Raw genomic sequence first — 53,866 nt, forward strand, 5'->3', positions numbered from 1 at the left:
GCGCTCGCGAGCGGCTTCGCTATCGCCGACCTACACCACGCGGTGGGACACGACCACATCGAGGATTGCACTGCCGGGTCCCACGTGGTTGGCCCGTTCGTGCGCAGCGCTTCGGTAAGTTTGCCCCAGCCCGGGTAGAGACGCTTGTCGGCCATCTGCACGAAGCCGCCGAAGTAATATGGCTTGCCCTTCACGAGATAGGCTTCGCTTAAGGGCGTGTTGCGATAGCGGCCGCCCGTTTTCTCCAGGAGCCCGAGTGCGGCGCAGCCGGTCAACAGCATCTCGGCCGGGCGTGGATGCAGACCGAGCGCTTCCGCCAGCTCCGCGACCGTGGTGCCGGCGCCGCCCGCAAGGCGGCTGAACAGGTCCAACTCGTGCGCAGCGGCCAGGGTCTTGAAGGCCCAGAAACCGGTCGAAAGCGCCATTAGCGGGACGGCGGAAGGAAGCTCCTGCGTGGTGACGATCGGTTGATCGGCCGCGCGCAGCCTTGTCTCGCCCGAGATCGAACCGGGCTGGCGGGCAAGCGTTGTCGTGCGTGCAGCAGCGCGCTGGAGATGGTTGACCATGGCGTTCTCCTCAGGTGTTGACGGTTAATTCCCAGCTTTAAGCCACGCGGTGGTCTCGACGGCGCGGGTTTCGGAATGCCGCCGATCGAATGGCTCACCAGCACGCTGCGGCCGCTGCGTGCTCGCAAGGCCACGCCGATGGCGCGCACATAGTCCTCCAGGGTCACCGTGGCGGCCGGCGTGGGATCTGTCTCGTGGCTCGGCAGATCGATGGCATGGGCCCGTTGTCCGCGCTCTTCGAGCGCCGCCACCACCCTTTCCCTGCACCAAGCGCCGTGCCATGCGCCATGAACGAGCAGGAACCGCATCATGCGTTACCTCATCGATATCAAGTTCGTGATCAGACCTGCCTTGACTTCAAGCACAGGCGCGGGGGGCTCGGCATGACCGATGTCCCTCAACTGATCGGAGGTCAAATCCTGGATTGCCCGACGTCTTGATATGGTTGACTGCCAAGTCTCGAGAGTCGCGATTGCGGTTGCTGTGGTTTTCAGCACAAGTCTCAACGAGTGACGACCGACGCGAGCTTCCGTGTGAGCCATTTCGTCCTCCCATTTTCAGGACTGCGGCATAGCTTTGCATGGCTATGCGCGGCGTGAGCTGAGCTCCTGTCTCTTCATCAGGGGTTCTCCGTCATCATTGTCGGCAGCATCTGCGCAGCGCCGTGCCGCGCGTCTGTGGCATCGCTCCGGGCAATGACGATCTGCCCGCGAAACCGAACCAGCAGGTAATCGGTCAAGTCTCCGCAACCGTTTCCGGCGCAAGGCCTGCCCGCTCCTTCTCATGTGGCATCGTAAGGAAGCCACAGGACTGATAGAAGTGCCAATTCATACATTCTTCGCCAGTCCAATTCTTCGTTTGGCCCAATTCTTCGATTGGCATTGTTTGACGCAAGGGTCCTGCCGCGAAGGCCTCGCAAGGGCACGAGAGGACTGGTGGAAATGCCAAGCTCTTGCGTTTTCTGTCAGTCCAATTTCAATTAGGAATATGACGGACTTTCACGTCAGCCTGGTCGGGCGCAAAGACCTCAGCGGCGAGATCTATCGTCAGATCCGGCGTGCGATTCTCGATCGGCGGCTGCGGCCCGGGGACCCTCTGCCGGCGGGTCGCGAACTGGCGCGGGCGCTGGCCGTGTCGCGCGCCACTGTGACGGTGGCCTATGAACGGCTCGCCGCGGAAGGGTTCGTGACGTCCCGGCAAGGGTCCGGGACATTCGTCAGCGAACTGGCCACGCCGGCCGAGCGCGAAAAGGCAGGACGCCGATCCACTGGCACGCTCCAGCCCCCGTCCGATCTGGGAAGCGATGTCACCGCCGGTCACGTTCGAGCCGGCCCGGTTCGACTTCCGCTCTGGGCTCTGCGATGCTTCGTTGTTTCCGCACGGGGCATGGCGGCGGTCGGTGACTTGGGCGTTGCGTTCGGGCGAAACGACTGCCGGCGTTTATGAGCACCCCGCCGGGCATCACGATCTCAGGATCGCAATCGCCCGGCACATAGGGAACTCTCGAGGGATCAGGGCCTCAGCGGACGACGTCATTGTCACGAACGGTACACAGCAGGCGCTCGATGTCCTGGCACGCGTCCTGCTGGCGCCGGGCGATGGAATTGCCGTCGAAGATCCGAGCTACGGCCCGCCGAGGCGGTTGTTCAAGGCGTTGGGCATTCGCGTGATCGGCGTACCAGTCGATCGTCAGGGGCTGGTCGTTGATGCGCTGCCACGCGGAATCCGAGCCGTCTATGTCACGCCTTCTCATCAATATCCGCTTTCCGTGACGATGACGCTATCGCGCCGGCAGGCGCTGCTGGCCTGGGCCGAGCGGAACAACGCGGCCATCATCGAAGACGACTACGACAGCGAGTTCCGTTTCGGGGGCCGTCCTCTCGAGCCGTTGCAGACGCTCGACGCAAAAGGCAGGGTCGTCTATGTCGGCTCCTTCTCCAAGACAAATGCTGCCGACGCTTCGGCTGGGCTTCCTGGTGACGCCGCCATCGCTGCGGGCGGCCCTGAACAAGGCGAAGTTCGTCAGCGACTGGCATTCGTCGACCCTTCCGCAGGCGGCGCTCGCGCGTTTCATCGATGAGGGTGCATTTGCGCGTCACCTCCGCCGGGTGAGCGCAATCTACCGGAAACGGCACCAGATCCTCGCGGACGCAATCTCCCGTGATTTTGCCGAGCATCTCGAGCTCATCCCGTCGACAACGGGGCTCCATCTCACCGCTCTGGCCCGGCGAATGTCAGCCGACCAGATCGCCGCGATCGCCCGCCGCGCTGCCGATCGCGGCGTCGCCGTCCAGGTCCTGTCAAATTTCGCCGTGGGCGCGATCCCACGAGCCGGGGTTATGCTGGGGTATGGCGCCATCCCCACGTCCCACATCGAAGAAGGCGTACATTTGCTCCGCGCCTGTTTCGACAGCGAACCGTGAACCGCAGCAGCGTGAGGCAGAACGAGCTTAATGATGCCGATGTCCATGCCGATCGTCACGGGGCCTGCGCCCTGGACGGAGCGTTCGCGGCCAAAGCGGATCACCTGCTCGCGATCGAGAGCAACCATGTTGCGCTTTCCGAGCTGCCGCTTCAGCATATCAAGCGTCGCAGCCTTGGAGCGGAGAGGAGGCTTGCCCACATCGCCCATATCGTCGATATGAAGGTCAATGAGTTCGCCGAAGGTCTTGAGGCGCGAAATTCGCGACTCGCTCGGTGTCTCGCCGCAGTCGATCTGACGTTTAGCATCTGTTGCCCAGAGTCGCGCATCGTCGCGTCGCAGGAACGTCTCGCTGACGTAGCGGCCCTTGCGGCGGACCTGGACGCGCCAGGAGCCCGAAGGGAGTTTTGTGAAAAGTGGCCATTTTTCGTGTGCGCTCCGTGTGCACTCGGCGTGAGCTAACTAGTTGAGACTACTCAAAAAATGAAGCAATATCAAACATATAGACTGGCCGTTGCACCCATGATGGACTGGACGGACCGGCATTGCCGGTTCTTCCATCGTCAGTTGACGCGCCAAGCGCTGCTCTACACCGAGATGGTCGTGGCCGATGCGGTCATGCTGGGGGCACGCGAGCGCTTGCTCGGCTTCGATGACAGGGAACACCCGGTCGCGTTGCAGCTCGGCGGTTCCGATCCGCAGAAGCTTGCCGAGGCGGCGCGCATCGGCGAGACCTTCGGCTATGACGAGATCAACCTTAATCTCGGCTGCCCGTCCGACCGCGTCCAGTCGGGTACGTTCGGAGCCTGCCTGATGAAAGCACCGGTTCTGGTCGCCGATTGCGTCGCGGCGATGAAGGCTTCTGTCAGCATCCCCGTCACCGTCAAATGCCGCATCGGCGTCGACGAGCAGGATCCTGAGCCGGCCCTCGATGCGCTGGCGGACGGCGTGTTCGCGGCTGGCGCCGACGCGCTGTGGGTGCATGCCCGCAAGGCGTGGCTGGAAGGGCTGAGCCCGAAGGAAAACCGCGATATCCCGCCGCTCGACTACAGCCGCGTCTATCGGTTGAAAGCCAGAAAACCAGACAAATTCATTGGCATCAACGGCGGAATTCAGTCCGTTGAAGAAGCGCTTCACCATCTCGATCATGTCGACGGCGCCATGCTCGGCCGCGCCGCCTATCATACGCCGGGCATTCTGGCAGGCGTCGACGCCGCGTTTTACGGCGACAAACCCAACGCGTTTGATTTTGCCGCGCTGATCGATGTCATGGCGGATTATGCGGCGCGCCATATCGAGCGGGGCGGGCGGCTTGGCCATGTCACCCGTCACATGGTCGGCTTGTTCCACGGTCTGCCCGGAGCGCGCCGCTACCGGCAGATCCTCTCGACCGATGCGACGAGGCCCGGCGCCGGACCGGATGTGCTGAAGGCGGCTTTCGCCGCCATCGATTTCGGCGGGACGGACGCCGAAGCAGCCTGACGGTTCAACCACACAAGGTCGTGTGGCCGCCGCGCACGACTTCCTCGGTTCGTTTCAGCAATCCGGAGGGCCTGCGGTGGCTGAGCAAGCTGTCAAGCTAAGCAGCGCTTGCCCGCTCGCCGTGCTGCATTTCTTCTCTGATCTCGCGTGACATGGATCGAGTGCGCAACGCATCGCGCTTTGGCGGCGCCTGGAATGTGCGGCGATATTCGTGCGTGAATTGCGAGATGCTCTCGTAGCCCACCTCGAACCCAGCGCTGGTCGCCGAAAAGCCCTCGTCGAGCATGAGGCGGCGAGCTTCGAGCAAGCGAAGCCGCTTCTGGTACTGTCCCGGCGTCAGCGAGGTCATGTGCTTGAAGTGCTTGTGGAAAGCCGTCAGGCTCATCGCCGCCGCCGCCGCCAGGCGCTCGACGGGAATACGCGATCGATACTCGGCTCTCAGGATCGCGATCGCCGCCGAGAGACGGCTCGCGTGGCTGTCCGGATCCGCAAGCGACCGCAAGGCTGCACCGTGCTGACCGCAGAGGAGCCAATAATGCAGCTCGTGCATGATTCCGGGGCGCAGGAGCGACGTAGCATCCGGTCGGTCCAGCAAGCGCATCAGGCGCACCGCACAATCCAGAATCGCGGCATTGGTGTCTTCAGCGAACAAGGTGCGTGTCTCCGACGGGCGCTGCGCACGCACGCTGCCCAACTGCGCGGCGACCTCGCGCAGCAGCGTCATCTCGAGTTCTACCGCGATGGCCAGATAGGGCTCACGCCGGCTTGCCTGCACGATCCGTCCGACGACCGGCATGTCCGCGCTCACGATCACGGATTGCCCGGCGGAAAAGACTTGCTGCTCCCGGCCTACAGTCATGAGCTTGGCGCCCTGCAGAACCAGACAGACCAATGGCCGATAGATCGAATGCAGGTCGCCATGTGGTGACTCGACGCACATCATCCGCAGGCCCGGCACCGGCGTCAGCGCCAAGCCATCCCGGTTTGCATGGCGAGCGGCATAGGTGTGAACGGCATGTTTCAATACGTCCATGTGATGTCTCCTGCAACGGGGGGATCCTAGCATGCGAGCAGACAAACATCACGTGGGCTGCAGAATCGCGCAAGTTTTGCGCATGCATTGGCAAGCTGCCATCCGCGCCGCCCAGTATGAAATGTCCCGACCGAGCAAGCCCGCTCGACAGGGAAAGGGATCCATATGTCTGGACAGAACGAGGTACCGAGACGAACTGTGCTGGCGGCTGTCGCCATGGCCCCCGTGGCACTCGCAATAGGCACCGCCCGTGCGCAAACGACCGGTCCGGAACCGGCATCACGCGGCAAGGTCGCCCTGGTGACGGGCTCTTCCCGGGGCATCGGCGCCGCGACGGCCAAGCGCCTCGCTCGCGACGGCTATGCCGTCACCGTCAATTGCGAAAAGAACCTTGACCTTGCGGCCGGTGTTGTCCGGGAGATCGAGGCCGGCGGCGGGCGCGCCATCTGGGTGCAGGCCGACGTCAGCGACCCAAGTGCGGTGCAACGCCTGTTCGAGGAGAACGAGCGCGCGTTCGGCGGCGTCGACGTTGTCGTGAGCAATGCGGGCATCATGCGGCTCGCGCCTTTCCGCGACATGACCGACGCCGATTTCAGCCGGATGGTCGACGTCAACCAGAAGGGCAGCTTCTACGTGCTGCGCGAGGCGGCGCGGCGCGTGCGCGACGGCGGCCGGATCATCACGCTTTCCTCGAGCATCACACTGCTGCGCAGCCCGACCTACGGAGCTTACGCCGCCACCAAGGGCGCACAGGAGCTTTTTGCGAACGTTCTCGCCAAGGAGCTCGAGGGGCGCATGATTTCCGTGAACGCCATGGCGCCGGGCGTTGTCAACACCACCCTGTTCACAGACGGGAAGACGCCGGAGCAGATCGCCGGCTTCGCCGCGCGCACCCCGCACAAGCGTCTCGGAGAGCCGGAAGACATCGCCGATACGATCGCTGCGCTCTGCAGCACGGAAGGCACTTGGATCAACGGACAGACGGTCTTCGCGAACGGCGGAATCGTTTGATCCCGAGAAACTGGAATAGATGGAGCACAGAACGATGAAAATGACGGGAAACACGATCCTCATCACAGGTGGCGGATCCGGGATCGGGCGGGAATTGGCGCTGCGCTTCAATGTGCTTGGAAACACTGTGATCGTCGCGGGACGGCGCAAGGAAGCGCTCGAGCAGACGATCGGCGGGCGTGAGGGCATGCGCGCTATGGTCGTCAATGTCGAAGATCCGGAAGAGATCGCCGCCTTTGCCAAGCGCGTTGCCGCCGAGCACCCGGCGCTCAACGTGCTCATCAACAATGCCGGCATCATGCGTCGCGAGGATCTGACCAGGACCCGCGACCTCAGCGATGCGGAGGAGACGATCGTCACCAACCTGTTCGGGCCGATTCGCCTCACCAACGCACTGATCGATCATCTGGCGGCCCGGCAAAACGCCGTGATCGTCAACGTCTCGTCAGGCCTCGCCTTCGTGCCGTTGAGCGGTACGCCGACCTACAACGCCACCAAGGCAGCGATCCATTCCTATACGGTGTCGCTGCGTGAGCAGCTCAAGGGCAAGGTCGAAGTGATCGAGCTCGCGCCGCCCGCGGTTCGCACTGAACTCACGCCCGGCCAATCGACGCGCGACGAGTATATGCCGCTCGATGCGTTCATGGACGAGGTGATGGCATTGTTCAGTCGGGAGCCGACACCCAAGGAGATCCTGGTGGAGCGCGTGGGCTTCCTGCGCTGGGCGGAACGGGACGGCCGGTTTGATCAAGCGGTCGAGATGCTCAACGCTCACTGAGCGGTTCGAAGCAGCTCGACTGTTCAATCGCGCAAGGTCATGCGGTCGCCGCGCACGTCGAAACCGGACAGTGAGCCGATGAAATTCATGCCGAGCAGGCTCTGGCCGAGCATGCCGGGCGCCGCGATCATGACCGGCATGTTCTTGCGCACGATCCCGCCGATCGCCAATTCGTCGGTTCTCACGGTGGCGGCGCGCGCCATGCCGTTTGCGGTGGAAACCGGTATGGTGAAGTTGAGAGCGGCCGGATTGAACCCGGCCGCTTGCGCGTCCTGCGCGGTCAGCACGGTGCTGGTTGCGCCGGTATCGACCACCGCCCGAACCGGCGTACCGTTGACCATGATGCGCGCTTCGAAATGGCCATTGTCGGCCTTGTCCAGGGTCACCGTGGCGTGGCCGTCTTCCAGACCCAATGCCAGTGGACTGCCGGGAACAAGGCCAGCCGTTACCCGGCTGGCGAAATCCTGCAATTCGTAACGGTACTGATAGCCGGCGATCAGCGCGAGCACGATGACGCCCCAGATGCCGAGATTTTGCGCCATGGTGCCTAAGGACCGGCCCGATCGAAGCAGGCCGGCGCCGATGAGCGCGACCAATGCGCCAAGCCAGACCAGCTGGCTGAAATCATGATTCTCGACACCGAACGTGCTGCCAGCGGAATCGTTGAGCATGAGCAGGGCCACGCCCAGCCCGATCGCGATCATCAAAACCCAGAAAAAACGGTTCATATGTGGCTCACGAGAGAGCGTCGCGTTCGCGCGCGAGGCGGGTGCGGCGCGTTTCCCGGCGTGGTCGCCGCTCGACCGTTTCCAATCGGGCTGGCAGCTCGGCCATGACATTGCGGCGGATTTCAGGGGTCATGTCGATCCAGGCGCCGATTTCCTCGCGCGTGCGGCCGCAACCGAAGCAGAAGCCGGTTTTCATATCGATCGAGCAAACCAGAATGCACGGGGATTCGATGGCCGTCATAATGTTCTCTCAGGACTCCGTCAGGAATCCCTTATCTAGTCTCGCCTCCACATGGTGCGACGGCAAGGCCAATGCAAGCCCTCCGGAATGCGCCGCCGGCAACCGCATTCGCGTCAATGCAGGCAGTTGTGCCGGCCGAGCAAGGCGGCTATGCCGCTCACAACCTGGGAAAGATCACCAACGACATGACCAGCGCGCTGCCCTTCGACGATTTTCGCAATCTTCTGGCAACCCTGCCGCCGGCCGACACTGCGGCCGAAGCCCGCGTCCGTTCGCTGTTTGCCAAGGCCGACAAGCCCATAGGTTCACTCGGCCGCATCGAGGACATCGCCGCGTGGCTCGCCGCCTGGAGCGGCCGCGCGCCGCCGGCGGTGAACCGGCCCCTGGTGGCGATCTTCGCCGGCAATCATGGTGTCGCTCGTCACGGCATTTCGCCGCGGCCTGTCGCTGCCACGGCAAACGCGGTCGAGCTTTGCGCGGCCGGCGGTGCTGCGGTCAACCAGATCTGCATCGCTAACGATCTGGGGCTGAAAGTGTTCGATCTCGCGCTGCACGTTGCGACAGCCGACATCACCGAGGACGCAGCACTTGACGAGCGTGGCTGCGCCGCCACCATGGCCTTCGGCATGGAAGCGATCGCCGGTGGCACCGATCTGCTTTGCCTTGGCGATCTCGGTGTCGGCAACTCGACCGTCGCCGCGGCTTTGTTTGCAGCCCTGTTTGGCGGCAAGGGCGCCGATTGGGTCGGGCAGGGATCGGGCGCCGATGCGGCGATGCGGGCGCGGAAGGCCGAGGTGGTCGACGCCGCGCTGGCCTTCCACGGCACAAGCCTGAGGGACCCGCTCGAAGCGCTGCGCCGGGTTGGCGGCCGTGAATTCGCGGCGATCACCGGCGCCATCCTCGCCGCCCGGATGCAGAAGATTCCGGTGCTGCTCGATGGCGTTGCGGCGACTGCCGCAGCCGCCGCGCTGCATGCAGCCAATCCCACCGCACTCGACCATTGTCTTCTTGCCAGCCTGTCACCGGAACCTGCTCATATCCGGGCCGCCGAGCGGCTTGGCCTGCGTCCGCTGCTTGATCTCGGCGTGAGCCACGGGGAGGGGGCAGGGGCGGCCCTTGCCGCCGGCCTGGTCAAGGCGGTGGCGCTCACCAGCTCGGGTATGGCAGCGGCGGTTCGTTAGGCGCCTATCGCCGGCGCGCGGCAACCGCCTTGGTCGGCAGTGCCGGCAATTCCTCCATCACCCGGCTCAACGGGAAGATGGCGATCGCCTCGGTGCCTTCGCGCAGTTTGGAATGGAGTTCGAACTCGCCGCCATGCATGGCGAGCAGGCCCTGGACGATCGGCAGGCCGAGCCCAGTGCCTTGTTCGGCGCTCTTAATGGCGATCGAGCCCTGGCCGAAGGCGGACAGCACGACCGGAATCTCGTCCTCCGGTATGCCCGGGCCGTTGTCCTTGACGGAGAGGTATTGGCCGCCGCCCGCAGTCCAGCCGACGCGGACGCGGATTTCACCGCCAGTCCCGGTGAATTTGATGGCATTCGATAGGAGGTTGAGCGCGATCTGTCGCACCGCCCGTTCGTCGGCGAACAGGCGCGGCAGGGCGCTTTCAAAATCCTGCACGATACGGATGTCCTTGTTGCGCGCCTTCAGCTCCATCATATGACAGCAATCCTCGACGACGGAGAGCAGCATCATCGGCTCCTCGTTGAGTTGATAGCGGCCCGCCTCGATGCGCGACAGGTCGAGGATTTCGTTGATCAGATCGAGCAGATGCTGACCGGACTCATGGACGTCACGGGCATAGTCGCGATAGGTCGGGTTGCTCATCGGTCCGAGCACCTCGTTCGCCATCACCTCGGAGAAACCGAGAATGGCGTTGAGCGGCGTCCGCAGCTCGTGGCTCATCGACGCCAAGAACCGCGACTTTGCCAGATTGGCATCTTCCGCCCGTCGCCGCGCCTCATCCGACATCGATTTCGCAGTCTCCAATTCGGCGATCAGCGCATCCTTTTCGGAACGGAACGAGAGCAACATCAAGGATGCGCGATTGAGGTGGCGCGCCACATAGGCGAAGAAGGGCAGCGAGACGATCAGCAACCCGGCCATGATCAGCTCGACCGGCATCCAGTGCCGCGCACCGGCATAGGCGTAGATCGCCACCGGAACGGCGAAGGTCGACAGCAGCGCACCGCGCAGCGCTGACGCTGTGATCGCGGTCGCCGCCATGGCAAGCAGCAGCACCACTGCCTTGATGAGCTGGAACTGGTCGACCTGGCAAGCATCGCAACCGAGCCAGGCGAACCAGGCCCAGCCCAGGCCGCAAAGGAAATGGCCTATCAAGAAATCGCTGTGCGTTTGCAGCGGGTTGAGGTCGGCAGCTTCCGTCCGATCGACGCGCCTCGCCATGAACACGACGATGGCGTAGCAGATGAGTGTAAAGAGCACCCAGACGCCAATTTCCCTACCCACTCCAGCAAACAGACCTGTCGCTGCGGCTGCCAGGACGAGAAGCGGAACGACGATCGCGTTGCCTGTCATCGCACGAGCATGGAGCTTCAAAAGCTCGCGGTCGAAATCGGGATTGCCTGCCTGCTGCGAAAGACGGTCGCGCGTCTTGCGCACCGCGCGCGCCACATCGCTGTTGCGATGGGGTTTCCTGCGGTCCACAATAAACTTGTCCGCTGTGGTCGAGCGTTGCAAGGGCATGGAGACTTCAATTTATGCGCGCAGCGGTTTCAAAGTGTTAAGCTACGTTCGAATGATTAACCAACGGTTTGCCATATGAGCCGTTCGTGGTCGCGGCGACCGCGGCAGCGATACGTACCGCCGCGGCCGCGAAGCCTGTGGCGCCGTCTGGTGGACTACGCACTGACCATCATCGTTCTCGGTCTGCTGATCGTTCTGGCGGCGCGCCTTGACCGAATCGAGACGCGCAGGACGCAGGGTGCCGCCATCGTCAATGACGGCGATACGATCACGCTCGGCACGGAGCGCATCCGCATGCGCGGCATCGACGCACCGGAGTATTCGCAAATCTGCCGCAAGGACGGCGTCGACTATCCCTGCGGCAAGCTGGCGCGGCAGTCGCTGGTGCGGCTGATATCAGGCAAACCCGTCTCCTGCACCGGCTGGCAGCGCGACCGATATGGCCGGCTGCTTGGCAATTGCAAGGTCGGCGACAAGGATCTCAACCGGGCTCAGGTCGAGGCCGGCTGGGCGGTTGCCTATGGCGATTTCGAAACTGAGGAAGCCGCCGCGCGCTCCGGCAAGGCCGGCATCTGGGCGGGCACTTTCGATGAGCCGCACGACTGGCGCGAGAGCTACGATCGCGAGGTGGTCGAGAGAAAGCACGGCACCTTGGCTTCGATCGGCGACGCCGTGCGAGAAATTTTTCGCTTCTGGTGAGGATCGTTATAAATTGTTGGAGCAAACGGGAGAATGGAATGAAGCTGTTCGATGGTGGCCGCGCACCCAATCCAAGGCGGGTTCGGGTTTTCCTTGCAGAGAAGGGGATCGAGGTTCCGCTGGTGCCCATCGATATGGGCGCGCTCGGACATAGGCAGGAACCGGTCAGTTCGCGCAACCCGCTGCAGCGTCTGCCGGTGCTCGAACTCGACGATGGCACCGTCATCACCGAATCCGTCGCCATCTGCCGCTATTTCGAGGAACTGCAACCCGAACCGGCTTTGTTCGGGCGCGGCGCGCTCGGCAAGGCGCTGGTCGAGATGTGGCAGAGACGCATGGAGCTCAACCTGCTCGGTTGTGTCGCCGCCGCGTTCCGTCACATCCACCCGGCGATGAAGGAGTGGGAGGTTCCGCAAATCCCCGAATGGGGCGAGGCCAACAAGCCGAAAGCCGTCGGATTCCTGAAACTCCTCGACGACGAGTTGGCGGACCGGGAGTTTATTGCCGGTGACGCCTATTCGATCGCCGACATTACTGGGCTGATCGCCATCGACTTCATGAAGCCGGCGCGTATCAAGGTGCCGGAAGACTGCACCAACGTGCTGCGCTGGCATCAGGCGATCTCCGGCCGGCCGAGCGCCGCCGCCTGAAAATGAGTGAAGAGCTGGAAAACTTCGCGGCGACGGTACGCGCCTGCCGTATCTGCGTCGAAAACCCGGTCGGCCGGCCGTTGCCGCACGAGCCGCGCCCGGTGCTGAGACCGTCGTCGAGCGCCCGCATCCTGATTGCCAGCCAGGCGCCGGGCACCAAGGTGCATATATCAGGCATGCCATTTACGGACGCATCGGGCGATCGGTTGCGAAGCTGGCTGGGCGTCAGCGGCGAGGAGTTCTATGACACGACAAAATTCGCCATTGTGCCGATGGGCTTTTGCTTTCCCGGCCAGGATGCCAAGGGCGGCGACCTGCCGCCGCGCCGCGAATGCGCACCGGCCTGGCGTGCGCCGCTGATGGCACTGATGCCGCGCATCGATCTGGTGCTGACGATCGGCAGCTATGCGCAATCCTGGCACATGGGCGCCGCGCGCCGGCCCTCGCTGACGGAGACGGTGATGGATTGGCGCACAATCTGGGATGCGCCCAGCAATCCGAAAGTGCTGCCGCTGCCGCATCCGTCGTGGCGCAACACCGGCTGGCTGAAGCGCAATCCATGGTTTGAAATGGATTTGCTGCCGTTTCTGAGATCGGAAATCCGCTATCGCCTCGGTTGAGGCGTGAGCAAGAAATCACTCGCTTTTGCGCCATCTGGCAGAATTTCTTTCTTGTGAACGGCCCAAATAAGAAGGACTATAGCCAATCTATTCCTAGTCATCCCCGATGGGAGCGCCCAATGGACCGCCTTGACAGAAAAATCCTCCGCCTCTTGCAGGAGGACGCGACGCTCGCGGTCGCCGATGTCGCCAAGAAAGTCGGGTTGTCGACGACGCCCTGCTGGCGGCGCATCCAGAAGCTCGAGGAGGAAGGCGTCATCAAGCGGCGCGTCGCCATCCTCGACCATGAAAAGGTCAATGTGCGCGTCACCGTGTTCGTGTCGATCCGAACCAATTCGCACAGCCATGAATGGCTGCGGCGCTTTTCGGAGGTTATCCAGGAATTTCCGGAAGTGGTCGAGTTCTACCGCATGAGCGGTGACGTCGACTATCTCTTGCGCGTGGTGGTACCCGACATTGCCGCCTACGACGCCTTCTACAAGCGGCTGATCGCCAAGATCGAGATCCGTGACGTGTCGTCTTCGTTTGCCATGGAGCAGATCAAATACACGACCGAAATGCCGCTGGACTACATGGTTCTGGACAAGGAATCGGGCGCGAACGCCGCCTGAGGGTTTTTTGCTTAGTTCTTCTTTTTGTTGAGAAAACGCCACGGCGAGTTTGCCGGCTGCGTGATGGTGTCCGGCACCACATCGACGTCCACCACCTCCGCCTTGCGCACCGCGTAGCCCGACTGGATAACACTGGCGCCGTCTAGGAGGAAGAGCTGACTTTTCTCCATGCCCGGCTCCAATGCGCCGGTCACGGAAACGGGCTGGTAGGCCTCTGACATCCTGTGGGGGCGGGAGGGCGTAACCAGCACGATCTGATTGGGCGGCGGCGTCGGCATGTGGCTGCACGCACCCGTCCACGGCACCAGCAGGAACTGGTAGACGAGATCGCCCTCGCGATCGACCGGCAGCGCGTACCCTGCCAGTTGGACGGTCTTGTCCTGCAGATTGAGAGACAGCGTCTCGCCACGATCAGGCATTTTTGCCGCGATCATCGGCAATCCGACACTTTCGGCAGCGGGCTGGGTCGCCGGGCGCAGATCCTTCCAGAATATGCGCGCGGTTTCGGCCGAGGAGGCGTTGTCCGCCACGATGGAGATCAGCACGGCCGCCAGCGCCGCTGTCGATTTGAGACGATTGCTCATCCTGTGCTCCCATTCGACATCGAGTAAAGCTGCCGCCGCCGACAGCGTCAACGTTCGAGCCGCATCACATGCCGGCGCAAGCCAGCCATGCCGATCTCGTGGAATCCGCGGGCCACGAACATGTCGCGAAATCCCATGAACCTGTAACTGGGCGAAGCCTTGTCGACCGGGTAGGCCTCGATCGTCCTGGCGCCGTTGGCGAAAGCGTGATCGATGGCCGCGTCGAGCAGGGCGCTTGCCAGTCCGCCGCCGCGCGATGCCCTCGGCACGTAGAAGCAGACGATCGACCATATGCCCGCTTCGGTATCGTCCTGCTGCCGCGACAGCTTGCGATAGGTCTCGCGTGGCGCCACAGAGCACCAGCCGACGGCCTTGCCTTCGGCATGGGCGAGAATGCCGACCGGCGTGCCGGCTTCGACGAGCGCCATCACGGCCCGTCTCCTCTCATCGTTGGATGCATGCTCGCGGTTTTCGAGACGGCGCCAAGCCATGCACCAGCAGTATTTTGGTGCGCCAGGCTGCTCGAACAGGTTCTCGAAATCGGCGCGCGTCGATTGCGTCACGTCCGTAAAGCGGATTTGGCTCCCGTTAGCCTTTCCTGGCGAGCCGCTCGAGCGTCTTGGCATTGGAAAGTTCCCTTGCAGCATCCTTGCCGATCCAGCGCGCCGTCTTGTCGGTCGAGACCGCCAGCTTCTGTGCCAGGGCAAGGGCAGGGCCGTGCAAACTCATCGATCGCTTGCCGATCGAACGAAGCGCCCAGTTTACCGCCTTCTTCACAAAATTTCGGCCGTCGGTGGCATGCGCTTCAATGATCGACAGGAAGTCGAGGAAAGTCGATTCTGGTTCCTTCTTCCTATGGACGACTGACCAGGCCATCATGGCAAAGGCCGTGCGACGAACGAATTCCCGTTCGTCGGCCGCGAACTCGCCTATCAGTTCCCTCCAGGAATCGGTGTCAACAAAGAGATCGGAGACGCCGTCGACAATATCCCAAGAGTCGAAAGTCGCCGCCCATTGTCTTGCATCCGCGGCAGAGAACCGCTTCGGGTCCGCCGTGACGGAAGCTATGAACTGTGCCTCCATGACGCCTGTCTGCCATAGCTCGAAGGCACGTTCATGGTTGCGCTTGATTTTCTTGGCAATCTGCCGCTGCACACCATGCGGGATGCCGAGCGCACGTTCGATCTTGATGCCGTAGCGCAGCATGCCGCGGCGATTTTCCTCCGAGCCGATCGAGCGCAGATGGGCGACAATCTCCTCGGCGCTGGATTGAGGCGAAAGCTCGACCACGGCGAAAGCTATTTTTCCAATCGCGCCAGCAATGAAGACGTATCCCAGCGCTTGCCGCCCATTGCCTGAACGTCCTTGTAAAACTGGTCGATCAGTGCCGTAACAGGCAGCTTGGCGCTGTTGCGGTCGGCCTCCGCCAGGCAGATGCCGAGATCCTTGCGCATCCAGTCGACAGCGAAGCCAAAATCATATTTGCCGGCGTTCATCGTCTTGTGGCGGTTTTCCATCTGCCAAGAACCGGCCGCACCCTTGGAAATCACCTCGATGACCTTTTCGATGTCCAGCCCGGCCTTCTTGCCGAAATGGATGCCTTCGGCCAGCCCTTGGACGAGGCCGGCGATGCAAATCTGGTTGATCATCTTGGTGAGCTGGCCGGCACCGGCCGGGCCCATCAGCCCGACCATGCGAGCATAGGCATCGATGACGGGCTTCGCCTCGTCAAAGGCTTTTTGCTCGCCGCCGACCATGACCGTCAGCACGCCGTTTTCGGCGCCAGCCTGACCGCCGGAGACCGGTGCGTCGAGGAACGAAAACCCGCGCACTTGCGCCTTCTCAGCCAGTTCGCGCGCCACCTCGGCCGAGGCCGTGGTGTTGTCGATGAAGATGGCTCCCTTCTTCATCGTCTGGAAGGCACCCTCGGCCCCGATCGTCACCGCACGCAGGTCGTCGTCATTGCCGACGCAGGAAAAGACAAAGTCCTTGCCGTCGGCCGCTTCGGCCGGCGTCTTGGCGGCGCTACCGCCATGCTGGCCAACCCATTGCTCGGCCTTTGCCTTGGTGCGGTTAAAGACGGTGACGTCGTGGCCGCCCTTGTTCCTGAGATGTCCAGCCATTGGATAGCCCATGACGCCAAGACCGAGAAATGCCACCGATGCCATGTTTTCGAATCCCTTAGAAGCCAGCTTTGCGGCCTTCTTAGCGGATCAGGCAAGGCTATGGGAGTCAGCGTTGCAGATGGATCGTGATGCGCCGTTCGATCCACTCGACCGCATGGCGCAGCGTTTCGACAATGATCAGATAGATGATCGCCGCCCAGACATAGGACTGGAAGTCGAACGTGCGCGAATAGGTGAGCTTCGTGATGCCCATCAAATCATAGACGGTGATGATGGCGACGATCGCCGAGCCCTTAATCATCAGGATGATCTCGTTGCCGTAAGGTCGTAGCGCCACGATCAGTGCTTGCGGCAGGATGATCTTCCACATCGTCTGCAATTTGTGCAGGCCGAGCGAGGCGGCACCCTCCCACTGGCCCCTGGGTACGCTCTGGATCGCGCCGCGCAGGATTTCGGCCTGATAGGCGGCAGTGTTGAGCGAGAAGGCGAAGATTGCACAGTTGAACGCCTCGCGGAAAAAACCCCAGAGGCCGACCATCTCGAGTTGCGATCGGAAAGAACCGACGCCGTAATAGACAAGGAAGGTCTGGGCCAGCAACGGCGTGCCGCGGAAGAAATAGACATAGGCATAGGCCAGGCCCGAAAGAACCTGGTTCTTCGACATGCGCGCATAGGCGATCGGCACCGACAGGATCGCACCAAGCACGATCGAGATGGCGACAAGCAGCAGAGTGACGCCAAGTCCCGACACGTAGCCGGGCGCGTATTTCCTGAAAAGCTCGCCGTTCCAGGCAAGAACGAGGTAGGCGGCAATCCCAGTGAGAAAAACGATCCATAGACAGACCAGCCCGTAGCCGAGAACGCGTTGCCGGGGCCAGCCGCGTGGCAGAGCCGGCGGTCGGTCGACCTTGGTGGCATCCGTGGCAGTAGCGCTCATCGCTGCACCTGCTGGCGACCGACCGCACGTTCGATCGCGTTGATGCCGAAGGAAGATATGATGGCGAGGAGCAGATAGATAAGAGCGGCGACACCGAAGAACAGGAAGGCGTGCTTGGTCACGCGGGCGGCCACGCCCGCTTGCCGCAATATGTCGGTAAGACCGATGGCGGATACCAGGGCGGTGTCCTTGAGCAGGATGAGCCACAGGTTGGCAAGACCCGGCAGCGCGATACGGATAAGCTGCGGTAGCACTACAAGCTGCATCGTCTGCCAGCCCGACAGGCCAACCGAGTAGCCGCCCTCGTACTGTCCCTTCGGGATGGCGCGGAACGCGGAGAGGAAGACCTCGCTGGCGTAGGACGAGAAGACGACGCCGAGGGCGATCATGCCGGAAACAAAAGCGTTCACTTCGACCGCGGCGGTCGGGTTATACAGGCGCATCACTTGCTGGATGCCGATTTGCGCGCCGTAAAAGATGATGAATAGGGTCAGCAACTCGGGCAATCCACGAAAGATCGTGGTGTAGATATTGCCGGCCAGCCGCAGCGACGGCTCGTCGGATTGCTTGGCAAGTGCGACCAGAAAGCCGATCACCAGACCGACAGGCAGGGTCGCGGCTGCAAGCGAGACGGTGATGAAAACGCCGTAGGCGATGTCGTCGAGCCAGCCTTCGGGTCCCCAACTGAGCAGCGTCCAAACGCTTTGCATCCGCCTGCCTGTTCTCCTTTATGGGCTCTTTTGAGAGCAGCGCGGCGTCACCCCTCGTGCGCCGTTTCTTGTGCGAACGGCGGGAATATCCCGCCGTTCGCTGTCAGATCCATTAGGATCAGGACTCGCCGCCGTAAACGTCGAACTTGAAGTACTTGTCGTTGATTTCCTTGTACTTTCCGTTAGCGCGGATGGCATCGATCGCCGCATTGAACTGGTTGACCAGCTCGGTCTCGCCCTTACGCACGGCGATGCCGGCGCCCGGACCATGGATCTTGATGTCAGGCTTGATTGCACCGATCACCTTGCAGCAGGCGCCCTCCGGTGTAGCAAGCCAGCCTTCGAGAACAGTGATATCGTCGTTGACCGCATCAACGCGGCCATTGGCCAGATCGAGCTGGTATTCCTGCGCGGTCGGGTAAGGCTTGATCGTGCTGTCGGTGTAGGTTGCGGTCGAATAGTTGAAATGCGTGGTCGAACCTTGCACGCCGATCGTCTTGCCGGCCAGGTCCTCCTTGGTCACGCCTTTGATGTCGCTGTCCTTGGGCGCGACGATCGCCGGTGGCGTGTTGTAGTATTTGTTGGTGAAGTCGACCTTCTCGGCACGCTCCGGCGTGATGGACATCGAGGCGACGATGGCGTCGAACTTGCCGGCCTGAAGCGCCGGGATGATGCCATCCCAATCCTGCGCGACGAAAGTGCACTTCACCTTCATCTCGTCGCAAAGCGCCTTGGCGATGTCGATGTCGAAGCCCTCGAGCTGGCCATCGGCGGTCAGGTTGTTGAATGGCGGATAGGCTCCCTCCGTGCCGATCCTGAGGGTTTTTTCCTGAGCCTGGGCAACGCCAAGCGTCAGCAGCGCGGCCGATGCGGCGAGCGCTATACGCAGTGCAATACGCATGATGATCCTCTCTTTATGGTCCCGGCCGTCGTTCCAAACGGCTCTGTGGGCGGTGCTTTTGACCGCCCGCTGGCGCGATACTCCCACTCTTTCCCCGAAGAAAGCAACTGCAAAAACCGTTGCTTCCTGGATTTGCTTTCCCGGATAGTGATGACGCTGGGGCAGGCACAGTAACGGGAAAGGAGGGCAGCCGAATGCTCCTCCGGGTCATGCCCTCAGCGCGTCAAACCTGTCGCGCGCTCGATGAAGTCGGCTATCGATTTCGTGTCGTCGAGATCGAAGACCGGCAGGCTTTCGCCCGCTATGGCGAAGTCGGCTGCGATGGCGGCGATATGCGGATCATTTGCCGAAAGCGGTGCCCGGTCCTTGGCATCGAGCCGTCGCGTTTCGATCTTGCTGTGCGCCTCGCGCTTGTAACCCTCGACCAGCACGATATCGCAGGTGCCGAGCCGCGACAGGATCGCATCCAGCGTCGGCTCGTCCTCGTCGCGCAATTCGTGCATCAGCGCCCAGCGCCTGTCCGACACGACCGCGACTTCCGTGGCCCCGGCCTGCCTATGGCGAAAGCTGTCCGCGCCTGGTTTGTCGATGTCGAAGTCGTGATGGGCATGTTTCACCGTCGAGACTTTCCAGCCACGCCGGGCAAATTCGGCGACCAGCTTTTCGGTCAGTGTCGTCTTGCCGGAATTCTTCCAGCCGGTGATGCCGAAGACGCGTCTCATCATGGCTCCATGCTCTGCAGCAGACGTTCAGCTTCTGCAAGGTCGTCGGGCGTGTTGATGTTGAAGAAAGGGTCGATCTCGTGCCCGCAGGAGTTCCACATCGGAAATTCGACATCGACAAAGCCGTGCCGCTCGATGAAGGCGGAGACCCGCCTATTGTCTTCATCGACTAGGAAACGGCGCAAGGCGTCGTGCAGACCAAGCGGCCAGAGCGCGAATGTCGGATGCCGCTTGCCACCCGAACTGGCGACTGCGATCGCGCCGGGACGTTCCTTGACTACCGCGGCCAGCCGCCCGACCACATCCTCGGGAAAGAACGGTGTGTCGCCGGCGACAGTGACGACCGCACTGCAAGCCATGGACGCCCACTCGAGGCCGGTCAGGATGCCGGCAAGCGGTCCCGCGTAACCCTCGACCGTATCGGCAAGCACCGGCAGTCCGAACCCGGCAAAGCGTGTCGGATCGCCGTTGGCGCTCAGCGCCAGCGGTCCGACCTGCGGGGCAAGACGCGCGACGACATGGTCGAGCACGCGGCGGCCTCCCAGCGCAAGCAGGCTTTTGTCGCCACCGCCCATTCGCCGCGACTGGCCACCGGCCAGAATAATCCCTGCAATGTCTCGGTTCATCGTCCGCTGTCTTTTCGCCGGCCCCAAATCGCCAGGTTCCAGCAACCCTCGGGGCTCGTCTATATGCCGTCCGGCGCCATATCAGGTCCAGCGCTTTCGGCGGCTGTCTTTCGCCGGCCGACGATGCGTTCGCGGTAAAGTGCGTAGAGGCCGGAGCCGACGATGACGGTGGCGCCGAGTATCATCGGCAGGTCGGGGACGTCGCCGAAGATGGTGAGGCCAAGCAGGATCGAGCAGAGCAGGGCTGTGTAGCGGAACGGCGCGATGAACGAGATGTCGCCCACCCGCATCGCCATGATGATGAACTGGTAACCGGTGACCACGAGCACTGCAGCCAGTGCCAGCAGCGCCGTGCTTTTTCCCGCCATCGGTGTCCATCCACCCATTGGCGAAAGCAGTGCCGCCCCCAGCACCGTCATGGCGAGTGCTGTGGCGGTCGACACCAGCAATGTCGGAATGGCTTGCGGTATTCGCTTGGTGGCAAGGTCACGCACCGCACAACAGACGACGCAGGCGAGCGCCAGCAGCGAATAGACACTAAAACCCTCGAAGCCTGGCCGCACGATGATCAGCACGCCGGCAAAACCGATGGCGATGGCCAGCCAGCGCCGCCAGCCGACGCCTTCATTGAACACAAGTGCTGCGCCCATCGTCACCGCCAGCGGCAGCGCCTGCAGCACGGCTGAGACATTGGCGATCGGCAGATGCGCCAAAGCAACCAGAAACGACACCGTAGCACCGGCTTCGCCTGCGACGCGCACCGCAACCATCGGCTGCAGCATCGAGCCGGGCAAGGCAAGCGCACCGCGTTGCCAGGCAAGCAGGCCGACGAAGAGCGAAGCAAAGGCGCCGCGGATCAGCATGACCTGCGCCATGTTCATGGATTCCGACGCGAATTTGGTGATCGCGTCGTTTAGGGTGAAACCAATCATGGCCACCACCATAAACAGCGCACCGCGCAGATTTGGCGAAAGAAGCAAAGGACGTTACCAGTTGTGCTTTTGCATCAAGCCTGTAGCAGCCGGTCACGAAACCGCAACGTGAAAGAACTGGGCCACGGCCCTTCGCCGTTGCCCGCCATGTCTGCCGCAAGGGCGGACTTAGTTCGGCGTCAGCATCCCGGTGCTGTTGCCTTCCTTGCCGGCAATCGTCCACAGGCCGTTGTAGCGAACCGCATGTCGTGTCCCCACCGGGCGAAGAACCGCCCCGGAGCGGGAGGCTTGGCTTGAACGTTTAGCCGGTAAATCCAGCAACCGCTGCGGACAAGACTTTTCCAGGTGTGACCGAACTGCTCACGGACCCCTGAGGCTGCCCGCTATGACGCCAACCAACGGGTCGTATTTCGATTTCAGGGCCGGCGGGTATTTGATCCAGACGCTGCGGATGATGCCGTCCTTTCCGAACAGACGACGCTCGTAAAAGATGGTTCCATCCTTGAGTCCCGACAGCACCGCCCAGTCCTTGCCGGTCTTGCTGTAGGTGATCTTGTAGCTTGGCCCTTCTCTGGCTCTCTCGGCGGCAACAAAACCTTTCGGGGTGTCATCATCGATGTTGAAGATGCCGGAGCAGATCAGGCTGGCACCGTCCGCGCTGAGCCATTGCTGCCCGTCACCATTCTCCGGCTCTGGCAGACGATCGGTGAAAATCTCGTCGGGAAAGGTGCAGACGGTGCCAAAGCGCGCATTGGTATAAGTGAATGGCGCAGCAATTGCTCCGGTCGTCGCAATCGCCGCCAAAGACGCCAAGATCGAGAAGAAATGCTTCATGCCATCACCCCGCAGCCAATGACTGGAGGCGATCTTGCACTAAATCGACGAAAAAATCAGCCGCCGGTCACGCTCATGTGCCGCGACACCGATGGACGGTTGGTGCGGCGGTCGATGATGAAATCATGGCCCTTGGGTTTGCGGCCAATGGCTTCGTCGATGGCGTCGGCGACCAGCTCGTTGCCTTCGGATGCACGCAACGGTGCACGCAGGTCGGCGGCATCCTCCTGGCCGAGGCACATATAGAGTGTGCCGGTACAGGTCAGCCGGACGCGGTTGCAGCTCTCGCAGAAATTATGCGTCATCGGCGTGATGAAACCAAGCCTGCCACCGGTCTCGGCGACGTGGACGTAGCGGGCCGGGCCGCCGGTCTTGTAAGGAATATCGGTCAGCGTGAACTGCCGCTCAAGTGCTGCGCGCAGCAGCGACAGCGGCAGATACTGGTCGGTACGGTCGGCATCGATCTCGCCCATCGGCATGGTTTCGATGACCGTCAACTCCATGCCGCGGCCGTGCGCCCAGCGCAGCATCTCCGGCAGCTCGGCGTCATTGAAATCCTTCAGCGCCACCGCATTGAGCTTGACCTTCAGCCCGGCTGCCTGGGCGGCGTCGATGCCATCCATGACCTTGTCGAGATTACCCCAACGGGTGATCTGGCGGAATTTTTCCGAATCCAGCGTGTCCAGCGAAACGTTGATGCGCTTGACTCCGCAATCGGCAAGCTCAGCGGCAAAGCGCGAAAGCTGCGATCCGTTGGTGGTCAGCGTCAGTTCTTCCAGAGCGCCACTTTCGAGGTGACGCGCAATCCGGCGCACCAGATGCATGATGTTCTTGCGCACCAGCGGCTCGCCGCCGGTGAGGCGCAGTTTCCTGACACCCTTTTCGACGAAGACCGTGCACAGCCGGTCGAGCTCTTCGAGCGACAGCAGATCCTTCTTGGGAAGGAACGCCATGTCTTCGGCCATGCAATAGGTGCAGCGGAAATCGCAGCGGTCGGTGACCGACACGCGCAAATAGCTGATCGTGCGACCAAAAGGATCGATCATGTCCATGCGACTGCGTTTCCCGTGGCTGCGAACGGCATCGTTATATATGGCTATGTGATACGATCCAACCTGTCATTCAAGATAAGAGGTTTCGATCGTTGGTAACATCGCGCCGCCGACAGATTGTGTCGGAAGCTTCGAAGCAGCCTTTCCCCGTTGCGCGAAGCGGCGTAGGGAAAGGCAGATGATGTGGAACTTATCACCATGACGGCGCCGAAGGAACTCAGGGTCTCGAAGGATCGCAGGCTGCTTACCGTGACGTTCCCCGACCATCAGCCGTTCGAACTGCCGGCGGAGTTTCTGCGCGTCGCGTCGCCGTCGGCCGAAGTGCAGGGCCATTCGCCCGAACAGCGCGTGACCGTTCCCGGCAAGCGCAACGTTGCGATCCTGAAGATCGAACCGATCGGCAACTATGCCGTCCGCATCACCTTCGACGATTTCCACGATACCGGCATATTCACCTGGAATTACCTGCATACGCTGGGTCATGAGAAGGACGCACGCTGGGCCGCTTATCTCGCCGAGTTGGAAGAGAAGGGGTTAAGCCGCGATCGTTGAATGGTTCCTTCGGGACGCTCTGGTCAACGCAGGACCGCCAGTATCTCGCTGGTGTCGTGATAGAACGGCGTGCCTTCGATCAGCCGGTCATCCCTAAAGCGCAAGACTTCGGCAAATGGCTGTTTAACGGTTGCACCACTGGCCCGCGATGTCAGCGACAGCGTACAACTCATGAACACCATGTCATCATTTTGCGCGGCTTGAAGGCCCTCCACTGTCACATCGCTCCAGATTTCCCGCATCTTGCGGAAAAGGGCGCCAACGCCGTCGAGACCATTCCAGTCACCAGCATAGGGCAGGGATCGCGGTTCGTGCACGACAACTTCGGTGTGAAACGCGCCGGCAAGCATATCGAGGCTCTCCGGCCCTGATTGCAGGAAGCGCATTTCAACCTCGAACATGGTTTCAAGAAGTTCCATGGCGGTGCGTCGTCGATCGAGTGGTTTATCCATTTCGGTTCTCCGCGTTCAGTATCGTGTGGTCAACGCGGCTTGCCCTTAATATCGTTGGTTCGACACCCGTTTCCTGACGGTCGAAAAGATGGCGCCACGTGTCGTCAAAGCGTCACGGACATGGAGTAGCGGCGGCGGATATTCGGAGACGAAAGCATGTCCATCATCACCACGGTCGAACAGCTCGAAGCCCTTTATGGCCTGCCCGGCGAGACCTCGCTGGTCAAGGAACTCGACCATGTGATTCCGGAATACGCCGCCTTCATCGAGGCCTCGCCCTTTGCCGCGCTCGCGACCAGCGGGCCGGAAGGGCTGGATTGCTCGCCGCGCGGCGATCTCGCAGGCTTCGTGCGCATCCATGATCCGAAAACCCTGATGATGCCGGACAGGCGCGGCAACAACCGCGCCGATTCGCTCCGGAACATCCTTCACGATCCGCGCGTCGGCCTTTTGTTCCTGGTACCCGGTTCCGGCACGACGCTGCGGGTCAACGGCCGCGCCCATATCACCATGGATGCCGCGCTCTGCGCCTCGTTCAGCGTCGACGGCAAGCCGGCTCGCTCAGTAACAGTCATCGATGTCGATTCGGTCTATTTCCAGTGCGCTCGCGCCGTCCACCGGTCGGAACTCTGGAACCCGGCGAGGCATGTCGACCCGAAGTCGCTGCCGACACCTGGAAAAATCCTGGAAATCACCAGCCGGAAAGGCATCGACGGTGAGGCCTATGACTGGGAATGGCCGGAGCGCGCGAAAAAGTCGATGTGGTGAACGGAACGCTCCGCGAACCCCAAAACCGGTTTCCACTTTTGGGTCCGATGCTCCGGTCACGCTTCCTTGAGCACGTCGGCAATCTTGCGCATCTGCTCGCCGATCATGTCGCATTGCTCCGGCGTCGATTGGCTCATCGCCTTCTCGATCAGCGCCATATGAATCTTCAGCGCCTGCATCAGCAGTTCCGTGCCGGCCTCGGTCAAAGTCAGCCGCAACACCCGCTTGTCCTTCTGATCGCCTTCGCGGCGCAACAGGCCTCGTGTTTCGAGTTGCGGCAAAAGCATGGTGATGTTGGAGCGGCCGACCAGCAGCCGGCGGGCGAGATCGTGCTGCGACATGCCGGGATGGCGGTAAAGGTTCATCAGCACGTCGAGCTGCGCCGGCTTCAGGCCCAGCGGCGCGAGCTTCACCGCCAGCGTGCGCTCCAGCACGTGGCAGGCGCGCGCCACCGCGACCCAGTTGCGAAAACGCGGGTTGTCCCAGGGTAGCTCTTGTTTAATGTTCATGTTTGAACTATTATGTTCATGCTTGAACGAATGGATGGATCGCCACTATGGCATCATTTGGATTGAAGGTCATCCGGGGCGTGTTTGCTGCTGCCGAACATGTGGCTCCCCGCCTTACCGGGCGCGCGGCGTTCGAACTGTTCTGCCGCACGCCGAACGCCAAGATTCTCAGCGAGGGCGAGCGACGCGCCGTCGATCGCGCCGCCGGCTTCATGGCCCAGGCCCGCCATCATCGGCTGAAGACCAAAAACGGCTGCGTCATGGTGCATGAATTCAGGCCGGAGCCGGGCAGGGTGGCCGCCGGCACGGTGCTCGTCATCCATGGCTGGCGTTCGCGCACCGAATATATGCGCACGCTGATCGAAGGCTATCGTGACGCCGGCTACAAGGTGGTTTCGCTCGACCTGCCGGGCCACGGCCAATCGCAGGGCCGCCGGCTCACGCTGGTCAGCGCAGTCGAAGCCGCATGGCTCGCCGGCGAATGGTTCGGCCCGTTCGTGGCGATCGTCGGCCATTCCTTCGGCGGTGCTGTCGCCGCCAATGCCGTCGTCGGTTCGGTCAAGAATATCCCGCCGCTGGCGGCCGAGCGGCTGGTGCTGATCGCGGCGCCGAGTTCCCTGCCGGCGATCTTCAATGATTTCAGCCGCATGCTCAGTGTCGGCCCGCGCTCGCAGGCCGCCATGGCCGACCGGGTCGAACGCATCGCCGGCCGGCCGCTTCGCGAATTCGTCGGCGACCGCCAGCTTGCGCGCACGCCGGTGCCGACGCTGGTCATCCATGCGCCGGACGACCGCGAAGTGTCCGCCGACCATGCAAGGCTCTATGCCGGCGCCGGCGACCATGTGCGGCTTTACTGGGCCGACGGGCTCGGCCATCGCCGCATTCTCGCCGACAAGGGCGTGGTCGAGCGTGCGGTCGGCTTCGTTGCCGAACACCGGGAACCGTCGCTGCTGCATTGACCTGAAACAGCTTGCTTCTTTCCTGCCCGGACCCGATCGGGAGTCCGGCCGCCTTCAGGTCGGCGTTTTGTCATGCCGCGGCCACGTCGGCCATCTCGTTCCACGCCGCCATCGCCCCGGCCACCGTCGCCAGAAGCGCCGCGCGCGATGCACCGTCGCGCGCCTGGATCGACATGCCATGCTGCACGGTCGCGTAGAAGGTCGCAGCCGTGCTGCTATCGAAACCTTGCGGCAGTTCGCCTTCCGCCACGCCACGTTCAAGCCGTCTAAGCAGGGCCGCGCGGCTCTCGGCGCGGCGGCGGCGCAGGTCATCGCAGATGGGGCCGCGGCTTGAGTCCTGGTGCAGTGCGCCGAGCGCGATCAGGCAACCTTGCGGACGATCGGTCTGCGAATAGGCCTTGGCCGTCTGACGCAAGAAACACTCGATCGCCTGGCGCGCGGTCGGCGCCTTCTCCAGCGCCGACCAGATATCGGTGCCCTCGACCTGCGTGTAGAACTCGGTCGCCTCGAGGAAGAGTGCCTGCTTGCTGCCGAAGGCGGCATAGAGGCTGGGCGAGTTGATGCCCATCGCCGCCGTCAGGTCGTTCATCGATGCGCCCTCGTAGCCCTTGGTCCAAAACACCTCCATGGCGCGCCGCAAGGCGGCGGTTCGATCGAAGGTGCGGGGGCGTCCTCGTTCCGGCATGGCATCCTTTTCTGTGTTGATTGATACATAAATCGGTTGACGTGCCCGGGCAAGGCTGACAGATATTTATGTATCGATCATTACAAAATGGAGAGCCAAATGTCATCCAAAGGCTTGAACGGCAAGGTCGCACTTGTCACCGGCGGCAGCCGTGGCATCGGCGCGGCGATTGCGCGAAGGCTCGCGGCCGACGGCGCCCGTGTCGCGCTCACCTACGTGAACGGCGAGGAGCAGGCCCGCGCTGTCGTCGGGCAAATCGAGGCAGCCGGCGGTCATGCCATTGCCATCAAGGCTGACAATCGCGACGCCGCCGCAATCCAGGAGGCGGTCAGCGGGGTGGTGAGGGCTTTCGGGCGGCTCGACATCCTCGTCAACAGCGCCGGCATCTGGCGCGCCGCGCCGATCGATGTAATGCCGCTCGCCGACTTCGATGAGACCATGGAGGTCAATGTCAGAGCCCCGTTCGTGGCCTCGAAGGCGGCAGCCGTGCATATGCGCGAGGGCGGCAGGATCATCTCGATCGGCAGCAATCTGGCGGAGCGTGTCACCGACACCAGCCTCAGCGCCTATTCGGCCAGCAAAGCGGCATTGGTCGGCTTGACCAAGGCATTGGCGCGCGACCTCGGTTCTCGCGGCATCACCGCCAACGTCGTTCATCCCGGGTCGACCGACACCGACATGAACCCGGCAGGCGGTCCGCACGCCGAGCATCAGCGTCAGAAGATGGCGACGCCTCGCTTCGGCAAGGCTGAAGAGATTGCCGGCATGGTCGCCTGGCTGGCAGGTCCCGAAGGGCGCTTTGTAACAGGCGCTGCACTGACCATCGACGGCGGCGCCAACGCCTGACCCGTGCACTGTTGCCCGGAACCGGAGCGAAGCCAATTCGCTCCGGTTATCACTGTGTTGTGAAACTGTTCTGCAACAGACCATCCGAAATTTATGGAAGCTTAACGAAATCAGTATGAATCGGTGTAGTCGCGTCTTACACCGTCATGCGGTGGCGAGACCGTCAAGCGATGCGCAACGGGAACCGGTTGCAGCCGGAGCGGGTGATCCATGAAATTCCTCGGAAACAAAGCAACCGTGATGCCGCTTGCGGTGGTCACGGCAATGCTGGCTTTCGGCGTGCCGCAGGCGGACGCGCAAGGGCTTTTCGAGAGGCTTTTCGGCGGCGGCATCAGGCACGCACCGCGAGGCGATTTCCCCCCGCCGCCATCAAGGCAGCAGCCGAGATACAAGCCAAATGCAGACGCGCCGGCCGTTTCTCGCAGCGGCGGTGGTGGCGCCCAAATCAGCAGCCCGTCCTATTACACCTACAAGAGCGACCCGCTCGTGCGTGTCGACTTCTCGGCGCTGGCGTCAACGTCGGAGTCGTCGGAGTCGGCGATGCCACAGGATGCCGCCTTCCAGCCATCTTCCGCCACCGACGCTGCCTTCCGCGAAGCGATCGCTGGACTCGGTGACTACGAGCTCTACGCCGAAAAAGACATTGCCAAGGCGCTCATTGACTATTACTCGGCCAATCCGAATTTCATCTGGGTAACGGAAACCAGTGCCAACAGCCGCGCGCAGGATGCGGTGCGGGTACTTGGCGAGGCGGCGAGCTATGGCCTCACACCTGGCGATTACACGCTAGAAGTGCCCGCCGCCGGCGCATCGACGAGCGACACCGATGCGCGGCTGAAGGAGCTCGTCCGCTTCGAGATGGCACTGTCGGCGCGCGTCCTGCGCTACGTTCATGACGCGCAAAGCGGCCGCGTCGATCCCAATCGCATCACTGGCTATTATGATTTCCCGGCCAAGCCGCTCGACATGGAAGGCGTGCTGAAAACGCTGACACGCACCCAGCAAGCGCGCACCTATCTCGAATCACGGCATCCGCAGAACGTGGAGTATCAGGCGCTGCGCGTCGAACTGGAATCGCTTCAGGCCAGCGCCGAAGACGAGATCGTCATCGACCCCAAGCTGTTGCTGAAACCGGGCGAGATCAGCCCCGAACTGCCGAAGCTTCTGACCAAGATCGCGCGCAATCTCGATGACGAGATGGGCGGCACATATGGCGAGATTCTGGCCAGGCTCGCCACCAGCGAGGTCTATGATCCGGAGCTGGTGCCGGTCATTAAGGCAGTGCAGAAGAAGGCAGGCATGAAGGGCGACGGCGTCATCGGGCCGCGCACTGTCGCGGCGCTGGTCGGGACGTCCAAGGTCGACAAAATCCAGAAAGTAAAGGTCGCGCTGGAAGAGTTGCGCTGGCTGCCATCCGATCTCGGCAGTCCGCGTGTCTTCATCAACCAGCCGGCGTTCACGGCGAGCTACATCGAAAATGGCGAGGAGAAGCTGAAGACGCGCGCCGTCATCGGCAAAACCACGAACCAGACTTCCTTCTTCTACGATCAGGTCGAGCAGGTCGACTTTCATCCCTATTGGGGCGTGCCGCAGTCGATCCTCGTCAATGAGATGCTGCCCCGGCTGCGCAGGGATCCCGGCTATCTCGACCGCGCCGGCTACGAAGTGGTCAACGCGCGCGGCAAGCGCATTCCCTCTTCCTCGGTCAACTGGGGCGCCTATGGCGCGAAGATACCTTATGGCGTGCGCCAGCTGCCGAGCGAGGCCAATGCGCTGGGCGAACTGAAGATCCTGTTCCCCAACAAGCACGCAATCTACATGCACGACACGCCGCAGAAGTCGTTTTTCCAGCGTGACATGCGGGCGCTCAGCCACGGCTGCGTTCGCCTGCAGGATCCACGCGGCATGGCGGCCGCCGTGCTCGGCACCTCGGTCGACTACATCGCGGAGAAGCTGAAGCACGGACATTCGACCGAAAAGGTCGCGCGCACGATCCCGGTCTATGTCGCCTATTTCACTGCCTGGCCGGACATGTCCGGCAAGGTCGAATACTTTCATGACGTCTACGACCGCGATACGCGCCTGCAGCAGGCGCTGGACAGCACGGAAGCGGTGCGCTCGCCGGCAAGCTGAGAACGATCGGTCCTAACGCTGGGAGAGCGGGCGGCGGAAACCGGCTTCACGTCCGGCGATCAGCCAGTAGACCAGACCGGCGACAAGGCCAGCGGCAGCGATGATGCCGATATCGGCCCAGCGCTCGGGGCTCAGGTCCTCCGGCGCGCTGGGCCAGATCAGGGCGAAGCCGGAAGCGGCGGCCGCGGCGCCGAAGACCATGTGCAGCCAGAAACTGCAAAGCGAAAAGAATTCGGCGATCAGCGCGAAGATCAGCGTCTGCAGGCCGGTCAGCACGATCGTCAGGAAATAGACGAACATGCCGAGCGGCGGCACGACCAGCGCCGCGATGGGGGTGACCCCCATGAAATCGAAATACTCCGGTGCATTAGGCAGCGAACTTAATGCACCATAGATCGTAGCCATGGCGATCAGCCCGACCAGCACCGCAACGAAATAGCCGGCGAGCATCATCAAAACGCGTTTCGCCACATGCTTTACCGTCGCCATGCCCACTCCGTGCGGCGTAATGACAGCGGCGCAGTCAGCCATCAAAGATGCATTGGCGCAAGAGGATACGAAAGCGTGCAGAAATGACCGCGCCGCCCTGGTGAAGCTACGGCGCTGCCAGTTTCCGAGGGATCGTCGCCAAGCTGGGCGCGTATTGCCTGGAGGAAAGTGGAGCGAGCTATTTCGGCTCGGCTGTTACCGGGTCATAGGTGATCTCAACTTTCGCCTTGTCGGTCGTGTAATAGGTGACGGTGTAGGCGCCGCTGTCCCAATCGACCTCGTCGATGTAACGAAAGTCACTACGCTGCTCGACCTTGGCGATGATTTCAGACAGTTTCTTGGCATTCTGGGGTGGCAGCGGTCTGTCATCTGCGGCAGATGCCGGTCCGAAAAGAAGAACTACGACAGCTGTCGCCAAAACAAGTCTGGACATGGCTTTCCCTCACACTTCGACAAGTAGAAACTCGCGGCCCTGCAGGTTTGTTCCGGGTTCTGGAATGCGCCCGCTACGGCGCAGCCATCTGCAGCTCACCCGTCCTCGGGGAAGAGATGGGCCAAGGCCGTGTCGAACATGAGTTCCAGAGCGTCATCCGGTTCAAAGATCTTGTCCTCATCGAAGGCCGCAATGAGCTCGCGACCGTCGCGAAGCGTCAGGTCCACGACCGTTTCGCTGCCCAGCCGCTCGGCAAGTGCTACAGTGCCGTGCAGCATGCCTTTTCCAGACGGCGCCTCCCGCAGGTACTGCGGACGAATACCCAGGATGGCCTTGCCGCCTTTCCGGAACGGGCGCCTTTTGGTCGCCACCCTGATCGGCTCCAGGGATTGGTTGCCAATCGTCGCCGCTTCGCCATCAAGGTCGAGGACGTCGACGTTCAGGAAATTCATCGACGGCGCTCCTAGAAAGCCGGCTACGAACCTGTTGGCCGGCTCGTGATAGAGCTCCATCGGTGCGCCGATCTGCATGACTTCACCGTCCTTCAGGACCACGATCCTGTCAGCCAGCGTCATCGCCTCGACCTGGTCGTGGGTGACATAGATCATTGTTGTGCCCAGTTGCCTGCGCAGCCGGCCGATTTCCATACGCATGTCCATGCGCAGCGCTGCGTCGAGATTGGAGAGCGGCTCGTCGAACAGGAATACGGCCGGTTTGCGCGTGATTGCGCGCCCGATGGCGACTCGCTGGCGCTGGCCGCCGGAAAGCTGGCTTGGGCGGCGGTCGAGCAAATGCTCCATTTGCAGGATGCGCGCGGCCTCGGCGACCTTCTGCTCCTTTGCCTGCTTGGAAGCGCCTGCAATCGTAAGACCGAACGCCATATTCTCGCGTACGGTCATGTGCGGAAAAATGGCATAGCTCTGGAACACCATCGCCACACCACGTTCCTTGGGTTGGAGCTCGTTGACCACCCGGCCTCCGATCTTGAGGATGCCTTCGGTTATGTCCTCGAGACCGGCGATCATGCGCAGCAAGGTGGACTTCCCGCAGCCTGACGGTCCGATAAAGACGACGAACTCGCCATCGTTGATGTGGATGTCGACTCCTTTGATGACGTCGACGCGACCATAGGATTTCTTGACGCCCTTGAACGAGACCTCAGCCATAAGCGATGGCTCCCGTTTCGTGGTTCATGTGCCGCAATTCGGGATCGCCGATTGATTTACCAGCCTTGAGGAAATGCCGGCGCTTGCCGTCATGAACATACCAGCTGTCCCGGATCCACTGGTCTTTGAGCGCGAGAACCATGTATTCAGCCCTTCACGCCGGTCGAGGCGATCGATGCGATGAAGGCGCGCTGCAGGAAGAGATAGAAGATCAGCACCGGGACGGTGATAAGGGTGAGATAAGCCATGACCTCGCCCCAGGCGACGTTGAGTTGAAAGAAATAGCCGAGGCCGACCATGACCGGGCGGTAGTTTTCCTGTTGCACCACGATGAGAGGCCAGAGATATTGGTTGTACATGACGAGGAACTTCAGGATGGCGGCGGTCGCCAGAACCGGTCCTGAGAGCGGCATGACGACGCGATAGTAAACCTGCCACCAGCTCGCGCCCTCCACCCGGCTCGCCTCGATCAGCTCGCCCGGCAGCCCTTTGAAATACTGCACGAACAGGAAGATCGTCAGCCCGTCGGCGATCCAGGGGATGATCTGCACCCGGTAGGTGTTGAGCCAGCCCCATTCCAGCCCCTCGAGCCCGATCCAGGGCAGTTTCGAGACCAGGAGCAGCAGCGGGATAGCGATGGTCTCGAAAGGGATGATCAGCGTGGCGATGACGATCGAGAGCATCACATCGCGCCCCTTCCACTGCAGGAAAGTGAAGGAGAACGCGGCCAGCGAACAGATCAGCAGCGAGAGAAGGACGGTCACCCCGGTGACCAGAACCGAGTTGAAGACGAACAGGCCGACCGGCGCCCGCTGGAACGCCCCGAAATAGTTGTTGAGGCTGATATCCCCCACGGGCAGGAAGGCACGCAGGCTGGAGGTGTCCGCGAGGAGCTGACTGTCGGGCTTGAAGCTCGAGTTGATCATGAACACGAGCGGAAAGATGAAGATCAGCGCGATCAGGGACAGCACCAGATAGCGGACGAAAAGCCTCAGGCCGTAATTGTCGGGATTAATGACCATCTTAACGCTCCCGCGTCAGCCAGCGCTGGATGAGTGAGATCGTCAGCACGATCGCGAACAGGATGACCGAGATGGTCGAACCGCCCGAGATGTCCTGCTTGCCGTAGCCGCGCTCGACGGCCTGGAAGACGAGGGTCTGGGTGCTGTCGCGCGGACCGCCATTGGTCATCACGTCGATCTGGGCGAAGAGCGCGAAGCCCTGCATGGTGATCACGATAAGGACAAGCACGGCGGTGTTGCGCAGGCCCGGCCAGGTGACATAGCGGAAGGTCTGCCATTTTGAAGCCCCTTCGATCGCGGCGGCCTCGTAGAGCGTGGGACTGATCGTCTGCAATCCGGCCAGCCAGATGACCATGTGGAAGCCGACGGCCTGCCAGATCGACATGGCCATGATCGCGGGCAGCGCCGTCGAGGGGCTGCCCAGCCAGTCGACGGGATGGAAGAGGCCGAAGGAGAGGCCCTGGAGGATGCTGTTCAACAACCCGTTCTGGCCGTCATAGATGAACCGCCAGAGGAGCGAGACCACGACGATGGAGACCACCACCGGCATGAAGTAGATGGTCCGGAATACGTTGATGCCCCTGAGCTTCTGGTTGATGAGCAAAGCGAGCACCAGCGCGAGGCCGGCCTGCACCGGCGCCACGACCAGGACGAACAGGAAGGTGTTCACCAGCGCCTTCATGAACACAACGTCGCTGGCGATGACGACCATGACGTTCTCGCCGAACTGCCAGCGGAACCACTCGCGCATGCCGCGATACTGGGGATAGTCGTCGCTGCGGGTGATCTTACGCAGGCGCGGATACTGGATTTCGCCGGCCTCGTTTCGAACCAATTCGCCAGCATCGTCGCGCTCTGGCTCGAGGGTCACCACCGCAAGGCCCAGGAGCTGCCGGTAGTTCTCCAACCCGACGAACTGAGTGGGATTCGGCGACAGCAGCCGCTGATTTGTCAAAGAGAGACCGATCGCGAAGAAAAACGGCAGGATGACGAATATCACGATGAGCGCGAAGCCTGGCAGGGCGAATGTCCAGCCCGTCCGGTTCGACAGGGTTAGTTTCGACGCCATTTGCGATATCCGCCCAGGAAGCCAGAAAGCGTGGAGTCCGCGGTTGGCGCGTACCCCAGTGCGATAGAACTAGCGATGACCGTAGCCGTCGTTGTTTTCGATGTCGGCATCGATCTCGTCGACCGCCGCATCGAGCGTATCAGCCACGTCGGCACCGTTGGCGATGTCGGCCGCCGCCTTGGTGAAGACCTTGGACTGGACCACGTAGCCCGGGGTGACCGGGCGCACCAGAGCTTGTGCTTTGGAGAGGTCAAAGAACATCGCGAGCGTGCCGCCGTCCTTGTAGTTCTTTGTCATCTGTGCCGCCGAGGGCGTGGGCGGGATCAGGCCGATGCCGTCGGAGAAGGCAGCCAGATATTTGTCCTGCGTGGCGAACTTGATGAACTCGGCGGCACCTTCCGGATGCTTGGACTTGGCCGAGACGCCGAACTGCCAGGAGCCCGCACCGATCTTGCTGCCCGCGCCGAAATCGGGGGCTGGAAGGAAGACAACGTCGTCCACGGCTGCCATCGTCTCCACCGCGCGCCAATTGCCATTCCACTGGAAAGCGAACTTGCCTTCGATGAAGCCGGTCTGCTGATCGGCGGGGTCCTCGCTGGTGCCAGGCGCATAGCCACCGGCGAACAGCGATTGCCACCACTCGCCAAAGGCCTGCGCAGCCTCGCCATTCAGCGCGCCTTCCGCGGTCTTGTAGGTCGAACGGTCGACGATGTCCCCGCCGAAGCTCTGCAGGAACGGCGAGAAGGCATAGGAATACCACTCGCCCTGGTCGTTCATGCCGAGATCGAGGGCATATTCATACTTGCCTGAGGCCTTGGCGGCATCGAGCGCGGCCATGAATTCCTCGCTCGACCAGGGCTTGTCGAGGGTCGGAGTGCGCAGACCCAGTTCCTTCAGCGTCGACTGGCGTGCAAAAAGCGCCACCGCCGCGTCCCACAGACCGATCGAATAGAGCTTGCCGTCCCATACACCTTTGGTGCCGGGCAGGAAGTCGGCGAACTCGCTCTCGTCGATCGGCAGCGGCTGCAGATAGCCGGCCCAGGCCCAATTGGGCATGATGGGCCCGTCCACATCCAAGATGTCGGGCAGGTTTCCCGCCAAGGCGGCCGCCGCGATGGAATCGTTGTAGGTCTTCTCTGGGAAGCTCTCGATGCTCACCGCCCAGTCGGACTGGCTGGTGTTGAAGTCGGAGATGATCTGGTTGAGGATTTTCGATTCCACCTCATTGCCGGCGCCGTGATACCACATGGTCAATTTCGTCTGCGCCATTGCGGGCACGCACAGGCAGGTCGACGCGATCATCGCACCGGCGAGGTGGTTTGTCAGTTTCATTGGTTGTTCCTCCCTTTTGACGTAAGGACGCTGACGAATTCAAGGTCAGTTCCGAGTGCCGCCAGGACACAGGACCGAAACCAGCGTCCTGGTTTTCGGGCCGACCGCTGCGGCCCTTGATGAGGTCCAGCAATGTTTGCGGAAGCCGGAAGCATTTGCAATCGCGCTGTCTCATCCAGCGTTTCGGAGCAGAAGGTCGGCGGCGATTCCCTCTCGTCAATTCCCAGGCACCACTATGGAGATAGAAGCTCACCTAGGACGATTTCATCGTCCGTCAACTATCTCCCCAAGCCGCGCTCAATGCGGCCTGAATGGCTCCAGGGGTAGACAGCGCTTTGTGATGTGTACCTGATCGCTTGGCGCAGCGCATGAACGGGTCGGTCGGCGAACCTGGCGATGAGGCAGAAGTTCGAAGCCTGGGCGACAACTGGGAAGCGGATTTGCAGCTTTGTTCCGGGAGCGGATAATGGTGGGCGATGCAGGGATTGAACCTGCGACCCCACCCGTGTGAAGGGTGTGCTCTCCCGCTGAGCTAATCGCCCGCTCGTTGCCCGAAGGCCAAGCGCGCCGCGATATAAGGGAGGCCGGCCGAGGAAGTCAAGGCGATGTCCGGGGCGTTCCGACGAAGACCGGATGCAGCCCGGCCGGAGCGACCCGGTCGCCGTCGCACTCAGCGCCCCGCGGCGGCAATCAGGCGTTCGGCCAGACCAAGCGTCAGCGCATCGAAATGCGAGATCACGGCCGACGGTTCGAATTCGCGCACATGGCGGTCGGTGTAGCCGAAATCGACCGCCACCACAGGAATACCGGCGGCCTTGGCCGTATCGATGTCGGTCTGCGAATCACCCACCATCAGCGCGCGGTGCGGATCGCCGCCGGCCAGCGCGATGGTTTCGGTCAGGTGGCGCGGGTCGGGTTTGCGGAACGCAAACGTATCCTGACCGCAAATCGCAGCGAAATGCTTCGCCAGGCCGAGCGCCTCGATCAGCGCCACCGAGCTGGCTTCGTATTTGTTCGTGCAGACGGCCAGGAGATAACCGGCTGCCTCGAATCGGGCGATGGTCTCGACGACGCCGGGGTAGGGGCGCGATTTGCCCGGGATGTTGTCGGTGTAATGATCGAGAAACAGTTTCAGCAATCGGTCGTGTTCCTCAGCGGCCAGCGATCTCTGCTGCGCGGCATGCGCGCGCTCGATCATCACCCGCCCGCCATGGCCGACGAAGCGCCTGAAGCCGACCTCGTCGACTGCTGCGAGTTCGCTGGCGGCAAGGCTGTGGTTGAGGCTGTCGAGCAGGTCCGGCGCCGTGTCGATCAGCGTCCCGTCGAGGTCGAACACGATGATCGGTCGGGTCATGGCCTGTCCTGTGGCGATTGCGTCGTTGGCAGGCGATAGCCGCTGCGATCCTTTCAGGCAAGCAGTGGTTGGTCGGTCCACAGGCAAGGTCTTTGACCGGACGGGCAAAAATGCTAGGAGCGCCGAAACAAATTTGGGGACGCGACACAAGGCATGGATGCGAGGCAACTGAAGGTCGAAGCGGCACGGGCAGCGCTTGCCCATGTGAGTGATGGCATGCGACTTGGCATCGGCACCGGCTCGACGGCCGAAGAGTTCGTGCGGCTGCTCGCCGAAAAGGTCGCCACCGGCCTCACCATTGTCGGCGTGCCGACCTCGGAGCGCACCGCCATCCTTTGCGGCGAACTCGGCGTGCCGCTGTCGACGCTGGAGGAAACGCCCGAACTCGATCTTACCATCGACGGCGCCGACGAGATCGATCCGGCGCTGACATTGATCAAGGGCGGCGGCGGCGCCCTGCTGCGCGAAAAGATCGTAGCGGCGGCTTCCGCCCGCATGATCGTCATTGCCGACCATTCGAAAATGGTCGAAACGCTCGGTCACTTTCCGCTGCCCATAGAAGTCAACCAGTTCGGCCTGCGTGCCACGGAAATCGCGGTCACTGCGGCGGCCGGAAAGCTCGGTCTTTCCGGTCCCGCCACATTGAGGATGACGGGGAGCCAGCCTTTTGTTACAGACGGCGGCCATTTTATCCTCGATGCATCTTTTGGCCGCATTCCGGATACAAGAGCGCTTTCGAATGCTCTCCACGCCATTCCGGGCGTGGTCGAGCATGGTCTTTTCATCGGGCTGGCATCAGTAGCTGTCATCGCCGGAATTGACGGCATCCAAACCGTCCGTGCCGCCCGAAAACCAGGGAGTTTTATCGATCATGATGTTGCATAACCGGATTCGCCGTCTTTCTGCTATTCTGGCAGCTTCAGCCGTCTTTGCGTTTTCATCGCCGGCATTTTCGCAGGACGTCACCGACGGGCATCTGAAGGCGGCTCGCGCCGCGGTCGCGGCGATCCACGCGACGGACCCGTTCGACAACATCCTGCCGCAGGCTGCCGCCGCGCTTCAGCAGCAGCTGATCCAAAAGAACCCGGACATGCAGGAACTGATCGGCAGGACCATTAGCGAAAAGGCTATGGCGCTGGCCTCGCGCCGCGCCGATCTCGAAAAGGAAGCAGCCATGGCTTATGCCAAGGTATTTTCCGAAAAAGAACTTACCGAAATCGCCGCTTTCTACAATTCCGATTCCGGCAAGAAGCTGCTCGACAGCGGCCCGGCCGTGACGCGTGAACTGCTCAAGGCGGCCGACATCTGGCAGAACGGCGTCGCTCGCGATCTCGCCCAGCAGGTCGGCGAAACGCTGGCCGCGGCAGCGAAGGCCGCAGCGCCGGCGGCACCGGCGGACGCCGCTGGTACGCAGCCGGAAGCACCGAAGAACTGAGCTATTTTCCAAGCGGCGTTGTCGCTGCTGGACCGGAAAGCCCGGCCTCCGTTGCGCATCTGACAGCATGCGCGGCGTTGTAGTCCGGGCTTTTCTTTTGGTGGTTTGCAGCCTACCTGTCTCATACATTTTGAAGGGCAAGGAGCCGCACCATGGCCGGTTACGACTATGATCTTTTCGTCATCGGCGGCGGCTCCGGCGGGGTGAGGGCGGCGCGCGTGGCGGCGGCGCTCGGCAAGCGTGTCGGCATTGCCGAGGAATATCGCTATGGCGGCACCTGCGTCATTCGCGGCTGCGTGCCGAAGAAACTTTATGTCTACGCCTCGCAGTTTCCCGAACACTTCGCCGACGCCGCCGGTTATGGCTGGACTGTGCCGCAGACGAGCTTCGACTGGCAAACATTGGTTGCCAACAAGGATCGCGAGATCAGCCGGCTGGAAGCCATCTACAAGAAGAATGTCCAAGGCGCCGGCGGCGAGACGTTTCAGTCACGCGCCATGCTGGTCGATCCGCATGTGGTGCATCTTCTCGGCGAGGATCGCACTGTCACGGCCGACCAGATTCTCATCGCTACCGGCGGCCGGCCAGCGCCGCATCCGGCTCTGCCCGGCCACGAATACTGCATCTTTTCCAACGAAGCCTTCGACCTCCAGGAATTGCCGAAGGCGATCATGATCGAGGGCGGCGGCTATATCGCCGTCGAATTCGCCAACATCTTTCACGGCCTCGGCGTCGACACCACGCTGGTCTATCGCGGCAAGGAGATTCTTTCCCGCTTCGATATGGATCTGCGGCGCATGCTGCATGAGACGATGGAGAAGAAGGGGATAAGAATTCTCTGTCATGCCGTGTCCGAATGGATCAGGAAGCGGCCGAACGGGCGGCTCGACGCGCTCGTCACCGGCGGCAAGGTGCTGACGGTCGATCAGGTCATGCTTGCGATCGGCCGCCTTCCCAATACCGAGAACATGGGTCTTGAGGGCGTCGGCATCGAGATGACCAAGACCGGCGCCATCAGCGTGGATCAATATTCGCGCACCAATATCGACAACATCTGGGCGATCGGTGACGTCACCAACCGGGTGCAATTGACGCCGGTGGCGATCCACGAGGCAATGTGTTTCATCGAGACCGCCTTCAAGGGCAACCCGACCGCGCCCGACCATGATACGATCGCCACCGCCGTCTTTTCACAGCCCGAAATCGGTACGGTTGGCCTGTCGGAAGACGAGGCCGTAAAACGTTTTTCCGACCTTGAGATCTACCGCACCACCTTCCGGCCGATGCGGCACACACTGTCCGGTCGCGACGAAAGGATGCTGATGAAGCTGGTGGTCGACGGCGCCTCGAAAAAAGTGCTCGGCGCCCATATCCTCGGGCCGGATGCCGGCGAGATGGCGCAGCTTCTCGGCATTCCGCTGAAGGCCGGGCTGACCAAGGATGATTTCGACCGTACGATGGCCGTGCACCCGACCGCCGCGGAAGAACTCGTCACCATGTACAAGCCGACCTACCGGGTGAAGGACGGCGAGCGCGTCTGACGTTTGCCCGTATCGTCACCAACGGAGCATTCCATGTATACGACCAATGCTGCCGCGCCGCTCGACCGCAACTTCGGCCAGCGCCTCGATCAGGTCGTCGACCGGGCTGTCGACGAGGGGCGCATCGTCGGCGCCGTTGTCCTGGTCGCCTCCCGCGCAGGATCACCAGCGACACCGAAAATAGACCAGCAATCCGGGTGAGACGCGACAGTGGGCGGCGATCGTTGTGTCGCCGCTATTTCTGCCTCATCCGGCGAGGGAAGCGCAGCCATCTTTCCTCAACCGGCCTGGGATGCGCGAGGATGGTGGTGAGTTCGACCGGCAGGCTCGGCGCCAACGGCTTTTTGGTCGCGACGCCATCCGCGATCGTAACGATGCTGTGGTAGAATTCAGCGCCTGAAAGCGATCTTGGCGGCACGGCCTCGTGCATGATTGAGATCACCGTGACGTCTGGACAATTGTCCTTGATCGCCTGATGGAAGGCTATCTTCCCTTCGGGATCGAGCGCGCCGGTCGCTTCGTCGAGGAACAGCAGCCCCGGTTGCTGCAGCACGATGCGGGCGACAACCAGCTTCTGTTTCTGGCCGCCCGAAAGCACCTGGTCCCAGCTCATTCCCTCGCGGCTTTCATCGGCCATGTGTTCGATGAAATCGCCAAGGCCCGCTCTGTGTAGAGCCGATGCAACCTGCGTGTCGGTGTGATCGCGCTCTGAGCCGGGGAGGCAGACCAGTTGCTTCAGCGAAACCTGCTGCAGCTTGACCTCCTGGGCGGCATAGAAACTCTCGACCCCTTCCGGGAAGACGATGGTACCGCGGCCATAGGGCCATAAGCCGTTGATCGCCTTGATCAGCGATGTCTTGCCGCAGCCTGATTCGCCCTTCAGGAACGTCCACTCGCCGCGTCGGAAGCGCAAGTTCGCGGCGCTCAGGAAGGGCGTAGCATCCTCGCCCTGATGGGTCAGTTCCAGCTTCTGGATGGTCAAGCCGAAAACCGGGTTCTGGCGATCGTAGCGGAAATCGGAGCAGCCGGTGAGACTGTAGAATTCCTGCGGGCGCTGGACGTTTTCGATCGCGTTGGCGAGTTCGGTCACGCGTTGGCTGTTGGCCCGCAGTGCCGCGATGGAAGGCATGACATGGATGAACCACGAACACTGACTGATCAGCGAGTTGACCATCTCGGAGCCGGTTATATAGCCCTTGAGATCGAAACGGCTGTGGATGTAGGGCACAAGGCCCGGCCCGTAGGCGACAATGCGGGCGCCGATGAAATTGTAGATCAGTTCGAACGAATGGTAGCCGGTGTGGACAATGTTCAGCCGCGCCCAGGTGCGGTCGATGTCGACATAAAGCCGGCTATGCATCGTCTTTTGCACATTCTCGCCCTGCGAGGCGGCGACGTGGAAACTGCGGCGCAAGAATGTGGTCAGCTCGCCGCGATAACTGCCTTCGGACTGCTGCATCCTGACGTTGAGCCGTTCCAGCAATCTGCCGAGCTTCACCGCGATCCAGGTGTTCAGCGGCACGTATATGGCGACCGCCAGGAAAGCCAGGACCGCGCTGCCATAGCTGCCGAGGAACTCCAGCCCTTTCACTTCCGCCGAGGTTTCAAGCAGTTTCTGGCCGACGAAATAGAGCGATGTGGCGACGGCCATGACCCCCATGGCGAGGCCGATGGCTCCGCCGGTCATGTCTTTGATCGATTCCTGGACGCGCTGGTCGATGTTGTCGGGAGCGGCGGTGCCGGACGAACCATGCTGGGCATGGAAATGCGTGTGATTGGTGTCGAGAAGCGCTTCGTTGAAACGGCTGTCCAGCCAGCCACGCCATTTGCGATGCAGCGTCGCGGAAACAAAGCTGCGGACGCCGGTAAAGCCCGCGTCCTTGAGCACGACCAGAAGGACGAGTATGCCGGCGTTGGTGAGCAGCGATGTGAGCGGCGTGGTGTTCGCGGCATCGTGGTAAAAGGCGATCGAGTTGACCAGTTCCCCAGATGCCTCGGCGAACCAGACGCCGGCTTTGCTGGAGAGCGCGGTAAACAGTGCGATGACCAGCGTCAGCGTCCAGGCCTCAACCCAGCGGTCCGAGAACCAGTAGGCCCGCATCAGTCCCCAGAAGCTGCGCATTGGGGAAACCGGTGTCAGGAGCGGAGGCCTTGCGGCACCGCGGAGCCATTTTTCCGATATTGAATGTCGCTCTGGTCTACCGACCCGAATCACTATCCCGCCCAAACCTCTTTTAGTTTTGTTACAGAGAGTAACACCAATTGATCATTTTCCATTATCTTTTCTTGGGTCACGAGGGATTGACTCGCTTGCCGTTGCCATCAAGCAACAGAATTTAGTGGCCGCAATGTCATGCGGCGTCATCCCAGAAGGAATATTATCTAATAGTTTCAGTTAGTTGACAGTTTACATATGCGAGAACCGGCACCTTCCCTAAGGGAAGCTCTTCACACAGTTTTGTGAAGGCAAGAGCGTGTTCAATCGACCGACTTTGTGCTGCGGAAGATGGATGCGCGCAAAAACGTGCCGTCTTTGGCACCTCTTTGTTGTCATGTCGACCTGATGGCGGCGGGAAAAGTGATCGGAAATGGCGTTGGCCGAGGCGCTATTCAGTTCGCCTTCTCCAACTCCCCCCGCGCCTTGGCCGCTGCAACCTGGCGAATGGCGTCGGTGAGCGTATCGGCATCCTGCGCGCCCATCACCGCGTACTTGCCTTCAAGCAGGAAGCACGGCACGCCTGTGATACCCATGCGCGAAGCGGTGGCGATTTCGGTGCGCACCGCCTCGACGTCGGCGTCTGTCGGCAAGAGCGTCTCGACCACGGATGCATCCATGCCGGCCTCACGGGCGGCTTTGATCAACACGACATGATCGCCAAGATTGGCGCCTTCCTCGAAATTCAACTGAAACAGACGCCGCACCAGCCGGTTCTGCATGACCTCGCCAGCGGCATCGGCCCAGCGGATGACGCGGTGCGCGTCCAGTGTGTTGGGCGCGACCTTGATGGCGGCAAACGCGAAGTTGATCCCCTCGGCTTCACCCAGAGGCTCGATGCGGGCGTGGATCTCGCGGATGCGTTCATCGCTGCCAAACTTTGCCACCATGTATTCGCGGCGATCCTTGCCTTCGGGCGGGATGGTCGGGTCAAGCTGGAACGGCCGCCAGCGTACGTGCACGTCGACACCGCTTGCCGCGGCAATCGCCTTGTCGAGCCGCTTCTGGCCGATGTAGCACCAAGGGCAGACGACATCGGACACGACATCGACGGTGATGGAGTTCAACGCGCTCATCTTCGTCTCCAATGTGGAAAGGGTAACGGTTGTTTTCTGAGCGTGGTCCTACCCGAACCGCAGGTCCCGCGAAGCAAGAATGGGTCTACCTTTCGCTGACGCGGACCTTCGGTTCGGGTCATTCTTAGTCCGCCTTGCGCCACCATGTCGGCAGTCGATAGCCTGATATGGGCGTCTTTTGCGGATGTTCCAGATAGTTCCAGTAGGCAAGCCATTGCTGCGTGTTGTGCTGCATCGGAACCATGTAGTTGCCGGAGATCAGCAATCTGTCGAGAACCCGGACGGCGGCAACATAATCCTCGCGGCTGCGGGCGTCGAGCATCGCCTCGAGTGCGGCATCCACCGCCGGATCGGCGACGCCGGCGAGATTGAATGACCCTTCGGCATTTGCGGCAGCGGATCCCCAACGCCCGAGCTGTTCGATGCCGGGCGACAGCGAGTTCTCGAAACCGCTGGTGCCGATCAGCACCTCGAAATCGAAACGTTGCTTGCGCGACTGGATCTGGTCGCCGTCAAGGCTGCGGATGGTGACATCGATACCGATCTTTCCCAGCGTGCGCTGGTAGATGGCGGCCAGACGCTCCTCATTCTGCGAGGCGATCAGGATCTCGAAGCCGAAGGGCTTCCCCCCGGGATCGAGCATCGCTCCATCCTGCAAGGTGTAGCCCGCGCCCTTCAATATATCGAAGGCGGCCTTCAGCACCTTGCGGTCCTGGCCCGAACCGTCGGCAACGGGTGGCCGCCAGGTGCCGTCCATGACATCGGCCGGCACACGGCCAGGGTAGGGTGCCAGAAGCGCCTTTTCCCTGTCGTCGGCCGGATGGCCGAGCGCGGAAAGCTCGGAATTCTGCCAATAGCTCATGGTGCGCATGTACTTGCCACCAAACAGGTTCTTGTTGGCCCATTCGAAGTCGTAGAGCATGCCGAGTGCGCGTCGAACGACCGGGTTGGAAAACTTCTGCAGCCGTGTGTTGAACAGGAACCCCGTCACCACCGGCGGGATGCCGGTCTCGAACGTTTCGGCGATCACATCGCCCTTGTGGAAGGCCGGGAAGTCGAGATCACGCTCGCGCTTGACCGGATCGCTGTCGTCATCGATGGCGCAGATGCCTTTCTTGAAAGCTTCCAGCTTGGCATTGGCATTGAGGAAATATTCGATGGTGATCTGGTCGTAATTGTCGAAACCGCGCTTGGCGGGGACGTCCTTGCCCCAATAATCCGGGTTACGCTTGAACACGATGCGCTGGCCGGGCGCCACTTGCGCCACGGTATAAGGCCCACTGCCGATCACGGGTTTCAGCGTGGTCCTGTCGAAGGTCTCCTTGTCGAAAGCGTGCTTCGGCACAATTGGCGTCAGCGCGATAATCAACGGGGTCTCGCGGTTGGCGTTCTCATTGAATGTGAAGCGCACGCTGCGGTCGCCGGTTTTTTCGAGTTTGGCGACCATGCTCATGCGAGCGCTGTAGGGCGGCCGGCCTTTCTCGGTAAAGACGTCGTAAGTGAACAGCACGTCTTCCGCAGTCACCGGTTGGCCATCCGACCATTTGGCCCTCGGATCTAGGTGGAATTCGATGCTCTTGCGCTCCGGGTCCATGTCGGCAGTGTCGGCAAGCAGACCGTAAAGGCTGAAGGCCTCATCGTCATTGCGCTGCATCAACGGCTCGAAGACGAGATTGCCGTAGATTTTATCAATCATGCCGCGCGCCGTCGTACGCAGGCTTTTCAAGATGAACGGATTGAGATTGTCGAAGCTGCCGACGACGCAATAGGTGATGCTGCCACCCTTGGGCGCATCGGGATTGACGTAGCTGAAATGTGTATAGTCGGCTGGCAGCGCCGGCTCACCTTGCATGGCGATCGCGTGTTTCGGCTCCGACAGAGCTGACTGGGGCAAAAGGGTGACAAACGAGATCGCGGTGATCAGCCAAACAAGAACGCGGCCCATGACCGTCTCCTTACTGGGTCGGCTTGATGATTCGGAGCGCACCCTACCACGAGCCAGCCGCCTGCCGGCCAATCGCGAGTTCAAGAATTGCGAGTATCGGGCTGGATTCGGCACCGCTTGCAGTGTAACACGCCGTCCGAGTCATTCTGTTGCCTCATTTGGGCAACAGGTAGCAGGACCACACGGCACGAAGAAGCCGGTTCCGGGATCATTTGAGAGGAAGTGCACGACATGACGAGCCTGAACAGCAACGCGTACCGCCTTTCGGTCATGGCCGCTGGCGTGGTCGGCTTTCTGGGTGCACAACTTCCCGCTGCTTTTGCGCAGCAGCAACAGCAGATTCCGCAGGGCTGGTTCAAGGCCTGCACCAAGCAGGAAGATGTCGACATCTGCAATGTCCAGAACATCACCACTGCCGGCAACGGCCAGCTCGTCACCGGCGTCAGCCTGATCGAATTGAAGGGCAAGGTGAACCGCAAGGTGTTCCAAGTGACGGTTCCGACCGGCCGCCTGGTTCCTCCCGGCATCGGCCTTCAGATCGACTCCGGCAAGGCGCAGAAGCTCGACTATGTGATCTGCTTCCCCGACCGCTGCGTGGCGGAAGTGCCGCTGACGGATCAGCTTGTCAATTCCTTCAAGAAGGGTTCGAACCTGACGCTGACGTCGGTCAATTTCCAGAACCAGCCGAACCCGATCAAGATCGCGCTGACCGGCTTCAGCGGCGCCTTCGATGGTCCGCCGCTGCAGCAGTCGGACATCGAGGACCGGCAGAAGAAGCTTCAGGATTTCGTTGCCAAGAACAACCAGGACTTCGCCAAGAAGCTCAAGGAAGAGCAGGACAAGGCGAAGACCGCCAACTGATCGCCCTTGGGGGCCAGACGAGACAATTTCTCAAGCCAAGGAAAAGCGGGGCCATGCCCCGTTTTTTTTCGTTCCGGCCGCCATTCCGCAAGGTCAGTGTCTTGATTGGCGTTTCGGCTCGTAGCGCCCGTCCGGCCTCTTGTCGAACATCTCGCCGATCTGCGGATGCCGCACCGGTTCGCCAGACCGATCCTCGAGCAGGTTCTGCTCCGACACGTAAGCGATGTACTCCGTTTCCGAATTCTCGGCGAGCAAATGGTAGAAGGGCTGGTCCTTGCGCGGTCGCACATCCGCGGGGATCGCGTCGTACCATTCGTCGGAGTTGGCGAATTGCGGGTCGACATCGAAAATGATGCCGCGGAATGGAAACAGCCGGTGGCGAACAACCTGTCCGATCGAGAATTTCGCCGTTTTCATCATACTCACCACTTAAGTCCAAGAGTGCCGCGCCTCCTTGGATGCGCAAAAAGACGCTCTAAGACTTTGAATCTACACATTGCGCTACAAAAAATCGAGCCCGACTTTAGGGCTGCTACCCTAGCTCAATTGGCGCAGACGCCGCATCAATTCAATGCCGAGGCGCTTGACGCCCCGTCACGCTACGGGCTAGCCCCGCCCGAGAGTTTCGCACCAGCACAAAATGTCAGACGTCATCGGTCTTGTTCTTCCGTTCTTCGGGTTGATTTTCATGGGTTTCCTGGTGGCGCGCATCACCAGGCAGCCGCTGGAAGCGCTCGGTTGGATGAACACCTTCATCGTGTATGTCGCGCTCCCCGCCCTGTTCTTCCAACTGCTTGCAAAGACTCCGTTCGAGCGGCTGACGGAATGGGGCTTCATCTTGGGCTCGGTCTTCTCGACATACACGATCTTTTCGCTGATGTTCGTTTGGTCGGTGCTGACGTCGCGAGGCGAGATCGCGCAATCGACCATCAAGGCGCTCGCCGCTGCCTATGGCAATATTGGCTATATGGGACCGGGGCTTGCATTGCTGGCCTTCGGCGAGGAAGCGGCGGTGCCGGTGGCCCTGATCTTCTGTTTCGAGAACATCGTGCATTTCGCCGTCGCGCCAATGATGATGGCGCTTTCCGGCGATGAAAAGACATCGCCGTTGCGGCTCGTTCTGGGTGTTCTCAGGAAGATCGTGTTGCACCCGTTCATCATTGCGACCGCCATGGGCGTGGCTGCCGCCTATATCGGTTTTCACCCGCCTGTGCCGGTGGAACGCTTCCTCGAATATCTCTCCCGGGCCGCGGCACCTTGCGCGCTGTTCGCCATGGGCGTCACCCTGGCGCTCAGACCCCTTGATCGTGTCCCGCACGAACTGGCGTTGATCGCTGCGCTGAAGCTGATCCTGCACCCGTTACTTTGCTATGTCGTGCTGAGCTGGGTCGGCGATTTTTCCGAGACCTGGCTGTTTTCGGCGGTGCTGCTGGCGGCATTGCCGACCGCAACCAATGTCTTCGTCATCGCCCAGCAATATGGCGTCTGGGTGCAACGTGCCTCAGCCAGCGTGCTGATCACCACTTGCCTCTCGGTCATGACGGTGACCGGGCTGCTCTACATGATCCGTCATGGCGTTCTACCTCCGGACCTGTTTCCTTAAGCCGCCGGCGAGCGCCGCAAAACCACTACCGGGCCGCATCCCCTCGCGCATGAAAAAGGCGCGGAGCGGCGCGAAGCCACCGAGCACGCCGAGGCCGGCGCTGCGCGCCATCTGCGCCGGCAGCATGTCCGAGAGCAGCGACTTGTTGAGCAGATTGACCGCGCTGCTGCGTGCCAGAATGTCGGGCCGCCGCCTGAAATCATAGGCCGCGAGTGCCTTGGCGGCGCCTGGATCTTCCCTGTTTTCGCAAGAAATTCCAATCAGATCGTCGATATCTCTGATACCAAGGTTGAGACCTTGCGCGCCAATCGGCGGAAACACATGGGCGGCTTCGCCGACAAGCGCCACCCGGTTTCGCGCGAAGCACCGGGGCGTCACGCCCGAAAGCGGGTAGATCTGCCGGCCGGCCTCCACAGATACCCGGCCCAGCATCGATTGCATCAGCTGTTCGACCCGCTTCGAAAGAGTGGCATCGTCCAGTGCGGCGAGCTCTTTCGCGGTTTCCGGTTCTACCACCCAGACAAGACTGGACCGGTTGCCGGGCAGGGGGACCTGGGTGAACGGGCCGGTTTCGGTGTGGAATTCGGTCGAGGTGAAGGCATGATCGCTGCGGTGGCCGAAATTGAGAACCAATGCCGCCTGCGGATAGGATCGGGCGGATGTCGAGATGCCGGCAGCCTCGCGGGCCGGCGACAGACGCCCGTCGGCGGCGACCGCCAGCGATGCCGCGATCTCACTGCCGTCAGACAGGACCGCATGGGCATGATCGGCGTCGAGGCGCCAGGTCTCCACCATCGATTTTCGCCATTCGATGCCGGAATGCGCGGTGACGACCCCGGCAAGCGCGGGGTTAAGCGCGCTGTTGGGCAAATTCAGCCCGAACTGCTCCTCGCCGATATCACTGGCGCGAAAAATGACCACCGGGCTGCGGATCAGCCGGCTGGTTGCATCGACGATGCGCATCACCTTCAGCGGTGCGGCCTGGGGTCTCACCTTGTCGAGGACGCCCAACCGCTCGAGGATATCCAGGGCAGGGTTCATCAAGGCCGTCGTGCGGCCGTCCTGGCCATTTGCCTCAGGGCCGACGAGTGTCACGGAAAAGCCGGCATCCGCGAAGCCAAGTGCTGCGATCAGCCCTGCCGGGCCGCTGCCGGCAACCAGTATCCGTGCTGTCTCCCGATGATCCAAAATCGACTTCCCGATTGCGATGCGAGGTCGTCGGTCCGACCTGGTGAGGATATAGGTCAGATCATGCGGCTTGATCAACGCGGCGATTCGGCCCATTCGATTGCCATGACCGGCCAAGACCACGATTTCAGCCACCTCGACCGTGCAGGCCGCGCAACGGCAAGCGTCTCGCGCAATCCACGACTGACGGTCAACATCATTTTGGGCGCAAGCGTCCTCCTGGCATGGCTGTTTCTTGGCACCATGGCGATACGTGGCGCCGAGAGTCGGGGGCTGAACATCGATGCACCCGGCGACACGATGCTCAGATATCTGCCGAAGCTGCCGCTGCCGGACTTTTTCGAGCGCTTCTTCACCCTTTGTCTTGCACCCGCGCCGCTCGAGGGAGGCGGCGCGCAGGCCGGAGCGCTTATCGTCATGTGGTTCCTGATGGCGGTCGCCACCATGCTCCCCTCGGCGGCGCCGATGATCCGCACCTATTGCGAGATCGCCGATACCGCGCGGATCAAGGGCGAATCGGTTGTCCATCCGCTGGTCCTGGTCGCCGGTTACCTCAGCGTGTGGCTGGCTGCGTCGGTGGTGTTTGCGGCGCTGACGCTCGTGGTCCACGCCTTCGCCTCATCTGCGCAGATGCTCGACCCGGTGATTGGACCGACCGGCGCAGCCGCGCTTTTGGTTGCCGGCCTCTACCAGTTGAGCGGCCTGAAGGAAGCCTGCCTGACAAAATGCAAAAACCCGTTCTCGATCCTGTTTTCGAACTGGAGCGCGAGGCCAGGCCGCATTTTGCGGCTCGGCATGGAGCAGGGCGTGTGGTGTCTCGGCTGCTGCTGGGCGCTGATGCTGGTGATGTTCGCCGTCGGTGTGATGAACGTGTTCTGGATGGCGCTGATCGGCCTGTTCACCTTGATCGAAAAACAGACGGCGGCCAGGCTGCCAACCCGGATCGCCGGTGTGATACTGCTTGTCTGGGCAACCGCCCTGCTAGTAGTCTCGGCATGAGGGGAGAGAATTCGATGGCAGATCAAAGCTGGGCAATGAAAGGGGAACTGGTACTCTCCTGCAATTGCACGGTTTTTTGCCCTTGCGTGCTGTCTCTCGGCAATCATCCGCCGACCGAGGGCTATTGCCAGACCTGGGCAGGGTTCCGCATCGATGCCGGCCATTTCGGCGAGGTCGATCTGTCCGGACTCAATCTTGGGCTGGTCATGGAAATCCCTGGCTATATGAGCCGCGGCAACTGGACCGCCGGCCTGTTCATCGACAAGCGCGCCTCAGTCTATGCGGTAAAAGCGCTGACCAGGATTTTCACCGGCAAGGCTGGCGGAACCACCTCGCTGCTCTCCATCCTGGTCGGAAAGTTCCTCGGCGTCGAGCAAGCGCCGATCACCTATGAGACGCGTGACAGGACGCGGATCTTCCAGATACCGAAGATCATCGACGGGGCGGTAACGCCGATTCCCGGCAAGGATCGCGACAAGGACACGATCATCAGCAATTCGGAGTACTGGATCGCACCGGAAATCATCGTCGCCAGGTCCGACAAGAGCAAGATGCGGGCTTTCGGCCGCAACTGGAACTTTGCCGGCCGCTCTGCCGAAATTTGCAAGCTGGACTGGCGGGGCCCGTGAACAAGAAGGGACCCGTGAGCAAGAAGAAGACGACGGCCAGGAAAATCGCCGACCGGATTCCGATGCCGAAGAAGAAGGTCACGTGGCCGCAGGCGCGCGCGTTTTCGGTCCATCTGCTGACAGCGTCGGGCTCGTTCCTCGCATTCCTGTCGCTGGTGGCGGCGAGCGAGGGGCGCTGGACGGCAATGTTCTGGTGGCTGGGACTGGCGTTGTTCGTCGACGGCATCGACGGGCCGATCGCCAGAAAGCTCGAGGTCAAAGAAATCCTGCCGACATGGTCGGGCGAACTCCTCGACAACATCATCGACTACGTGACCTACGTGCTGATTCCGGCCTTCGCGCTTTATCAGCGCGGCTTCATGGGCGAGGGCCTCTCGTTCCTGGCAGCGGCGATCATCGTCGTGTCGAGCGCGATCTACTATGCCGACACCGGCATGAAGACGAAGGAGAATTTCTTCAAGGGGTTTCCGGTGGTCTGGAACATGGTGGTGTTCACGCTGTTCGTCATCGATCCGGGACAATGGGTTTCCTTCGCCGTGGTCGTGGTGGCCGGCATCCTGACCTTCGTGCCGATCAATTTCATCCACCCGGTGCGGGTGGTGCGGCTGCGGCCGATCAACCTTGGGATGACGCTGCTATGGTGCGCTTTCGGAGCGCTGGCCCTGGCGCAGGCCGCTCTTGCCGCCTTCTACGACCAGATCGGCGTCCTGGGCGAGCAGGTAAGTGTCTTCACCAAGATCGGCATCACGGTCACCGGGCTTTACCTCGCCTGCATCGGCGGTATCATGCAGCTCTTTCCAACGCTCGGCGCCAGGAAAGCCTGATCCGAGAAAGCCTGATCCCGAGAGAGCCTGGTCAATGTCCAAAGCAATCCGCATCCACGCCAATGGCGGTCCGGAGGTTCTGACCTATGAGGACGCCGACCCGGGCCAACCGGGCTCGGGACAAGTCCTGGTCAGGCACACGGCGATCGGCCTCAATTTCATCGACGTCTACCATCGCTCCGGCCTTTATCCGCCGCCGGGCGGTTTCCCGCTGATACCCGGCAGCGAGGCAGCCGGCGTGGTTATGGGCGTCGGCGCGGACGTCGACTGGCTGAAGCCGGGCGATCGCATCGCCTACGCCGTGACGACTGGCGCCTATGCCGAGCAGCGCTTGATCGACGCCGACCGCGTGGTGAAGGTGCCGGACGGCATCAGCGACGAACAGGCAGCCGCCATGATGCTGAAGGGGATGACGGCGGAATATCTGCTGCGACGTACCTTCAAGGTGAAGGCGGGCGACACGATCCTGTTTCACGCGGCGGCCGGCGGCGTCGGGCTGATCCTCGGCCAATGGGCGAAGCATCTTGGCGCGACCGTGATCGGCACCGCCAGCTCTACCGACAAGATCGAGCTGGCCAAGGCGCATGGCTTTGACCATGTCATCAATTACCGTGAGCAGGATTTCGTCGCCGGCGTCGTCGCCATCACCGGTGGCAAGAAGTGCGACGTCGTCTATGATTCGGTGGGCAACGATACCTTTCCGGCCTCGCTTGACTGCCTGAAGCCGCTCGGCATGTTCGCCAGCTTCGGTCAATCGTCAGGGCCGGTCCCGCCGTTCAGCATATCGTTGCTGGCGCAGAAGGGTTCGCTGTTCGCAACCCGTCCGACCTTGTTCGTCTACAACGCCAAGCGCGAAGACCTGGAGGCTTCCGCCGCCGCGCTGTTCGAAATCGTGCTCAGTGGCGCGGTCAAGATCAAGATCAACCAGCGCTACGCTCTCAAGGACGTCGGCAATGCGCATTCCGACCTTGAAAGCCGCAGGACGACCGGGACAACCATTCTCATCCCCTGAGCCTTTCCACCACTTGAGCCTTGCTTTCCCTTAGAGCGATGTGCGTCCACTTGGACTCACAAAGTGCCCTCTAACATTTTGACCCCGCATCGTGCTTTTCCGAAAATCGATTTCGATTTTCGAGCCGATGCGTTAGGTTTTCCGCTGAAATTCTTGAAGCTCTTTCAAGACGTGTGCCGCTTTCCGACGAGAGCCGGCCGCGCATACCATGCTTGCGGGAACACAGAACATATCTGGCAAACCAGATGGGAGGCACTGTGAGTGCAAATCAGGACGGCGCAAACCTGCTCGAGGTTCGTGGCCTCACCAAGATATTCGGCACGCTGACAGCGTGCGACCATATCGATCTCGACGTCGCAAAAGGCGAAATCCACGCGTTGCTCGGCGAGAACGGCGCCGGCAAGTCGACGCTCGTCAAAATGCTGTTCGGAACACTGGAGCCCAATTCGGGCGAGATTTTATGGAACGGTCAGGCGGTGACGATCACCAGTCCCGGCTTTGCGAAGAAGCTTGGCATCGGCATGGTGTTCCAGCATTTTTCGCTGTTCGAGGCACTGACGGCGGCCGAGAACATCGCGCTGTCGCTGGATGACGGTTCGCCGATCAGCACGATCGCTGCGAAGGCGAGGGCGCTTTCCTACAGCTACGGCCTGCCGCTCGACCCGCAATCGCTGGTCGGCGACCTGTCGGTCGGGGAGCGACAGCGCATCGAGATCATCCGCTGCCTTCTGCAGACGCCGCAGCTCATCATCCTCGACGAGCCGACTTCGGTGCTGACGCCGCAGGAAGCCGACAAGCTGTTCGAGACGCTCGAACGGCTGCGCTCGGAAGGAAAGTCCATCCTCTACATTTCGCACCGGCTGGAAGAGGTCAAACGCATCTGCGACCGCGCCACGGTGCTGCGCCACGGCAAGGTGGTCGGCCATTGCAACCCGCGCGAGGAAACCGCGGCATCGCTGGCGCGCATGATGGTCGGCAACGACGTGCAGGCCGTGGTGCGCGCGCCGGCCCGGGGTATCGAAACCGCGCAGCCGCTGCTTGAAATCCGCGCACTCAGCCGCAAGCCGGCAACGCCGTTCTCGATCCCGCTCAGGAACATTAACCTGACGGTGCGGGCCGGCGAAGTGATCGGCATTGCAGGCGTCGCTGGCAACGGCCAGGGCGAGTTCTTCGAATCCGTTTCCGGCGAAGTGCCGCAGCAGGATGCAGCCTCGGTGCGCATCCGCGGAAAGGATGCCGGCGGTCTCGGTATCACCGGCAGGCGGCTGATGGGCGCCGCCTTCGTGCCTGAGGAGCGACTCGGCCACGGTGCGGCGCCGCGCATGAAGCTCTCGGAAAACCTGCTGCTGTCGCGCCATGCCACCGACGGCAAGGTGTTTGTCGGCGCCGGCGGAATGGTCAAAAGCGATGCGATCTATGCCGCTTCCCAGCGCATTATCGAGGCGATGGATGTGCGCAAGAGCGCTCCCGACCCGGAGGCGGCAGCGCTTTCAGGCGGCAATCTGCAGAAATTCATCGTCGGCCGAGAGCTCGACCGCAGGCCTGATGTCATGGTCGTCAATCAGCCGACATGGGGCGTCGACGCCGGTGCGGCCGCCCACATTCGCCAGACGCTGATCGGATTGGCGCGCAGCGGCTCGGCAGTGCTGGTCATCAGCCAGGATCTCGACGAATTGTTCGAGATCTCCGACGCGATCGCCGTGATGCACAATGGCGTATTGTCAAAGCCTTTGCCGATCGCTGAGGCTACCTTCGAAAAGGTCGGGCTGCTGATGGGCGGGGCCGAGCCCGGCCATGT

Annotated in this window: 62 protein-coding genes and 1 tRNA gene (1 of these 63 cut by a window edge); 28 read left to right on the plus strand and 35 right to left on the minus strand. The window is 61.7% G+C overall.

The window, feature by feature from the left end; translation table 11 throughout:
• The coding region (locus E5X88_RS29045; RefSeq protein WP_366929977.1) for a methyltransferase dimerization domain-containing protein at positions 1–425 on the minus strand (425 nt) is incomplete at its 3' end.
• Positions 425–877 (minus strand): alpha/beta fold hydrolase, encoded by a 453-nt coding sequence (locus E5X88_RS33740; protein WP_366929976.1) that lies wholly within the window; start codon positions 875–877, stop codon positions 425–427. The genes E5X88_RS33740 and E5X88_RS29045, both read right to left, overlap by 1 nt.
• Positions 878–1,553: 676 nt before the next feature.
• On the opposite strand from E5X88_RS33740, the gene E5X88_RS29050 reads away from it, so the two are divergent.
• Genes E5X88_RS29050 through dusA form a run of 5 tightly spaced genes read left to right on the plus strand, consistent with a single transcriptional unit; the run spans position 1,554 to position 4,470 of the window.
• The gene (locus tag E5X88_RS29050; protein ID WP_292167323.1) at positions 1,554–2,012 is read left to right on the plus strand and encodes a winged helix-turn-helix domain-containing protein; all 459 of its coding nucleotides are present in this window, start codon (positions 1,554–1,556) and stop codon (positions 2,010–2,012) included.
• Positions 1,978–2,646: a PLP-dependent aminotransferase family protein gene (locus E5X88_RS29055; RefSeq protein ID WP_292167326.1), complete on the plus strand. Its 669-nt coding sequence runs from the start codon at positions 1,978–1,980 to the stop codon at positions 2,644–2,646. The genes E5X88_RS29050 and E5X88_RS29055 overlap by 35 nt, the downstream gene beginning before the upstream one ends.
• Before the next feature lie 28 nt (positions 2,647–2,674).
• Positions 2,675–2,989 carry a hypothetical protein gene (locus tag E5X88_RS29060; RefSeq protein ID WP_292167329.1) on the plus strand — a complete coding sequence of 105 codons (315 nt, stop codon included), beginning with the start codon at positions 2,675–2,677 and terminating at the stop codon, positions 2,987–2,989.
• On the plus strand, positions 2,986–3,450 hold the full coding sequence (locus E5X88_RS29065) for a hypothetical protein (protein ID WP_292167331.1): 465 nt from the start codon (positions 2,986–2,988) through the stop codon (positions 3,448–3,450). Before E5X88_RS29060 ends, E5X88_RS29065 begins: the two co-directional genes overlap by 4 nt.
• Positions 3,451–3,471: 21 nt before the next feature.
• Positions 3,472–4,470: a tRNA dihydrouridine(20/20a) synthase DusA gene (gene dusA / locus E5X88_RS29070; protein ID WP_292167333.1), complete on the plus strand. Its 999-nt coding sequence runs from the start codon at positions 3,472–3,474 to the stop codon at positions 4,468–4,470.
• A 97-nt stretch (positions 4,471–4,567) separates the two neighbouring features.
• Here the strand turns inward: dusA and E5X88_RS29075 are convergent, their stop codons facing one another.
• The gene (locus E5X88_RS29075; RefSeq protein ID WP_292167334.1) at positions 4,568–5,503 is read right to left on the minus strand and encodes an AraC family transcriptional regulator; all 936 of its coding nucleotides are present in this window, start codon (positions 5,501–5,503) and stop codon (positions 4,568–4,570) included.
• Positions 5,504–5,668: 165 nt separating this feature from the next.
• Here E5X88_RS29075 and E5X88_RS29080 point away from each other — a divergent pair, with 165 nt between their 5' ends.
• Complete coding sequence (locus E5X88_RS29080) at positions 5,669–6,514, plus strand: SDR family oxidoreductase (protein ID WP_292167337.1); 846 nt, start codon at positions 5,669–5,671, stop codon at positions 6,512–6,514.
• A gap of 34 nt (positions 6,515–6,548) precedes the next feature.
• Positions 6,549–7,292 carry an SDR family oxidoreductase gene (locus E5X88_RS29085; protein ID WP_292167339.1) on the plus strand — a complete coding sequence of 248 codons (744 nt, stop codon included), beginning with the start codon at positions 6,549–6,551 and terminating at the stop codon, positions 7,290–7,292.
• A 23-nt stretch (positions 7,293–7,315) separates the two neighbouring features.
• On the opposite strand, the gene E5X88_RS29090 is transcribed toward E5X88_RS29085, so the two are convergent.
• Both E5X88_RS29090 and E5X88_RS29095 read right to left on the minus strand, forming a co-directional pair.
• On the minus strand, positions 7,316–8,020 hold the full coding sequence (locus tag E5X88_RS29090; RefSeq protein WP_292167342.1) for a TIGR02281 family clan AA aspartic protease: 705 nt from the start codon (positions 8,018–8,020) through the stop codon (positions 7,316–7,318).
• A 7-nt stretch (positions 8,021–8,027) separates the two neighbouring features.
• Positions 8,028–8,261, minus strand: a complete 234-nt coding sequence (locus tag E5X88_RS29095; RefSeq protein ID WP_292167343.1) for a DUF1289 domain-containing protein — start codon at positions 8,259–8,261, stop codon at positions 8,028–8,030.
• 185 nt (positions 8,262–8,446) lie between these two features.
• Here E5X88_RS29095 and E5X88_RS29100 point away from each other — a divergent pair, with 185 nt between their 5' ends.
• Entirely contained in the window at positions 8,447–9,442 is a 996-nt protein-coding gene (locus E5X88_RS29100) for a nicotinate-nucleotide--dimethylbenzimidazole phosphoribosyltransferase (protein WP_292167457.1), read from the plus strand.
• Positions 9,443–9,446: 4 nt separating this feature from the next.
• On the opposite strand, the gene E5X88_RS29105 is transcribed toward E5X88_RS29100, so the two are convergent.
• Positions 9,447–10,967, minus strand: coding sequence for a HAMP domain-containing sensor histidine kinase (locus tag E5X88_RS29105; protein ID WP_292167345.1), 1,521 nt, complete (start codon positions 10,965–10,967; stop codon positions 9,447–9,449).
• A 75-nt stretch (positions 10,968–11,042) separates the two neighbouring features.
• Between E5X88_RS29105 and E5X88_RS29110 the strand changes: the two genes are divergently transcribed.
• The 4 genes from E5X88_RS29110 to E5X88_RS29125 all read left to right on the plus strand — a co-directional run bounded on the left by E5X88_RS29110 (position 11,043) and on the right by E5X88_RS29125 (position 13,547).
• A complete protein-coding gene (locus tag E5X88_RS29110) occupies positions 11,043–11,666 on the plus strand; it encodes a thermonuclease family protein (protein WP_292167347.1) in 624 nt (207 codons plus the stop codon).
• A gap of 38 nt (positions 11,667–11,704) precedes the next feature.
• Positions 11,705–12,316 carry a glutathione S-transferase gene (locus tag E5X88_RS29115; RefSeq protein WP_292167349.1) on the plus strand — a complete coding sequence of 204 codons (612 nt, stop codon included), beginning with the start codon at positions 11,705–11,707 and terminating at the stop codon, positions 12,314–12,316.
• On the plus strand, positions 12,256–12,936 hold the full coding sequence (locus tag E5X88_RS29120) for a uracil-DNA glycosylase family protein (protein WP_292167459.1): 681 nt from the start codon (positions 12,256–12,258) through the stop codon (positions 12,934–12,936). Before E5X88_RS29115 ends, E5X88_RS29120 begins: the two co-directional genes overlap by 61 nt.
• Positions 12,937–13,055: 119 nt before the next feature.
• Entirely contained in the window at positions 13,056–13,547 is a 492-nt protein-coding gene (locus tag E5X88_RS29125; RefSeq protein ID WP_006333679.1) for an Lrp/AsnC family transcriptional regulator, read from the plus strand.
• An 11-nt stretch (positions 13,548–13,558) separates the two neighbouring features.
• Here E5X88_RS29125 and E5X88_RS29130 read toward each other — a convergent pair whose 3' ends face one another.
• The 12 genes from E5X88_RS29130 to moaA form a co-directional block, all read right to left on the minus strand.
• Positions 13,559–14,182: a DUF3299 domain-containing protein gene (locus E5X88_RS29130; RefSeq protein ID WP_292167351.1), complete on the minus strand. Its 624-nt coding sequence runs from the start codon at positions 14,180–14,182 to the stop codon at positions 13,559–13,561.
• Positions 14,179–14,559: a GNAT family N-acetyltransferase gene (locus tag E5X88_RS29135; RefSeq protein ID WP_366664752.1), complete on the minus strand. Its 381-nt coding sequence runs from the start codon at positions 14,557–14,559 to the stop codon at positions 14,179–14,181. The genes E5X88_RS29130 and E5X88_RS29135 overlap by 4 nt, the downstream gene beginning before the upstream one ends.
• A gap of 160 nt (positions 14,560–14,719) precedes the next feature.
• Positions 14,720–15,421, minus strand: a complete 702-nt coding sequence (locus tag E5X88_RS29140) for a DNA alkylation repair protein (protein WP_292167354.1) — start codon at positions 15,419–15,421, stop codon at positions 14,720–14,722.
• A gap of 8 nt (positions 15,422–15,429) precedes the next feature.
• Positions 15,430–16,323 (minus strand): NAD(P)-dependent oxidoreductase, encoded by an 894-nt coding sequence (locus E5X88_RS29145; RefSeq protein WP_292167464.1) that lies wholly within the window; start codon positions 16,321–16,323, stop codon positions 15,430–15,432.
• A gap of 40 nt (positions 16,324–16,363) precedes the next feature.
• Positions 16,364–17,194, minus strand: a complete 831-nt coding sequence (locus tag E5X88_RS29150; RefSeq protein WP_292167359.1) for an ABC transporter permease — start codon at positions 17,192–17,194, stop codon at positions 16,364–16,366.
• Positions 17,191–17,904, minus strand: a complete 714-nt coding sequence (locus tag E5X88_RS29155) for an ABC transporter permease (protein WP_292167361.1) — start codon at positions 17,902–17,904, stop codon at positions 17,191–17,193. Before E5X88_RS29155 ends, E5X88_RS29150 begins: the two co-directional genes overlap by 4 nt.
• 118 nt (positions 17,905–18,022) lie before the next feature.
• The gene (locus tag E5X88_RS29160) at positions 18,023–18,805 is read right to left on the minus strand and encodes an ABC transporter substrate-binding protein (protein ID WP_292167363.1); all 783 of its coding nucleotides are present in this window, start codon (positions 18,803–18,805) and stop codon (positions 18,023–18,025) included.
• A gap of 215 nt (positions 18,806–19,020) precedes the next feature.
• Positions 19,021–19,530 (minus strand): molybdopterin-guanine dinucleotide biosynthesis protein B, encoded by a 510-nt coding sequence (gene mobB, locus E5X88_RS29165; protein ID WP_292167365.1) that lies wholly within the window; start codon positions 19,528–19,530, stop codon positions 19,021–19,023.
• Positions 19,527–20,153, minus strand: a complete 627-nt coding sequence (gene mobA, locus E5X88_RS29170) for a molybdenum cofactor guanylyltransferase MobA (protein ID WP_292167367.1) — start codon at positions 20,151–20,153, stop codon at positions 19,527–19,529. Before mobA ends, mobB begins: the two co-directional genes overlap by 4 nt.
• Before the next feature lie 59 nt (positions 20,154–20,212).
• The gene (locus E5X88_RS29175; RefSeq protein WP_292167368.1) at positions 20,213–21,133 is read right to left on the minus strand and encodes a DMT family transporter; all 921 of its coding nucleotides are present in this window, start codon (positions 21,131–21,133) and stop codon (positions 20,213–20,215) included.
• Positions 21,134–21,445: 312 nt separating this feature from the next.
• Positions 21,446–21,919, minus strand: a complete 474-nt coding sequence (locus E5X88_RS29180; protein ID WP_366664751.1) for a Vmc-like lipoprotein signal peptide domain-containing protein — start codon at positions 21,917–21,919, stop codon at positions 21,446–21,448.
• A gap of 56 nt (positions 21,920–21,975) precedes the next feature.
• The gene (gene moaA, locus E5X88_RS29185; RefSeq protein WP_292167371.1) at positions 21,976–22,971 is read right to left on the minus strand and encodes a GTP 3',8-cyclase MoaA; all 996 of its coding nucleotides are present in this window, start codon (positions 22,969–22,971) and stop codon (positions 21,976–21,978) included.
• Positions 22,972–23,163: 192 nt separating this feature from the next.
• Here moaA and E5X88_RS29190 point away from each other — a divergent pair, with 192 nt between their 5' ends.
• Positions 23,164–23,523, plus strand: a complete 360-nt coding sequence (locus E5X88_RS29190; protein WP_208760133.1) for a DUF971 domain-containing protein — start codon at positions 23,164–23,166, stop codon at positions 23,521–23,523.
• A 23-nt stretch (positions 23,524–23,546) separates the two neighbouring features.
• On the opposite strand, the gene E5X88_RS29195 is transcribed toward E5X88_RS29190, so the two are convergent.
• Positions 23,547–23,975 (minus strand): nuclear transport factor 2 family protein, encoded by a 429-nt coding sequence (locus tag E5X88_RS29195; protein WP_292167373.1) that lies wholly within the window; start codon positions 23,973–23,975, stop codon positions 23,547–23,549.
• A 156-nt stretch (positions 23,976–24,131) separates the two neighbouring features.
• Between E5X88_RS29195 and E5X88_RS29200 the strand changes: the two genes are divergently transcribed.
• Positions 24,132–24,743: a pyridoxamine 5'-phosphate oxidase family protein gene (locus tag E5X88_RS29200; RefSeq protein ID WP_292167375.1), complete on the plus strand. Its 612-nt coding sequence runs from the start codon at positions 24,132–24,134 to the stop codon at positions 24,741–24,743.
• A gap of 56 nt (positions 24,744–24,799) precedes the next feature.
• On the opposite strand, the gene E5X88_RS29205 is transcribed toward E5X88_RS29200, so the two are convergent.
• Complete coding sequence (locus E5X88_RS29205) at positions 24,800–25,252, minus strand: MarR family transcriptional regulator (RefSeq protein WP_292167377.1); 453 nt, start codon at positions 25,250–25,252, stop codon at positions 24,800–24,802.
• 47 nt (positions 25,253–25,299) lie between these two features.
• On the opposite strand from E5X88_RS29205, the gene E5X88_RS29210 reads away from it, so the two are divergent.
• Positions 25,300–26,211, plus strand: coding sequence for an alpha/beta fold hydrolase (locus E5X88_RS29210; protein WP_292167379.1), 912 nt, complete (start codon positions 25,300–25,302; stop codon positions 26,209–26,211).
• Between the two features lie 70 nt (positions 26,212–26,281).
• Here E5X88_RS29210 and E5X88_RS29215 read toward each other — a convergent pair whose 3' ends face one another.
• The gene (locus E5X88_RS29215) at positions 26,282–26,896 is read right to left on the minus strand and encodes a TetR/AcrR family transcriptional regulator (RefSeq protein WP_292167381.1); all 615 of its coding nucleotides are present in this window, start codon (positions 26,894–26,896) and stop codon (positions 26,282–26,284) included.
• Between the two features lie 99 nt (positions 26,897–26,995).
• Between E5X88_RS29215 and E5X88_RS29220 the strand changes: the two genes are divergently transcribed.
• Positions 26,996–27,742 (plus strand): 3-oxoacyl-ACP reductase family protein, encoded by a 747-nt coding sequence (locus E5X88_RS29220; protein WP_292167382.1) that lies wholly within the window; start codon positions 26,996–26,998, stop codon positions 27,740–27,742.
• A 210-nt stretch (positions 27,743–27,952) separates the two neighbouring features.
• Positions 27,953–29,875: a murein L,D-transpeptidase gene (locus tag E5X88_RS29225; protein WP_292167384.1), complete on the plus strand. Its 1,923-nt coding sequence runs from the start codon at positions 27,953–27,955 to the stop codon at positions 29,873–29,875.
• 12 nt (positions 29,876–29,887) lie between these two features.
• On the opposite strand, the gene E5X88_RS29230 is transcribed toward E5X88_RS29225, so the two are convergent.
• From E5X88_RS29230 to E5X88_RS29270, 9 genes are all read right to left on the minus strand, one after another.
• A complete protein-coding gene (locus tag E5X88_RS29230) occupies positions 29,888–30,364 on the minus strand; it encodes a hypothetical protein (RefSeq protein ID WP_292167386.1) in 477 nt (158 codons plus the stop codon).
• Between the two features lie 178 nt (positions 30,365–30,542).
• Positions 30,543–30,797 (minus strand): PepSY domain-containing protein, encoded by a 255-nt coding sequence (locus E5X88_RS29235; protein ID WP_292167388.1) that lies wholly within the window; start codon positions 30,795–30,797, stop codon positions 30,543–30,545.
• A gap of 95 nt (positions 30,798–30,892) precedes the next feature.
• On the minus strand, positions 30,893–31,963 hold the full coding sequence (gene ugpC / locus E5X88_RS29240; RefSeq protein ID WP_292167391.1) for a sn-glycerol-3-phosphate ABC transporter ATP-binding protein UgpC: 1,071 nt from the start codon (positions 31,961–31,963) through the stop codon (positions 30,893–30,895).
• Positions 31,956–32,105 (minus strand): hypothetical protein, encoded by a 150-nt coding sequence (locus tag E5X88_RS29245; protein WP_292167393.1) that lies wholly within the window; start codon positions 32,103–32,105, stop codon positions 31,956–31,958. Before E5X88_RS29245 ends, ugpC begins: the two co-directional genes overlap by 8 nt.
• Before the next feature lie 4 nt (positions 32,106–32,109).
• Entirely contained in the window at positions 32,110–32,985 is an 876-nt protein-coding gene (locus tag E5X88_RS29250) for a carbohydrate ABC transporter permease (RefSeq protein WP_292167395.1), read from the minus strand.
• A 1-nt stretch (position 32,986) separates the two neighbouring features.
• Positions 32,987–34,054, minus strand: a complete 1,068-nt coding sequence (locus E5X88_RS29255) for a carbohydrate ABC transporter permease (protein WP_292167396.1) — start codon at positions 34,052–34,054, stop codon at positions 32,987–32,989.
• Positions 34,055–34,123: 69 nt separating this feature from the next.
• Positions 34,124–35,386: a sugar ABC transporter substrate-binding protein gene (locus E5X88_RS29260; protein ID WP_292167399.1), complete on the minus strand. Its 1,263-nt coding sequence runs from the start codon at positions 35,384–35,386 to the stop codon at positions 34,124–34,126.
• A 467-nt stretch (positions 35,387–35,853) separates the two neighbouring features.
• Positions 35,854–35,928, minus strand: a tRNA-Val gene (locus E5X88_RS29265).
• Between the two features lie 128 nt (positions 35,929–36,056).
• Positions 36,057–36,740 carry a phosphoglycolate phosphatase gene (locus E5X88_RS29270; RefSeq protein WP_292167401.1) on the minus strand — a complete coding sequence of 228 codons (684 nt, stop codon included), beginning with the start codon at positions 36,738–36,740 and terminating at the stop codon, positions 36,057–36,059.
• A 153-nt stretch (positions 36,741–36,893) separates the two neighbouring features.
• Here E5X88_RS29270 and rpiA point away from each other — a divergent pair, with 153 nt between their 5' ends.
• From rpiA to E5X88_RS29290, 4 genes are all read left to right on the plus strand, one after another.
• Positions 36,894–37,625, plus strand: a complete 732-nt coding sequence (rpiA, locus tag E5X88_RS29275) for a ribose-5-phosphate isomerase RpiA (RefSeq protein ID WP_292167403.1) — start codon at positions 36,894–36,896, stop codon at positions 37,623–37,625.
• Positions 37,612–38,175, plus strand: a complete 564-nt coding sequence (locus tag E5X88_RS29280; protein ID WP_292167405.1) for a DUF2059 domain-containing protein — start codon at positions 37,612–37,614, stop codon at positions 38,173–38,175. The genes rpiA and E5X88_RS29280 overlap by 14 nt, the downstream gene beginning before the upstream one ends.
• Before the next feature lie 152 nt (positions 38,176–38,327).
• Positions 38,328–39,716 carry a glutathione-disulfide reductase gene (gene gor / locus E5X88_RS29285; protein WP_292167407.1) on the plus strand — a complete coding sequence of 463 codons (1,389 nt, stop codon included), beginning with the start codon at positions 38,328–38,330 and terminating at the stop codon, positions 39,714–39,716.
• A gap of 33 nt (positions 39,717–39,749) precedes the next feature.
• Entirely contained in the window at positions 39,750–39,917 is a 168-nt protein-coding gene (locus E5X88_RS29290) for a hypothetical protein (RefSeq protein ID WP_292167409.1), read from the plus strand.
• 34 nt (positions 39,918–39,951) lie between these two features.
• Here the strand turns inward: E5X88_RS29290 and E5X88_RS29295 are convergent, their stop codons facing one another.
• From E5X88_RS29295 to E5X88_RS29305, 3 genes are all read right to left on the minus strand, one after another.
• Complete coding sequence (locus E5X88_RS29295; RefSeq protein ID WP_292167410.1) at positions 39,952–41,838, minus strand: ABC transporter ATP-binding protein/permease; 1,887 nt, start codon at positions 41,836–41,838, stop codon at positions 39,952–39,954.
• A 488-nt stretch (positions 41,839–42,326) separates the two neighbouring features.
• The gene (locus E5X88_RS29300; protein ID WP_292167412.1) at positions 42,327–43,007 is read right to left on the minus strand and encodes a DsbA family oxidoreductase; all 681 of its coding nucleotides are present in this window, start codon (positions 43,005–43,007) and stop codon (positions 42,327–42,329) included.
• 124 nt (positions 43,008–43,131) lie between these two features.
• Positions 43,132–44,952: an extracellular solute-binding protein gene (locus E5X88_RS29305; RefSeq protein ID WP_292167414.1), complete on the minus strand. Its 1,821-nt coding sequence runs from the start codon at positions 44,950–44,952 to the stop codon at positions 43,132–43,134.
• A 231-nt stretch (positions 44,953–45,183) separates the two neighbouring features.
• On the opposite strand from E5X88_RS29305, the gene E5X88_RS29310 reads away from it, so the two are divergent.
• A complete protein-coding gene (locus E5X88_RS29310; protein WP_292167416.1) occupies positions 45,184–45,813 on the plus strand; it encodes an invasion associated locus B family protein in 630 nt (209 codons plus the stop codon).
• 93 nt (positions 45,814–45,906) lie between these two features.
• Here the strand turns inward: E5X88_RS29310 and hspQ are convergent, their stop codons facing one another.
• A complete protein-coding gene (gene hspQ / locus E5X88_RS29315) occupies positions 45,907–46,230 on the minus strand; it encodes a heat shock protein HspQ (protein ID WP_292167469.1) in 324 nt (107 codons plus the stop codon).
• Positions 46,231–46,453: 223 nt separating this feature from the next.
• Here hspQ and E5X88_RS29320 point away from each other — a divergent pair, with 223 nt between their 5' ends.
• On the plus strand, positions 46,454–47,416 hold the full coding sequence (locus E5X88_RS29320) for an AEC family transporter (RefSeq protein WP_292167418.1): 963 nt from the start codon (positions 46,454–46,456) through the stop codon (positions 47,414–47,416).
• Here E5X88_RS29320 and E5X88_RS29325 read toward each other — a convergent pair.
• Positions 47,393–48,604, minus strand: a complete 1,212-nt coding sequence (locus tag E5X88_RS29325; protein ID WP_292167420.1) for a UbiH/UbiF family hydroxylase — start codon at positions 48,602–48,604, stop codon at positions 47,393–47,395. The genes E5X88_RS29320 and E5X88_RS29325 overlap by 24 nt on opposite strands.
• Before the next feature lie 63 nt (positions 48,605–48,667).
• On the opposite strand from E5X88_RS29325, the gene E5X88_RS29330 reads away from it, so the two are divergent.
• The 5 genes from E5X88_RS29330 to E5X88_RS29350 all read left to right on the plus strand — a co-directional run.
• On the plus strand, positions 48,668–49,603 hold the full coding sequence (locus E5X88_RS29330; protein ID WP_292167422.1) for a DUF2182 domain-containing protein: 936 nt from the start codon (positions 48,668–48,670) through the stop codon (positions 49,601–49,603).
• A gap of 14 nt (positions 49,604–49,617) precedes the next feature.
• Positions 49,618–50,232 carry a DUF1326 domain-containing protein gene (locus E5X88_RS29335; protein ID WP_292167424.1) on the plus strand — a complete coding sequence of 205 codons (615 nt, stop codon included), beginning with the start codon at positions 49,618–49,620 and terminating at the stop codon, positions 50,230–50,232.
• A 62-nt stretch (positions 50,233–50,294) separates the two neighbouring features.
• On the plus strand, positions 50,295–51,056 hold the full coding sequence (gene pcsA / locus E5X88_RS29340) for a phosphatidylcholine synthase (RefSeq protein ID WP_189644555.1): 762 nt from the start codon (positions 50,295–50,297) through the stop codon (positions 51,054–51,056).
• Positions 51,057–51,090: 34 nt separating this feature from the next.
• A complete protein-coding gene (locus tag E5X88_RS29345; protein ID WP_292167426.1) occupies positions 51,091–52,068 on the plus strand; it encodes a quinone oxidoreductase in 978 nt (325 codons plus the stop codon).
• Between the two features lie 245 nt (positions 52,069–52,313).
• On the plus strand, positions 52,314–53,866 hold the 5' portion of the coding sequence (locus E5X88_RS29350; RefSeq protein ID WP_292167427.1) for an ABC transporter ATP-binding protein. Its footprint extends 25 nt past the window's final position; the window shows 1,553 of its 1,578 coding nt (coding positions 1–1,553); its start codon is at positions 52,314–52,316; its stop codon lies off the right edge, out of view.

Origin of the sequence: Mesorhizobium sp. (genome assembly GCF_004962245.1) — a bacterium.
Taxonomy (GTDB): Bacteria; Pseudomonadota; Alphaproteobacteria; order Rhizobiales; family Rhizobiaceae; genus Mesorhizobium.

Excerpts from the sequence above, each read along its gene's own strand:
- E5X88_RS29290 (WP_292167409.1), top strand. The coding sequence starts at position 39,750 with ATGTATACGACCAATGCTGCCGCGCCGCTCGACCGCAACTTCGGCCAG.
- E5X88_RS29250 (WP_292167395.1), bottom strand. The coding sequence starts at position 32,985 with ATGGTCATTAATCCCGACAATTACGGCCTGAGGCTTTTCGTCCGCTAT.
- E5X88_RS29125 (WP_006333679.1), top strand. The coding sequence starts at position 13,056 with ATGGACCGCCTTGACAGAAAAATCCTCCGCCTCTTGCAGGAGGACGCG.
- E5X88_RS29220 (WP_292167382.1), top strand. The coding sequence starts at position 26,996 with ATGTCATCCAAAGGCTTGAACGGCAAGGTCGCACTTGTCACCGGCGGC.
- E5X88_RS29255 (WP_292167396.1), bottom strand. The coding sequence starts at position 34,054 with ATGGCGTCGAAACTAACCCTGTCGAACCGGACGGGCTGGACATTCGCC.
- E5X88_RS29095 (WP_292167343.1), bottom strand. The coding sequence starts at position 8,261 with ATGACGGCCATCGAATCCCCGTGCATTCTGGTTTGCTCGATCGATATG.
- hspQ (WP_292167469.1), bottom strand. The coding sequence starts at position 46,230 with ATGAAAACGGCGAAATTCTCGATCGGACAGGTTGTTCGCCACCGGCTG.
- E5X88_RS29150 (WP_292167359.1), bottom strand. The coding sequence starts at position 17,194 with ATGAGCGCTACTGCCACGGATGCCACCAAGGTCGACCGACCGCCGGCT.
- ugpC (WP_292167391.1), bottom strand. The coding sequence starts at position 31,963 with ATGGCTGAGGTCTCGTTCAAGGGCGTCAAGAAATCCTATGGTCGCGTC.
- E5X88_RS29195 (WP_292167373.1), bottom strand. The coding sequence starts at position 23,975 with ATGGATAAACCACTCGATCGACGACGCACCGCCATGGAACTTCTTGAA.
- E5X88_RS29080 (WP_292167337.1), top strand. The coding sequence starts at position 5,669 with ATGTCTGGACAGAACGAGGTACCGAGACGAACTGTGCTGGCGGCTGTC.
- E5X88_RS29090 (WP_292167342.1), bottom strand. The coding sequence starts at position 8,020 with ATGAACCGTTTTTTCTGGGTTTTGATGATCGCGATCGGGCTGGGCGTG.
- E5X88_RS29155 (WP_292167361.1), bottom strand. The coding sequence starts at position 17,904 with ATGCAAAGCGTTTGGACGCTGCTCAGTTGGGGACCCGAAGGCTGGCTC.
- E5X88_RS29310 (WP_292167416.1), top strand. The coding sequence starts at position 45,184 with ATGACGAGCCTGAACAGCAACGCGTACCGCCTTTCGGTCATGGCCGCT.
- E5X88_RS29050 (WP_292167323.1), top strand. The coding sequence starts at position 1,554 with ATGACGGACTTTCACGTCAGCCTGGTCGGGCGCAAAGACCTCAGCGGC.
- E5X88_RS29225 (WP_292167384.1), top strand. The coding sequence starts at position 27,953 with ATGAAATTCCTCGGAAACAAAGCAACCGTGATGCCGCTTGCGGTGGTC.
- E5X88_RS29200 (WP_292167375.1), top strand. The coding sequence starts at position 24,132 with ATGTCCATCATCACCACGGTCGAACAGCTCGAAGCCCTTTATGGCCTG.
- mobA (WP_292167367.1), bottom strand. The coding sequence starts at position 20,153 with ATGAACCGAGACATTGCAGGGATTATTCTGGCCGGTGGCCAGTCGCGG.
- E5X88_RS29205 (WP_292167377.1), bottom strand. The coding sequence starts at position 25,252 with ATGAACATTAAACAAGAGCTACCCTGGGACAACCCGCGTTTTCGCAAC.
- E5X88_RS29280 (WP_292167405.1), top strand. The coding sequence starts at position 37,612 with ATGATGTTGCATAACCGGATTCGCCGTCTTTCTGCTATTCTGGCAGCT.
- E5X88_RS29235 (WP_292167388.1), bottom strand. The coding sequence starts at position 30,797 with ATGTCCAGACTTGTTTTGGCGACAGCTGTCGTAGTTCTTCTTTTCGGA.
- mobB (WP_292167365.1), bottom strand. The coding sequence starts at position 19,530 with ATGATGAGACGCGTCTTCGGCATCACCGGCTGGAAGAATTCCGGCAAG.
- E5X88_RS29300 (WP_292167412.1), bottom strand. The coding sequence starts at position 43,007 with ATGAGCGCGTTGAACTCCATCACCGTCGATGTCGTGTCCGATGTCGTC.
- rpiA (WP_292167403.1), top strand. The coding sequence starts at position 36,894 with ATGGATGCGAGGCAACTGAAGGTCGAAGCGGCACGGGCAGCGCTTGCC.
- E5X88_RS29260 (WP_292167399.1), bottom strand. The coding sequence starts at position 35,386 with ATGAAACTGACAAACCACCTCGCCGGTGCGATGATCGCGTCGACCTGC.
- E5X88_RS29320 (WP_292167418.1), top strand. The coding sequence starts at position 46,454 with ATGTCAGACGTCATCGGTCTTGTTCTTCCGTTCTTCGGGTTGATTTTC.
- E5X88_RS29230 (WP_292167386.1), bottom strand. The coding sequence starts at position 30,364 with ATGGCGACGGTAAAGCATGTGGCGAAACGCGTTTTGATGATGCTCGCC.
- moaA (WP_292167371.1), bottom strand. The coding sequence starts at position 22,971 with ATGGACATGATCGATCCTTTTGGTCGCACGATCAGCTATTTGCGCGTG.
- gor (WP_292167407.1), top strand. The coding sequence starts at position 38,328 with ATGGCCGGTTACGACTATGATCTTTTCGTCATCGGCGGCGGCTCCGGC.
- E5X88_RS29075 (WP_292167334.1), bottom strand. The coding sequence starts at position 5,503 with ATGGACGTATTGAAACATGCCGTTCACACCTATGCCGCTCGCCATGCA.
- E5X88_RS29110 (WP_292167347.1), top strand. The coding sequence starts at position 11,043 with ATGAGCCGTTCGTGGTCGCGGCGACCGCGGCAGCGATACGTACCGCCG.
- E5X88_RS29215 (WP_292167381.1), bottom strand. The coding sequence starts at position 26,896 with ATGCCGGAACGAGGACGCCCCCGCACCTTCGATCGAACCGCCGCCTTG.
- E5X88_RS29115 (WP_292167349.1), top strand. The coding sequence starts at position 11,705 with ATGAAGCTGTTCGATGGTGGCCGCGCACCCAATCCAAGGCGGGTTCGG.
- E5X88_RS29085 (WP_292167339.1), top strand. The coding sequence starts at position 6,549 with ATGAAAATGACGGGAAACACGATCCTCATCACAGGTGGCGGATCCGGG.
- E5X88_RS29330 (WP_292167422.1), top strand. The coding sequence starts at position 48,668 with ATGCGGCTTGATCAACGCGGCGATTCGGCCCATTCGATTGCCATGACC.
- E5X88_RS29245 (WP_292167393.1), bottom strand. The coding sequence starts at position 32,105 with ATGGTTCTCGCGCTCAAAGACCAGTGGATCCGGGACAGCTGGTATGTT.
- E5X88_RS29160 (WP_292167363.1), bottom strand. The coding sequence starts at position 18,805 with ATGCGTATTGCACTGCGTATAGCGCTCGCCGCATCGGCCGCGCTGCTG.
- E5X88_RS29295 (WP_292167410.1), bottom strand. The coding sequence starts at position 41,838 with ATGCGCAGCTTCTGGGGACTGATGCGGGCCTACTGGTTCTCGGACCGC.
- E5X88_RS29345 (WP_292167426.1), top strand. The coding sequence starts at position 51,091 with ATGTCCAAAGCAATCCGCATCCACGCCAATGGCGGTCCGGAGGTTCTG.
- E5X88_RS33740 (WP_366929976.1), bottom strand. The coding sequence starts at position 877 with ATGATGCGGTTCCTGCTCGTTCATGGCGCATGGCACGGCGCTTGGTGC.
- pcsA (WP_189644555.1), top strand. The coding sequence starts at position 50,295 with ATGCCGAAGAAGAAGGTCACGTGGCCGCAGGCGCGCGCGTTTTCGGTC.
- E5X88_RS29305 (WP_292167414.1), bottom strand. The coding sequence starts at position 44,952 with ATGGGCCGCGTTCTTGTTTGGCTGATCACCGCGATCTCGTTTGTCACC.
- E5X88_RS29335 (WP_292167424.1), top strand. The coding sequence starts at position 49,618 with ATGGCAGATCAAAGCTGGGCAATGAAAGGGGAACTGGTACTCTCCTGC.
- E5X88_RS29105 (WP_292167345.1), bottom strand. The coding sequence starts at position 10,967 with ATGCCCTTGCAACGCTCGACCACAGCGGACAAGTTTATTGTGGACCGC.
- dusA (WP_292167333.1), top strand. The coding sequence starts at position 3,472 with ATGAAGCAATATCAAACATATAGACTGGCCGTTGCACCCATGATGGAC.
- E5X88_RS29180 (WP_366664751.1), bottom strand. The coding sequence starts at position 21,919 with ATGAAGCATTTCTTCTCGATCTTGGCGTCTTTGGCGGCGATTGCGACG.
- E5X88_RS29100 (WP_292167457.1), top strand. The coding sequence starts at position 8,447 with ATGACCAGCGCGCTGCCCTTCGACGATTTTCGCAATCTTCTGGCAACC.
- E5X88_RS29210 (WP_292167379.1), top strand. The coding sequence starts at position 25,300 with ATGGCATCATTTGGATTGAAGGTCATCCGGGGCGTGTTTGCTGCTGCC.
- E5X88_RS29135 (WP_366664752.1), bottom strand. The coding sequence starts at position 14,559 with ATGGCGCTCGTCGAAGCCGGCACGCCGGTCGGCATTCTCGCCCATGCC.
- E5X88_RS29270 (WP_292167401.1), bottom strand. The coding sequence starts at position 36,740 with ATGACCCGACCGATCATCGTGTTCGACCTCGACGGGACGCTGATCGAC.